Genomic DNA, 56,668 nt, shown 5'->3' with positions numbered 1-56,668 from the left:
CGCCGCGCACCCAGTCCACCGCCCAGCACCCGGTCCTGCTCGATCTGCCGTACGCGCCCGTGGAGAAGCGGACGCTGCCGCCGGGCCGGCCCCGCGAGTGGTACATCACGCACAACCGCCGTCTCAAGGCCATGCGCCTCGCGATAGCTCTCCTCGACTCGGGGGTCTACCTGGCCGACCAGGCCCGCAACGAGCGGATCCGCAGCGCCGCGGAGACCATCGGCGTGCACCCGCCGTCCGAGACGACCTGCCACATGGTCCGGGCACTCATGAGGTACGCCCGCTAGAGGTGCCCCCGCCAGGGGGCGCCCTTTCGGGGCCAGGCCGCCGGGGGTACCCGCCGAGGGGAGGGCACCCGGCGGCCGTCACCCGTTCGCCGTATCCGGCATGCGGACGCCCCCCGGCCCGCCTTCACTGCCAGACAGGGGTCACGACCGCGTTCGGCAGCGGGAGGTGCGATGGACAGGGACGGCACACGGCGGCAGACCGGCCCGTGCGCATCGCCCACGGGGCCCCGCCTGCCCCGCGGGGCCCGGCACGCACCCGTGGGCCGGAGTCCCGCATGACCGCCGCCGGCAGCCCCGCCGAGCGGGCCGAGCGGGGCCGGGCCGCCCGGCAGCGCGTCCGCCGCTCCGGCCACGCCGGCTGGGTCCCGCCCTTCGGCCGGCCCGACCCGGTCGCCGTACTGGAACGCCAGGGACGCGACCGGCTGGCCGAGCTGCTGCCCATCCGGCACGGGCGGATGGCGTCCTCCCCCTTCGCGTTCCTGCGCGGCGCCGCCGCCGTGATGGCCGCCGACCTCGCCGCCCTCCCGCACACCGGTCTGACCGTGCAGCTGTGCGGCGACGCCCATCTGCTCAACTTCGGCCTGTACGCCCCACCGGAACGCTCCCTGCTGTTCGACCTCAACGACTTCGACGAGACGCACCCCGGCCCGTTCGAGTGGGACGTCAAACGGCTCGCCGCCTCGATCGTGGTGGCCGCCCGCGAGAACGGCCACCCGGACGCCAAGGCCGGGCGCGCGGCCCAGGAGGCCGTCGCCGCGTACCGCACCGCCATGCGCCGGCTCGCCCGGCTCGGCGAACTCGACGTCTGGTACATGCGCATCGACACCGAGGAACTCCTGCCGCTGGCCCGCTCCGCCCGCGACCGGCACCGCGTCGAGGCCACCCTCGGCCGGGCCCGCCGGCGCACCAGCCTGCGGGCCTACGGCAAGCTGACCGAGGTGGTGGACGGCCGCCGGCGCATCATCCACGACCCGCCGCTCCTGGTGCCCGCCGGCGCCTCCGACATGGCCTGCCTGCGGAAGGTCTTCAGCGACTACCGCTCGACCCTCTCGGAGGAACGCCGGCTGCTGCTGGACCGCTACCGCTTCGTCGACGCCGCCCGCAAGGTCGTCGGCGTCGGCAGCGTCGGACTGCGCTGCTTCATCGTGCTGCTCACCGGGCGGGACGCCGAGGACCCGCTCTTCCTCCAGATCAAGGAGGCCCGGCAGTCGGTCCTGGAGGAGCATCTGCCCGGCGGGCCGTACACCCACCCCGGGCACCGGGTCGTCGCCGGGCAGCGCCTGCTCCAGGCCGCGAGCGACATCTTCCTCGGCTGGATGTCGGGGCCGCAGGGCCGCGCCTTCTACTGGCGTCAGCTGCGGGACATGAAGGGCGGCGCGGACGTCGCCGGGATGAGCCCGGGAGACCTGCTGGCCTACGCCCGGCTGTGCGGCACCGCCCTCGCGCGCGCCCACGCCCGCTCCGGCGACCGCATCGCCATCGCCGCCTACCTCGGCGCCTCCGACACCTTCGACCGCGCGGTGACCGACTTCGCGTTCGCCTACGCCGACCAGACGGTCACCGACCACACGACGCTGGGCGCGGCCATCGCGGCGGGGGTGATCGCGGCGGCGCCGGGCGTGTGACGCCGGACCGGCCGGTGGCCGTCGTACGCCGCGGGGCCCGGCGGCGCCTCAGGCGTCCGGCCCCGCGGGACCGGCCCAGCCGTCCAGGACCGCGTCCACGAACGTCCGCCGGTCCTCCGCGTGGCTCTCGAACCACAGACCCAGCATGTGCTCCGCGCCCCGTACGTCGAACCGCGTGAGGCGGGCCCGGGTGCTCAGCGCATCCTGCACCGCCCCTGTCACCTCCGGCGGGATCACGGCGTCCGTCTCCGGGACCGCGAGCACGGCCCGTCCGGCGTACGCCCGCAGCGCCCGGAGCGCGGGCGCCCCGCGCCAGCCGCCCGGCCTGCGGATGATCTCGCTGAACGGCCCGTCCCCGGTACCGAAGGGCACGTCCCACGCCTCGGCGGCGTACACCGCCGGCGCGCACAGCCCGAGCGCCGCCACCCGCTCCGCGTAGCGCGCGACCAGGTCCGCGGCCGTCTGCCCGCTCATGCTGAACCCGACCACCACCAGCGGGGCGCCCGCGGGAACGCGCGCGTCGATCACGGCGACCGCCTGCTCCAGGCGCCGGCGCAGACTCAACTCCTCCTGCTCGCCGGTGCTTTCGCCGTGCCCGGAGAAGTCGAAGGCCAGGGCGTGACAGCCACGGGCGGCGAAGTCCGCGAGCAGCGGCAGCAGCCGGTCCTTGGTGCCGGGACCGGCACCGTGCAGCAGCACGACCGCGGGCAGCCGGGGATCACCGGCCGGACCGCCGTGCACCCCGCTGAGCAGCTCGCCGTCGTGGGCGCAGGTGAAGGAGGAGAGTCCGGTCATGCGCCCCATTCATTCACGGCGCACGCGCCCCGGGAAAAGGAGGTGCACGCCGCGTGACCGGATCCCTACCCTGGAGACGCGTAACGGAGCAGCCCACGCCGTTTCCCGCAGGACGGGCGCCGCCCCGCGGACTCGGGGCTACTCTCTACGGCACCGACGGACGGCCGCCCGCCCCCAGCGCCCCGCCGGGGACATCCCGATCACCGCTCAGACCTACGCACGCCCACGGAGGCCCGTGATGGGCACCATCGTCATGTCCGGGACTGTCGTCCTGGTGATACTCGGATTCGGAAACCACGTCTACTGGCTGGCCGCGGTCGCCGTGCTCTTCCTCTACGTCCAGTACGGCCGTGGCTCCGCCGCGCCGAGCGGCGGAGCCGGGGGAGGCCCGGCGGCGGGCGGCAGCGCACCGGCCGACTACCGCAGCTACCGCCGGCGCCGCGACATGCAGGCCAAGTGGGAGCGCCGCTACCGTCGCGAGCGCCCCCTGGAGGCCCGCCGTCAGGAGCGCGAGAAGGCCAACTGAGACCACCCGCGGTGGTGACCGCGGGTGGTCGGGGCGCCCCCGGTCACAGCCCGGGGGCGCCCCACACCGGGAACCAGCGGGACAGGTCCTGCTCCATCCGCAGGTCGCCCGCCAGCGCGGCCTTCACCCGCAGCTCCAGCGCGTTGTCCCGCCGCTCCGGCCGGCCGGGCAGCGGCGCGAACGGGTAGAAGGTGCCGCGCTTGTACAGATAGACGAGGGCGAGACGGCGGTTTCGCTCGCCGTCCTCCTCCGTCCCCTCGAAGCCCGCCAGCGAGCACAGCAGTTGCGGGCCGAACCCGTTGACCTCCATCGCGCTGTTCACCGCGTGCAGATCGTTGACCAGGTCCGGCAGCCGGTCGGGGGAGCGCCGGGAGACCAGCCACGAGTAGCCGTAGGCGTCCCGGGTCAGCTCCACCGGGAGGCCCTCCCGCCCGGCGTCCGCGTCCAGCAGCGCCTGCACCTCCCGGTGCGTCTGCACGAACGCCGCGCCCTCGACCGTCGCGAAGCACACCGCGCCGCTCCCGGTCGGCCGGAACCCGGTCGCCGCCTCCAGCGTCACGGCCGCCGACGGCAGCCCGAAGAGCTGGTCGAGATCGGGTGCGACCGGCTTGCTGCGGCCCAGCAGGATGTCCAGCAGCCCCATGCTCACACCCCTCCGGGAGCCGTCGCCTCACCCAGCTCGGCGGAGATCCGCCCCAGCTGGTCGAGCCGCTGCTCCAGGCTCGGGTGGGTGGAGAAGATCCGCGCCAGACCGGGGTCGCGGCCCAGCGCCGGGGTGAAGTAGAAGGCGTTGAACGCCTGGGCCGTCCGCAGGTCCTTCGTCGGGATGCGGGCGAGGTCGCCGGAGACCTTGGTGAGCGCGGAGGCCAGCACCGAGGGGCGCCCGGTGAGCAGCGCCGCGGCCCGGTCGGCGGCCAGCTCGCGGTACCGGGACAGGGCCCGGATCAGCAGGAAGCTGAGCGCGTACACGGCGGCCGACACGCCCATGACGGCGGCGAACACGACCGCGGTGTTCTGGTCGCGGCGGCCGCCGCCGAAGAGCTGCGAGTAGAAGGCGAACCGGACGACCAGTCCGGCGATCACCCCGAGGAACGAGGCGACGGTGATCACGGCGACGTCCTTGTGCGCGACGTGCGCCAGCTCGTGCGCGAGGACCCCCTCCAGCTCGCCCCGCTCCAGCCGGCGCAGCAGCCCCGTGGTCACGCAGACCACGGCGTGATCGGCGTTGCGGCCGGTGGCGAAGGCGTTGGGCATCTCCAGGTCGGACACCGCGACCACCGGCTTCGGCATGTCGGCGATGGCACAGAGCCGGTCGACGACGCCGTGCAGCTCGGGATACGCCTCACGCTCCACGGGCCGCCCGTGCATCGCGAACAGCGCGACCCGGTCGGAGAACCAGTACTGGGCGCCCAGCAGGCCGGCGGCGATCACCACGACCAGCACCCAGGACTTCAGGAGCACGACCAGCGCGGCGATGAACGCCACGTACAACAACCCGAGCAGAAACAGCGTGACACCCATCCGGGCGGTCAGCCGCCGGTCACTGCGGAAGCGGCTCTGCATGGTGCACCATCCCGCACTCAGGCACTCGTCCCACTGCCCAGTGTGCACCCGCTCCTTCCCATGAACGGGTCGCGGTCGCCCCCAGGAGCGGCAAAGCCCCGCCCTCGCTACGGCGCGGTGAACCGGAAGTAGCCGAGCAGCAGGATGACGGCGGCGATGCCGCCGAGGACGACGACCGTGGACACCCATCCGGACCGGCGGTGCCGGCGGGCCACATGATCGGGTTCGGGCCGGAACGGCACCGGGCCGGGCGGATCGTGCTTCCACCGCGCGGCGAGCATCCGGGCCCGCGCCGACGGCTCCTTGTGCTCGGCGGCCTCGGCCCACCGGATGTCGAACTCGCGCTCGTCCTCGTCGTGCCCCGACTCAGCCATGGCCTCCACCCCCGTGCGATCCCACCCCCTCACAATAGAACACACGCCCGCGCCCCCGCCGTCCATCGGGACGGCGGGGGCGCGGGCGCGGATCCTGCTCGGCTCAGGCGCCGATCACACGTCGAAGTACAGCTCGAACTCGTGCGGGTGCGGGCGGAGCTGGAGCGGGGCGATCTCGTTGGTGCGCTTGAAGTCGATCCACGTCTCGATCAGGTCCGGGGTGAAGACGTCACCCTGGAGCAGGAACTCGTGGTCGCGCTCGAGGGAGTCGAGGACGGCCGGGAGGGACGTCGGGACCTGCGCGACGTTGGCGTGCTCCTCGGGAGCCAGCTCGTAGAGGTCCTTGTCGATCGGCTCGGCCGGCTCGATCTTGTTCTTGATGCCGTCGAGGCCCGCGAGCAGCAGGGCCGAGAAGGCCAGGTACGGGTTGCCGGAGGAGTCGGGCGCGCGGAACTCGACGCGCTTGGCCTTCGGGTTGGAGCCCGTGATCGGGATGCGCATCGCGGCGGAGCGGTTGCGCTGCGAGTACACCAGGTTGATCGGCGCCTCGAAGCCCGGGACCAGGCGGTGGTACGAGTTCACCGTCGGGTTGGTGAAGGCCAGCAGCGACGGGGCGTGCTTGAGGATGCCGCCGATGTAGTAGCGGGCCAGGTCCGACAGGCCCGCGTAGCCGGCCTCGTCGTAGAAGAGCGGGGAGCCGCCCTGCCACAGCGACTGGTGCACGTGCATGCCCGAGCCGTTGTCACCGAAGATCGGCTTCGGCATGAAGGTCGCGGTCTTGCCGTTGCGCCAGGCCACGTTCTTCACGATGTACTTGAAGAGCTGGAGGTCGTCGGCGGCGGCGAGCAGCGTGTTGAACTTGTAGTTGATCTCGGCCTGGCCGGCGGTGCCCACCTCGTGGTGCTGGCGCTCGACCTGCAGCCCGGACTTGGCCAGCTCCAGGGAGATCTCGGCGCGCAGGTCGGCGAAGTGGTCGACCGGCGGGACCGGGAAGTAGCCGCCCTTGTAGCGGACCTTGTAGCCGCGGTTGTCCTCGAGGGCGCCGGTGTTCCAGGCGCCGGCCTCGGAGTCGATGTGGTAGAAGGACTCGTTCTCCGAGGTCCGGAAGCGGACGCTGTCGAAGACGTAGAACTCCGCCTCGGGGCCGAAGAACGCGGTGTCCGCGATGCCCGTCGACGCCAGGTAGGCCTCGGCCTTCTTCGCCACGTTGCGCGGGTCACGGGAGTACTGCTCGCCCGTGATCGGGTCGTGGATGAAGAAGTTGATGTTGAGGGTCTTGTCACGGCGGAAGGGGTCCACCCGCGCGGTCGACAGGTCGGCGCGCAGCGCCATGTCGGACTCGTGGATGGCCTGGAAGCCGCGGATCGACGAACCGTCGAACGCCAGCTCCTCGTCGGGGTCGAACGCCTCGACGGGCAGCGAGAAGTGCTGCATGACGCCCGGCAGGTCGCAGAAGCGGACGTCGATGAACTTGACGTCCTCGTCCGCGATGAACTTCTTGGCCTCGTCGGCGTTCTGGAACATCCAGCTCCTCCTACTCCCGACCGTCCCGCCGGGGTGGTAGATCGTTCGTGCTGCCAGTGCGGGTGGCACACGCTGCACTCGACCCTAGGGATGGGTGATTTCTCGGGCGTGACCCGTTTGTTTCGCACACGTTAACCGGACATCCCCCACCTCACCCCACCTGTCCACATCCCAGAACGGGCCCAGTACCGTGGTGGCGTGGACAAGAGGCAAGCAATCGGATCCTGGCTCTCCGGCCCGCGCGCGGCCGCCGAGGAAGCCGGTGTCGACTTCGGATACCGGGGGGAACAGCTCGGTCTTCCCCAGGACGGCCCGGGCTCCATCGCCCGCCCCGGACGGCGGCTCGGCGCCCTCGTCGTGGACTGGGGGCTCTGCGTCCTGATCGCATACGGCCTTCTCACCGACGGCTACGGCCAGGCCACGAGCAACTGGGCGCTGCTCATCTTCTTCCTGATGGGCGTGCTGACGGTCGGCACCCTCGGCTCCACCCCCGGAAAGCGCCTCTTCGGGCTGCGCGTGGTCGCCCTGGACAGCGGCACCGTCAACCCGCTGCGCGCCCTGCTGCGCACGGCCCTGCTCTGCGTCGCCCTCCCGGCCCTGATCTGGGACCGCGACGGCCGCGGACTGCACGACCGGCTGGCCGGCACCGTCGAGGTCCGCGCCTAGAGCCCGGCCTCCGCCCGCGTCCGCCTACGACGAAGGGGGCGCCCGGATCACTCCGGGCGCCCCCTTTCTCGTCGGGGTGCGGCGCGATCAGCGCCGGAAGTTGCCCTTCGGCAGCTTCATGCCCTTGGGCATGGGGCCCTTCGGCAGCGGCATGTTGCTCATCAGGTCGCCCATGGCCTTCAGCCGGTCGTTGGTGGCGGTCACCTGGGGGCCGGTGAGCACGCGCGGCAGCTTGAGCATGGTCGTCCGCAGCCTCTTCAGCTCGACCTGGCCCTCGCCCGTGCCCACGATCAGGTCGTGCACCGGCACGTCCGCCACGATGCGGTTCATCTTCTTCTTCTCGGCGGCCAGCAGGCTCTTCACCCGGTTCGGGTTGCCCTCGGCGACCAGCACGATGCCGGCCTTGCCGACGGCCCGGTGCACCACGTCCTGGCTGCGGTTCATCGCCACCGCCGGGGTCGTCGTCCAGCCCCGGCCGATGTTGTCCAGCACGGCCGCTGCGGCGCCCGGCTGGCCCTCCATCTGGCCGAAGGCCGCCCGCTCGGCCCGGCGCCCGAACACGATCGCCGTCGCGAGGAAGGCGAGCAGCAGGCCCAGGATGCCGAGATAGATGGGGTGCCCGATCAAGAAGCCGATCGCGAGGAAGACACCGAAGGTGACGATTCCGACAGCCGCGAGCACAAGACCGATCTTCTTGTCGGCCCTGCGGGTCATCTTGTAGGTCAGAGCGATCTGCTTGAGTCGCCCGGCATTTGCAGCGTCCGCTGCCGTGTCCTTCCTCGCCATGCCACGAAGTCTACGTGGCCCCGCGAGCGCCTTCGACGGCGAGTGGCCTCAGAGCCGGGGAGCGGGCGCCCGCTCCAGGACGCGCTCCGCCTCGACGCGGTCCTTCGCGCGGCGGCGGTCCTCCAGGACGGAGGTCCAGGCGTTGCGGCGGGCCGTGCGCTGGCCGCTGCTCATCAGCAGCGACTCGACGGCACGCAGTGCATCGGTGAACGACGGGATGGCGGTGGCGCGAACCGGCGCGGCCTGCATGGCGGAGGTCCCCCCTCGGAAGTGGCTGGTGTCGGTGAACGGTGCACAGCGTGTGCAACCAGGGTCACTGATTGGTGTTACCAGGGCGTGACCGACCGGTCAAACACCGATGAAGACCGGATGTGGCGCCGGAACGACCGGACGCGGCCCGGACGTGGTCGCCAACTGCGACGACGTACCGGACCGCGTCGACCGCCGAAACACGGGAACTTCCGTCTGTGTGCGGATTCACATCCGCACACAGACGCGGCGTGCCATCAGACGGCCTGGGAGGCGACGAACGCGCCGCGCTTCTCGACCGCCATCTGGTACAGCCGGCCGGCGCGGTACGAGGAGCGCACCAGCGGGCCGGACATCACACCGGAGAAGCCGATCTGCTCGGCCTCCTCCTTCAGCTCCACGAACTCCTGCGGCTTGACCCAGCGCTCCACGGGGTGGTGGCGCACGCTCGGGCGCAGGTACTGCGTGATGGTGATCAGCTCGCAGCCGGCCTCGTGCAGCTGCCGCAGCGCCTCACTGACCTCCTCGCGGGTCTCGCCCATGCCGAGGATCAGGTTGGACTTGGTCACCAGGCCGAAGTCGCGGGCATCGGTGATGACCCTGAGGGAGCGCTCGTAGCGGAAGCCGGGGCGGATGCGCTTGAAGATCCGGGGGACCGTCTCGACGTTGTGCGCGAAGACCTCGGGGCGGGACTCGAAGACCTCCCGCAGCAGCTCCGGGACCGCGTTGAAGTCGGGGGCGAGCAGCTCGACCTTGGTGCGGCCGGCCTCGCGGGCGGCGGTCTGCTCGTGGATCTGGCGGACCGTCTCGGCGTACAGCCAGGCACCGCCGTCGGGCAGGTCGTCACGGGCGACGCCGGTGATGGTGGCGTAGTTCAGGTCCATGGTGACCACGGACTCGCCGACGCGGCGCGGCTCGTCGCGGTCCAGCGCCTCTGGCTTGCCGGTGTCGATCTGGCAGAAGTCGCAGCGCCGGGTGCACTGGTCGCCACCGATGAGGAAGGTGGCCTCGCGGTCCTCCCAGCACTCGTAGATGTTCGGGCAGCCGGCTTCCTGGCAGACCGTGTGCAGCCCCTCGCTCTTCACGAGGCTCTGCATCTTGGTGTACTCGGGACCCATTTTCGCCCGTGTCTTGATCCACTCGGGCTTGCGCTCGATGGGGGTCTGGCTGTTGCGGACCTCCAGGCGCAGCATCTTGCGTCCGTCCGGTGAGACTGCGGACACGTCGGCTCCCTGTGCTTCGATTCTTCGGCGTACACCAGGGTACGCCCGTGCTTACCGAGCCCTGCGGTCAGGCCAACCCCGTGACCGCGGGGCCCATTCCCGGTCTCAGACGGCCGCCTTCTCGATCTCCCGCGGCTTGAGGTCCGCGTCCTCCAGCACGTCCCGCAGATGCCGCTCGACGACCGGCAGCACCTCCTCGATGGTGACGTCCCGGCCGAGCTCCGCCGCCAGGGAGGCGACCCCGGCGTCCCGGATACCGCACGGGATGATCTTGTCGAACCACTTGTTGTCCGGGTTCACGTTGAGGGCGAAGCCGTGCATGGTCACGCCCTTCGCCACCCGGATCCCGATGGCCGCGATCTTGCGGTCCTCGCGCCGCTGCCCGGCGTTGGAGGGCGCGTACTCGGGGCCGTTCAGCCTCGGGTCGAACTCCTCGTCCGTGAGGCGGGGGTCGAAGTCCAGGGACAGGCCGCCGAGCGCCGGGCGGCGGTCCACGGGGTCGCCGAGTACCCAGACGCCGCTGCGGCCCTCGACCCGGGTGGTCTCCAGGCCGAACTCCGCGCAGGTGCGGATCAGGGCCTCCTCCAGCCGCCGTACGTGCGCCACGACGTCCACCGGGCGCGGGAGCTTCTGGATGGGGTAGCCGACCAGCTGGCCGGGGCCGTGCCAGGTGATCTTGCCGCCGCGGTCCACGTCGATGACGGGCGTGCCGTCCAGGGGGCGCTCGTTGTCGGCGGTGCGCCGGCCCGCCGTGTACACCGGGGGGTGTTCGAGCAGCAGGACGGTGTCGCCGATCTCGTCCGCGAACCGGGCCGCGTGCACGCGGCGCTGCTCGTCCCACGCCACCTGGTACTCGACGGCATCCGCCCCGAACCCCATGCGGACGAACCGCAACTCACTCACGGCAAGCGCCTCCCTAGAAGCACCGGAAACTCGTAAGGCACGAAGCGTGCCTACGCCACTGTACGACCGGTCCGTTCGAGTGGGCTCCCGCGGCCCACGTCAGCCCGCTGGGGCAATCCTCACACGATCGGATGAATGGGCGGGGTAATGTGCGATCGGCTGCTTACTCTCCGCTACATTCGCGCCGTTCGAGAGGCCAAAAGGGCTGCTCACCGGCAAATCCGGGCGTTCGGCGGCCGCACGGCCACGCGACGCCCGAAGGCAGGAGACCGCACCGCAGATGACGGAACGACCCGCGCAGCGCACTCCCAATCGACAGCTCGCCGCGCTCATCGCAGAAGCGGGATTCTCCAACGCGGGTCTCGCCCGCCGAGTGGACCAGCTCGGACTCGAACACGGGCTTGACCTGAGATACGACAAGACGTCGGTCACCCGCTGGCTGCGCGGGCAGCAGCCGCGCGGCACGACCCCGGCGCTGATCGCCGAGGTCTTCACCCGGCGCCTCGGCCGCCGACTCACCGCCCAGGACCTCGGCCTGGACGCCTGTGCGCCCGTGTACGCCGGGCTGGAGTTCGCCGCGACCCCCGACGAGGCCGTAGACATCGTCAGCGGCCTGTGGCGCAAGGACTCGGGCAGCCATGCCGAGCTGCGCAAGATCGCGTTCACCCCGGCCGGCCTGGTCGTGCCCAGCCGGGACTGGCTGATCGGCCGTGCCGACGAGAAGGTCGCGCGCGGCGAGCCGGTCACCCGTGTACAGGTCCCGGGCCGGCCGATGGTGCCACGCCAGCGCGGCCAGGCCGAGCGCGGGCCCGGCCAGAAGGTCACCGGCGGGGACATCGCCGCGCTGCGCTCGGTCGGCGACCTCTTCCGCTCCCTGGACGACATGTACGGCGGCGGTCACGCCCGCCAGGCCCTCGTGCGCTACCTGGAGCACGAGTGCGAGCCGATGCTGCGCGGCACCTACGGCGAGCAGACCGGCCGCCGGCTGTTCGCCGCCGCCGCGGACCTCACGCGGCTCGCGGGCTGGACGTCGTTCGACATCGCCGCGCACGGCCTCGCGCAGCGCTACTTCGTGCAGGCGCTGCGGCTGGCCCAGGCCGCCGGGGACCGGCCGTTCGGGGCGTACGTCCTGGCGACCATGAGCCGGCAGGCCGTCTACCTCGGGCACGGCCGGGAGGCCGTCCAGCTCGCGCGCGTCGCCCAGCAGGGCGTCGGCACCGGCGCCCCGCCGGCGGTGCTGGCCCTGCTGCACGCCTGCGAGGCACGCGGGCACGGCGTGCTCGGCGAGGTGCGCGCCTGCACGGCCTCCCTGGTGCGGGCCGAGCGCGCCATGGAGGCCGCCCGCCCCGGTGACGACGTCCCGCACTGGGCGCGGTTCTTCGACGAGGCGCAGCTCGCCGACGAGTTCGGCCACTGCCACCGGGACCTCCAGCAGTTCCGGGCGGCCGCGCAGCACGCCGAGCGCTCCCTGCAGCTGCGGGCCCCCGCCTTCGCCCGCAGCCGCCTGTTCTGCCGGCTCGTCCTGGCCAGCGCCCGCCTCGGCCTCGGCGAACTCGACCAGGCGTGCGCCCTGGGCGCCGAGGCCGCGGGCCAGGCCGTGGAGATGCGGTCCGTCCGGGCGATCGAGTACGTCCGGGACTTCGAGCGCAGGCTGGAGCCCTACCGGGACGCGGCTCCGGTCCGGGGCTACCGGGACAAGGTCGCCGCGCTGCTGTGACGGGGGCGCGGGTGGCCGTCCGCACGGTCCCGCCCCGCAAGGGACGGCCGCCCGCCCCAGGCCCCGCCCGTAAGGGTGCCGCTGCGCTCAGGCCGCCGTCCGTAAGGGCTCCGCCCGGTTCAGGGAGCCCGCCGCGCCCAGGTCCGTCAGGATCGCCGTCGCGGCCCGGCGGGCCGAGTGCAGGGCGCCCTGGACGGTGCTGGTGTCGCGGTGGTCGCCGCACACATACAGGCCCGCCAGCAGCCGCACCGGGCGGCGCAGGTCGTGCGGCGCGGTCATCGCGGGCACGGCCTCGGGCGTGTGGTGCACGGCCAGCGTCTCCCAGCGGGCCGTCGAGGTGCCGTACAGGCGGGCCAGGTGCGTCCGTACGGCCGTGTCGACGTCCGGGGGCGGGGTGCCGAGGACCGTCGAGGTGACGAGGGCTCGGCCGGCCGGGGCGCGGCTCGGGTCGACGCGGCTGATCACCGCCGTGTACGCCACCGGGCCGCTCCGGTCGGAGTCGAGCAGCAGCGAGGCGCCGGTCTCCGGTGCCTCGTCCATCGTGTGGTGGAGAACCGTCACCGGGTGGAAACCGGGCACGCGCAGCCCCGGCAGCAGCTCGCCTGCGGTCCGCGCGTCGGTGGCCAGCAGCACCGCCCGGCACCGTATCGCGCCGTGCTCGGCGGTCGTCACGGCCGTCGTGGCGACCGAGGTGACCCGCACCCCGGTGTGCACGGTGCCCGGCGGCAGCGAGCGTGCGAGCAGGTCGGGCAGGGCCTCGGCGCCCCCCTCGGGCAGACACAGCCGGCCGCCCGCGAAGGCGTGCAGCGCGAGGTCCGCGCACCGGCTGGACGTCGTCAGCTCCGGGTCGTGCAGCAGGGCGGCGAGCAGCGGCCGCAGGAAGCCGTCGATCGTGCGCGCCGGGATGCCGCGTTCCGCGAGGGCCTGCGCGGCCGGAGCCTCCGGGCGGTTCAGCAGCCGCTCGACGGGCGCGGAGGCCAGCCGGGCGAGCGCGGCGCCGAGACGTGCCTGGTCGACGGCGGTGCCCAGCGAGGCTCCGGTGCGCGCCCGGGGGACGGCGGAGGGCCTGGGGGCGCTCGCCAGGGCGCGTACCGCGTGTAGTGCGCCCCTGGCGCGCCGCGCGTTCGCCGGGCCGGTGAGCGCGCCGGCGCGGTGCCGGCGCCCGTCGCTGTGCAGCAGCACCCCCGGGGCGAAGGACCGCAGCGCGAGCGCGTCCAGGGCCGGTGTCCGGCGGAGCTCGGGATACGACGTCGACAGAAGCTGCCCGATCCGGTCCAGCCGGAAGCCGTCGACCTTCTCGGTCGACATGCGGCCACCCGGGTAGGGGGCCGCCTCCAGGACCGCGGTGGTTATTCCTGCGCTGGTCAGCCGGTGCGCCGCGGCGAGCCCGGCGACCCCGGCTCCCACGATGACGACGTCCGCCTGGTACGCGGGCTCAAGCACGTGCCCCTCCTCGAGGTTGCGCGGCCGGTGGAGACGTCATGCCCCCAACTGGCCCAGGAAATACCCGAGTTCGGCACGAGGTTACGGACGCGACGGGTCAGGGACAGTCGCGCATCGACAGAGCACGGTCGCACGGCGGTCGCATACGGACACCGGGTCCGATCCGTCCCGCTACCGCAGGGCCGCCCGGATCGCCCCCTCGATGTCGGGGAACGCGAAGGTGAAGCCCGACTCCAGCAGCCGCTTCGGCAGCACCCGCTGACTGCCGAGGACGTCCCCGGCCATCTCGCCGAGCACGGTCCGCAGGACGGGCGCCGGGACCGGCAGCAGCGCCGGCCGGTGCAGCACACGCCCCATGGCCGCGGTGATCTCGCGGTTCGTCACCGGCTCGGGAGCGGTCACGTTGAACGGCCCCGACCACTCCTCGGCGTCCAGCAGATGCCGGATCGCCGCCACCTCGTCGTGCAGCGACACGAACGACCAGTACTGCCGCCCGTCCCCCAGCGGTCCCCCCAGCCCCGCCCGGAACAGCGGGAACAGCCGCCCCCACGCGCCGCCCTCCCGGGCCACGACCAGGCCGGTGCGCACGAACACCGTCCGCACCCCCGCCTCCCGCGCGGGCGCCGCCGCGGCCTCCCACTCCACGCACAGCTCCGGCAGGAAGCCCCCCCCAGGCGGACTCGACTCGTCGACGGCCCGCTCGCCGCTCTCGCCGTAGTAGCCGATCGCGCTGCCGTTCACGAAGGCCCGCGGCCGCTCCCCGGGCTTCAGCGCCGCCATCGCCGAGGCCAGCGCCGCCGTGCCCCGCACCCGGCCGCGCCGCAGGCTCTGCTTGTACGCCTCGGTCCAGCGCCGCGCCCCCACGTTCGCACCGGCCAGATTGACCACCGCGTCGCACCCGGCGAGCACCTCGGACGCCACCTCACCGCCCTCGGGGTCCCAGCGGACCTCGTCCGCCGCGCGGGGCGCCCGGCGTACCAGGCGGACCACCTCGTGCCCGTCCGCGACGAGCGAGCGCACCAGGGCCGCACCGATCAGACCGGAAGAACCGGCGACCACGATTCTCGACAGATCCATGCTCGCCATCCTGCCCTGAACCCGCCCTGATGCCTCCTCGTAGGCTGCGGGCATGTCCGAGTCCCTACGGCAACCCCTGCTGCGCACCGCCCGGCCCGAGGACGACGAGGAGCTGAGCCGGCTCGACCGCCTCACCTGGTCGCCCCTGCACGCCGTCGTGCCCAGGCCGCGCCCGCCCTACCCGCCCTTCTTCGACGCACGCCACGCCTGCGAGGACACCCTCGTCGCGGAGCTGGGCGGCCGCGTCGTCGGGTACATCCGCGTGGTCCCGCCGACCCGGCTCGCCTCCAACGCGCACGTACGGCAGATCCAGGGGCTGGCGGTCGCGGACGAGACCCGGGGGCACGGCGTCGGGCGGGCGCTGGTCCGCGCGGCCGTCGAGGAGGCCCGCCGCCAGGGCGCCCGGCGCCTCACCCTGCGCGTCCTCGGCCACAACGCCCCGGCCCGCGCGCTGTACGCGTCCGAGGGGTTCGTGGTGGAGGGCGTCCTGCCCGGGGAATTCCACGTGGACGGGACGTACACCGACGACGTGCTCATGGGGCGCGCCCTGTGACGCGCCCCGGCCTCACGAGGTGACCAGGTCCCCGGTGTCCACCGGGGCGGTCGAGGTCGCCGCGCGCCGGGCGGACGAGGCCACCTCGTCCGCGGTCAGGGCGTAACCCGTCTCGTCGTCGGTGGTGGAACGGGCGAAGACCACCCCGTACACCCGGCCGTCGGTGGTCAGCAGCGGCCCGCCCGAGTTGCCGGGGCGCACCGTGGAGCGGACCGAGTAGATCTCGCGGGTCACGGTCTCGTCGTTGTAGATGTTCTGGCCGGTGGCCTGCACCCGGCCGGCGACCGTCGCCGCCTGGAGGTCCAGCGCGCCGTCCTCCGGGTAGCCCGCCACGACCGCGGAGTCGCCGCGCGTGGCGTCCTCGTCGAAACGCAGGACGGGGGCGCGCAGCTGGGGCACGTACAGCACGGCCACGTCGCGCCGGGGGTCGAAGAGCACCACCCGCGCGGCGTACGACGGCCCGACGCCGCCCACGCGGACGTCCGGCCGGTCGATGCCGGCCACCACATGGGCGTTGGTCATCACGTGCTGCGGGGCGTACACGAAGCCGCTGCCCTCGCGGCCCTGGGTGCCCGCGGACCCCTCGATCTTGACGGTGCTGCGCCTGGCGGCCTCCGTGGCGGCCGGGGTGACGCTGTCGCCGGTGGGCTTGGCGACCTCGGCCGTCGACTCGTTCTCGAACGGGTTGAAGACCTGCGGGAAACCCGCCTCCGTCAGCGCGGACGTCGCCCGCGAGAACCAGGCCGGGGTGGTGTCCGGCATCGCGTCCTGCACGCCGCCCAGCAGCCGGGAGTCACGGATCGCCGACGTCAGCAGCGGCGAGGAGGACGCGGCCAGCACGCTCGCCGCCACCCAGGCCACGATCAGCACGGCCACCGCGTTGGCCACCGCCCCGCCGATGCCGTCGGCCACCCGCAGCGGCCCGCGGTCCAGCTCCCGGCGCAGCCGCAGGGCCAGCCGCCCGGCCAGCTCGTGCACCAGCACGGCGGGCAGCAGCACGGTCAGCACCGCGGCCACCGTCGCCCGGGTGGTGCCCGGCGTGACCAGGTCCATCACCCACGGCAGCAGCCACACGCCGATCGCCGCGCCGCCCACGAAGCCGGCCAGCGAGACACAGCCGGCCACCAGCCCCCGCCGGTAGCCGGACGCCGCGTAGGCCACCATCACGAGCAGCAGCAGGATGTCGAGCAGGTCCACTGAGCCGCCTTTCTCTCGGACCTCTTGGTACGCGTGCGGAGCGCGCCCTGATCAGCGCACGACGGCGTGTCACGGGGATTCGGCCACGCTGCGTACACCTGGGGGAACGCCCCGGACCCGGATGATGGTTCCACCCGGTGTCACACCCCACATCGCGGGCGGACCCGATCCGTCGGACAGTAGGACCATGTGTGCCATCCGACGGATCACGGCGGAACGGGTGCGGGGTCGCCCCGGGGAACGGGGAGTCCTCGTGGTCCTCGGCTGCGTACCGGGACTGGCCGCCGCGCTCGCGCTCGTGCTGTGCGCCGACGGGGTGGAGCGAGACGTCGAGCGGGAGAAGCGGCCCGTCGCGGCGCGCCCCGCCTCGTACCACGCGGCCCGGCCGCCCATCGTGCCCCGGGACGTCTGGCTCGACGAGGACAGCCTGCACACCCAGCCGCCCCCTCGCTACGACGACAAGGTGATCGCCGTCTTCGTCCACCACACCGACTCGCCCAACCACTACGACTGCGCCGACTCGCCCCGCATCATCCAGCACCTCTACGCCGGCCAGACCGGCGGCCGGCACTGGGACGACCTCGGCTACAACTTCGTCGTCGACCGCTGCGGCACGATCTACGAGGGCCGGGCAGGCGGCACCGACCGGGCCGTCACCGGCGCCCACACGCAGGGGTTCAACCACCGCACCGCCGGCGTCGCCGCCCTCGGCACCTTCACGGCCGGGGTGCCCGTCCCCAAGGCGATGACCGACGCGATCGCGGCGGTCGTGGCGTGGAAGCTGGGGCTCTCCGGGACGGACCCCCGCGCCAAGGTGCGGCTGACCTCCAGCAACGACCTCAGCCGCTACGCGTCCGGCACCACCGCCACGCTGCCCACCGTGGCCGGTCACAACGACGGCTTCTCGACGAGCTGCCCCGGCGCCGCCCTCAGCGCCCGCCTCCCGGAGATCAGGGCCACCGCGGCCCGCCTCCAGGGCCGGCCCGCGGGGCACGGGGGCGCGCCGGGCCGGTCCGGCGCGGGCGGGTTCCGGGCGGCCCCAGGGCGCCTCCTGGGCGTCCTCAGCCCCTGAACCGCTCCCACAGCCGGGGGAAGCGCTCCGCCAGCGCCCGCGCGTCCTCGAAGTCGACGGGGGTGCCGGACGGCTCCGCAGGCGCCGGCGGAAGACCGAGATCGGGGGCGACGGCACCGGTGAGCTGTTCGTACGCCTCGTCGGCGGCGTACCCCAGCTCCTCCCCGTCGCCGTCGAACTCCTCGTCGAAGTCGTCCAGCAGCTCGGCGAGCGCGTCCGGGTCGTGCACCGCGCCCTCGTACACCTCGCGGCCCTGGCCGATCAGCCAGCAGCGGAAGAAGTCGAAGGCGTCGTCGCCGGCCCCGTCGAGCAGGATCCACGCGGCACCCCACACGTCCCAGGTGTACGCCCGGTTGTAGCGGGCCTCGAAGTGGCGGGCGAAGTCGAGCACGGCGTCCGGGTCCAGCTGGACCAGCCGCTCCACCAGCAGATCGGCCTGCTCCTCGGGGTCGCCCGCGGCGGCCTCGCGGGTGGCGTCCACCAGCTCCCAGAACTCCGTCTCGTCCATCACGGGTCAAGCATCGGCCCTGGACCGGTGGGGCGCACGTGGAGTGCGACGGATTGTTATGGGGCGCGCGCTCGGTCGGCGTACCGCGCGCTCAGTCGGCGTACAGGGCGGCCAGGCGTATCGCGTCGGCGGCGAACCGCTCCCGCAGCGACCGCGGGGCCAGCACCTCCACCCGCGGGCCGAGCGCCGCGAGCTGACCGCGGGCGACCTCCTCCGACTCCACCGGTACGGTCACCGTCACCCAGCCGTCCCCGTCCGGGGCGCCCGCGGCCTCCAGAGCCTCCCGCGCGGCCCGCGGATCGACGGCGTACCGCAGGGCGCGCGCCCCCTCGGGGGACACCCGCAGCACGACCTCGGCGCGCAGGATCGACCGCGCGAACTGCTCGGCCCGCTCCTCCCAGAACCCCGGCAGGTCGAACGCCTCGTCCCGCTCGAACCGCCCGTCACCGGCGGCGACGGCGGTGAACCGGTCGATCCGGTACACCCGGTGGGCACCGGCCCCGGCGACCCGGGCGCACAGGTACCAGACGCCGGCCTTCAGCACGAGCCCGTACGGCTCCAGCTCCCGCTCGACCTCGTCCTCCCCGCGCCGGTAGCGGGCGACGATCCGGCGGTCGTCCCACACGGCGTCCGCGACGGCCGGCAGCAGCTCGGGGGCCTTCGGCTCCGTGAACCAGTTCGGCGCGTCCAGATGGAAGCGCTGGGCCGCCGTACGGGAGGCGTCGCGCAGCGAGGGCAGCAGGGCGGCCGACACCTTCAGCCGCGCGGCGGACGCGGCGTCCTCCAGACCCATCTCCCGCAGCGCCCCCGGCACACCGCTGAGGAACAGCGCCTCGGCCTCGCCGCGCGCGAGCCCCGTCAGCCGGGTCCGGTACCCGCCGACCAGCCGGTACCCGCCGGCGCGGCCCCGCCCGGCGTAGACCGGGACACCGGCCTCCGACAGGGCCTGCGCGTCCCGGGTGACCGTCCGTTCGGACACCTCCAGCTCCCGCGCCAGCTCGGCGGCGGTCATGGAGGGCCGGGACTGGAGCAACAGCACCATCTTGATCAGACGAGCGGCACGCATACGGTCATCATGCCGGGACCCACCGACAGCGAAGGGGTACGGCGAGTGCCGTACCCCTTCGTCATTCCCCGGCCGCTTACAGGCCGTACTTCTCGCGGGCTTCCTTCACCGCGCTGGCCTGGACCTCGCCGCGCTTCGCGAGCTGGGCCAGCGCCGCGACGACGATCGACTCGGCGTCGACCCCGAAGTGACGGCGGGCCGCGTCACGGGTGTCGGAGAGACCGAAGCCGTCGGCCCCGAGCGAGGACCAGTCCTGCTCGACCCACTGCGCGATCTGGTCCGGGACCTGGCGCATGTAGTCGGAGACCGCGAGCACCGGGCCCTCGGCGCCCTGGAGCGCCTGGCGGACGTACGGCGTCCGCTCCTCGCCGCGCAGCAGGGCCGCGTCGGCCTCCAGCGCGTCGCGGCGCAGCTCCGTCCAAGAGGTCGCGGACCACACGTCGGCGGCCACGCCCCACTCCTCGGCGAGCAGCCGCTGCGCCTTCAGCGCCCAGTGGATCGCGGTGCCGGAGCCCAGCAGCTGGACGCGCGGGGCGTTCGCCGCCGGGGACAGCCCGGCCGTCTCCGCCGTGTTGAAGCGGTACAGGCCCTTGACGATGCCCTGGTCGATGCCGTCCACCACGGGCTTCGCGGGCTGCGGCAGCGGCTCGTTGTAGACGGTCAGGTAGTAGAAGACGTCCTGGTCCTCGCCGGGGGCCGCCTCGCCGTACATCCGGCGCAGACCGTCCTTGACGATGGCCGCGACCTCGTAGGCGAAGGCCGGGTCGTACGTCAGCGCCGCCGGGTTGGTCGCCGCGATGACGGGGGAGTGGCCGTCGGCGTGCTGCAGGCCCTCACCGGTCAGGGTGGTGCGGCCGGCCGTCGCGCCGACGAGGAAGCCGCGGCCGAGCTGGTCGCCGAGCTGCCACATCTGGTCGGCCGTGCGCTGCCAGCCGAACATCGAGTAGAAGATGTAGAACGGGATCATCGCCTCGCCGTGCGTCGCGTACGACGTCGAAGCGGCGATGAAGTCGGCCATCGAACCGGCCTCGGTGATCCCCTCGTTGAGGATCTGCCCGTTCTTGGCCTCCTTGTAGTACATGAGCTGGTCGCGGTCGACCGGCTCGTACGTCTGGCCCTTCGGCGAGTAGATGCCGAGGGACGGGAAGAGGCTCTCCATGCCGAAGGTGCGCGCCTCGTCGGGGACGATCGGCACCCAGCGCCGGCCCGTCTCCTTGTCGCGGACCAGGTCCTTGACCAGACGGACGAAGGCCATGGTGGTGGCCACGTTCTGCGAGCCGGAGCCCTTGTCGAAGGCGGCGAACGCCTTGTCGGCGGGGGCCGGCAGCGGGGCCACCGGGTGGAGGCGGCGGGCCGGGGCGGGACCGCCGAGGGCCGCGCGGCGCTCCTGGAGGTAGCGCACCTCGGGGGAGTCGGCGCCCGGGTGGCCGTAGGGCACCACGCCGTCGACGAAGTCGCTGTCCGCGACCGGCAGGTCCAGGCGGTCGCGCATCGCCTTGAACTCGTCCACCGTCAGCTTCTTCATCTGGTGGTTGGCGTTCTTCGACGCGAAGCCCTCACCGAGGGTGTGGCCCTTGACCGTCTGGGCCAGGATCACGGTCGGCGCGCCCTTGAACTCGACGGCGGCCTTGTAGGCGGCGTACACCTTGCGGGCCTCGTGGCCACCGCGGGAGAGGTGGAAGCACTCGAGGATCTTGTCGTCGCTCAGCAGCTTCGCCATCTCGGCGAGCGCCGGGTCCTTGCCGAAGAAGTCCTCGCGGATGTAGGCGGCGTCGCGCGTCTGGTACGTCTGCACCTGCGCGTCCGGTACCTCACGCAGGCGGCGTACGAGCGCGCCCGTGGTGTCGAGCTGGAACAGCTCGTCCCAGGCCGTGCCCCACAGCGTCTTGACCACGTTCCAGCCGGCGCCGCGGAACTGGGCCTCCAGCTCCTGCACGATCTTGAAGTTGGCGCGGACCGGGCCGTCGAGGCGCTGCAGGTTGCAGTTGATGACGAAGGTCAGGTTGTCCAGGCCCTCGCGGGAGGCGAGTGCGAGGGCGGCCGTCGACTCCGGCTCGTCCATCTCACCGTCACCGAGGAACGCCCAGACGTGGGAGGACGAGACGTCCTTGATGCCACGGGCGGTCAGATAGCGGTTGAAGCGCGCCTGGTAGATCGCCGACAGCGGGCCGAGGCCCATGGACACCGTCGGGAACTCCCACAGCCAGGGCAGCCGGCGCGGGTGCGGGTACGACGGCAGGCCGTTGCCGCCGGCCTCCTGGCGGAAGTTGTCCAGGTGCTGCTCGGTGAGGCGGCCGTCGAGGAAGGCGCGGGCGTAGATGCCCGGCGAGGCGTGGCCCTGGATGTAGAGCTGGTCGCCGCTGCCGTCGCCCTCCTTGCCCTTGAAGAAGTGGTTGAAGCCGGTCTCGTAGAGCCAGGCGGCGGAGGCGAAGGTGGCGATGTGGCCGCCGACGCCGTGCTTGGAGCCCCGGGTCACCATCGCGGCCGCGTTCCAGCGGTTCCACGCGGTGATCCGGCGCTCCATCTCCTCGTCACCGGGTACGCCGGGCTCACCGGCGGTCGGGATGGTGTTGACGTAGTCGGTCTCGAGGAGCTTCGGCAGCGCGATGCCGGTGCCCTCGGCCCGCTCCAGCGTGCGGCGCATCAGGTATGCGGCGCGGTGCGGGCCAGCCGCCTTGGCGACCGCGTCCAGCGAGGCCTGCCACTCGGCGGTCTCCTCCGGGTCACGGTCGGGGAGCTGGTCGAGCGCGCTCGGCTGGATGGCGTTGGGGTCGGTCATGTCGCCGCCTTCCTCAGTCGAAGGGGGTTCCCTCATCGGCAAGGGTTCGGGGTTGCCCTTTGTCTTTGGCAGGACAGGGCGGGGACCTCGGTAGAGGTCCAGCGGTGACAATAACTCCCTGATCGATGATCGATCAAAGGGTTCCGGGGTAAAACACGGCGATCCGGGGAAAGTCGGCATGCGGTGCCTCGGTGAATGGCACCGGGTGCCGCGTTTTCGAAGGATCTCCGCAGGTGAGCGGGGTGATGCTCGCCTGTCGGATCAGGCCCTGGGGGCGCAGCCGAGCACGTGCGCCTTCACCAGTTCCGCGATCCTCGGGTCCCGCCGGCGGAACGCCTGGACGAGCTCCTCGTGCTCCTCCGCGTACGACTGCTGAACGGTGCCGAGCCAGCGGATGGACAGAGCGGTGAAGACCTCGATGCCGAGGCCCTCCCAGGTGTGCAGCAGCACCGAGTTGCCCGCGGCCCGCACCAGCTCGCGGTGGAAGCCCACGGTGTGCCGCACCTGCCCGGTGCCGTCGGCGTCCCGGTCGGCCTCGTACAGGGCCGCCACGTGCGGTTCCAGCGCGGAGCAGTCCTCGGCGAGGCGGTCCGCCGCCAGCTCGGCGGCTATGGCCTCCAGGCCGGCCCGGACCGGGTAGCTCTCCTCCAGGTCGCCCGCGGTCAGGTTCCGCACCCGCACGCCCTTGTTCGGGGCGGACTCGATCAGCCGCAGCGACTCCAGCTCGCGCAGTGCCTCCCGCACCGGGGTCTGGCTGACCTCCAGCTCGGTGGCGATGCGCCGCTCGACGATCCGCTCGCCCGGCTGCCAGCGCCCGCTGATGATCCCCTCAAGGATGTGCTCGCGGATCTGTTCGCGCAGCGAGTGGATGACGGGCGCGGTCATGAAAGCTCCTTAGGGCGCGTTGACGTTTAGACAATACGGCGGTCGCGCTCCGCGGGGTGGGGTGACAGCGGTGCTTTGGTGCAGGTGAGACGAGACTTACACGGGGTTCGAAGCGCAGGGCGCCCAGGAGCCGGGTGTGCGGGGCCGGCGGGCGGGCGCGGGCCCGTCGTGACCGGTCGCGCCGTTCCCCGCGCGCTCGCGGGCGTCGCGGTGCGGCCCTGCCGGAACAAGCGGCGCCCCGCCCGGGTGAGCCCGGGCGGGGCGCCGTATGCCGATCAGAAGGACCCTCAGAGGCCGAGCTCGACCTCGAACTCGCCCGCCTCGAGGATCGTCTTGACCGCCGTCAGGTAGCGGGCCGCGTCGGCGCCGTCCACCAGGCGGTGGTCGTAGGACAGGGTCAGGTACGTCATGTCGCGGACGCCGATGACCGTGCCCTCCTCGGTCTCGATGACCGCCGGGCGCTTGACCGTGGCACCGATGCCGAGGATCGCGACCTGGCCCGGCGGCACGATGATCGTGTCGAAGAGCGCACCGCGCGAACCAGTGTTGGAGATGGTGAAGGTCGCGCCGGACAGCTCGTCGGGCGTGATCTTGTTGCTGCGGACCTTGCCCGCCAGCTCCGCCGTGGCCTTGGCGATGCCCGCGATGTTGAGGTCGCCGGCGTGCTTGATGACCGGGGTCATCAGGCCCTTCTCGGAGTCCACCGCGATTCCGACGTTCTCGGAGTCGAAGTAGGTGATCGTGCCCTCGGCCTCGTTGATCCTGGCGTTGATGACCGGGTGGGCCTTCAGCGCCTGGGCCGCCGCCTTCACGAAGAACGGCATCGGGGAGAGCTTGACGCCCTCGCGCGCGGCGAAGGAGTCCTTGGCCTGGGCGCGCAGGCGCATCAGGCGGGTGACGTCGACCTCGACGACCGAGGACAGCTGCGCCTGCTCGCGCAGCGCCTTGACCATGTTGTCGCCGATGACCTTGCGGATGCGCGGCATCTTGACGGTCTGGCCGCGGAGGGGGGAGGCCTCCAGGGTCGGCGCCTTCTTGGCGGCCGGGGCCGCGGCGGCCGGAGCCGGCGCGGTGGTGGCGGCCTTCGCGGCCTCGGCGGCGGCGACGACGTCCTGCTTGCGGATACGGCCGCCGACGCCGGTGCCCTTGACGGAGCCCAGGTCGACGCCGTGCTCGGCGGCCAGCTTGCGCACCAGCGGGGTGACGTAGGCGCCCTCGTCGGTGGCCTGGGCGGCCGGAGAGGCGGGGGCGGCGGGGGCCTTCGCCGGAGCCGGAGCTGCCGGGGCCGCCGGAGCGGGGGCCGGGGCGGCGGGCTGGGCCGGTGCCGGGGCGGCAGCGGCGGGCGCGGCCGGGGCGGCGGGGGCCGGGGCGGGCTCGGCGGGCTGGGCCGGCTCCGCGGGGGCGGCCGGAGCCTGCGCGGCGGGGGCCGGGGCCTCCTGCGCCGGGGCGGCCGCCGGAGCGGCACCCGCGGCGCCGATGACGGCGAGCTTGGCGCCGACCTCGGCCGTCTCGTCCTCGCCGACCACGATCTCCAGCAGGGTGCCGGACGCGGGGGCGGGGATCTCGGTGTCGACCTTGTCCGTGGAGACCTCGAGCAGCGGCTCGTCGGCCTCGACGGAGTCACCGACCGACTTCAGCCAGCGGGTGACGGTGCCCTCGGTGACGGACTCGCCGAGCGCGGGCAGGACGACGTCCGTGCCCTCGGCGGAGCCGCCGCCGGACGCGGCCTCGGCGGTCGGAGCGGGCGCCGGGGCGGCCTGCTCGGTGGACGGCGCGGCGGCGGCCGGCTCCGGAGCCGCGGCGGGCTCGGGCTCGGGCTCGGCGGCCGGGGCCGGGGCGGCGGCCGGGGCGCCGGAGCCGTCGTCGATCACGGCCAGCTCGGCGCCGACCTCGACCGTCTCGTCCTCGGCGACCTTGATGGAGGACAGCACGCCGGACGCGGGCGAGGGGATCTCGGTGTCGACCTTGTCGGTGGAGACCTCGAGCAGCGGCTCGTCGGCCTCGACGCGCTCACCCTCGGCCTTCAGCCAGCGGGTGACGGTGCCCTCGGTGACGCTCTCGCCGAGCGCCGGAAGGGTTACGGAAACCGCCATGGTTTCGGTTGCTCCTTACGAATTGCGGAAGTCTGTGGGCGTCGCTTTGACGCGGAGTCGCTTCGTCGGCCGAGGGTCAGTCGTGCGCGTGCAGCGGCTTGCCCGCCAGGGCCAGGTGCGCCTCGCCGAGCGCCTCGTTCTGCGTCGGGTGGGCGTGGATGAGCTGGGCGACCTCGGCCGGCAGCGCCTCCCAGTTGTAGATCAGCTGGGCCTCGCCGACCTGCTCCCCCATGCGGTCGCCGACCATGTGGACGCCGACCACGGCGCCGTCCTTGACCTGGACGAGCTTGATCTCGCCCGCGGTGTTCAGGATCTTGCTCTTGCCGTTGCCCGCGAGGTTGTACTTCAGAGCGACGACCTTGTCCGCACCGTAGATCTCCTTGGCCTTGGCCTCGGTGATGCCGACGGAGGCGACCTCCGGGTGGCAGTAGGTCACGCGGGGGACACCGTCGTAGTCGATCGGGACGGTCTTCAGACCGGCCAGCCGCTCGGCCACCAGGATGCCCTCGGCGAAGCCGACGTGCGCGAGCTGGAGGGTGGGGACGAGGTCACCGACGGCGGAGACGGTCGGCACGTTGGTGCGCATGTACTCGTCGACGAGGACGTAGCCGCGGTCCATCGCGACGCCCTGCTCCTCGTAGCCGAGGCCCTGCGAGACCGGGCCGCGGCCGACGGCGACCAGCAGCACCTCGGCCTCGAACTCCTTGCCGTCGGCGAGGGTGACCTTGACACCGTCCTGGGTGTACTCGGCCTTCTGGAAGAAGGTGCCCAGGTTGAACTTGATGCCGCGCTTGCGGAAGGCGCGCTCCAGGAGCTTGGAGCTGTTCTCGTCCTCGACCGGGACGAGGTGCTTCAGGCCCTCGATGACCGTGACGTCGGCGCCGAACGACTTCCACGCCGAGGCGAACTCGACGCCGATGACGCCGCCGCCCAGGATGATCGCGGACTTCGGCACGCGGTCCAGGACGAGGGCGTGGTCCGAGGAGATGATCCGGTCGCCGTCGATGTCCAGGCCCGGCAGGGACTTCGGCACGGAGCCGGTGGCGAGCAGCACGTGGCGGCCCTGGATCCGCTGCCCGTTCACGTCGACGGAGGTGGGGGAGGACAGCCGGCCCTCACCCTCGATGTACGTCACCTTGCGGGAGGCCACGAGACCCTGGAGTCCCTTGTACAGACCGGCGATCACGCCGTCCTTGTACTTGTGGACCCCGGCGATGTCGATGCCCTCGAAGGTGGCCTTCACGCCGAACTGCGCGCTCTCGCGGGCCTGGTCGGCGATCTCGCCCGCGTGCAGCAGGGCCTTGGTGGGGATGCATCCCCGGTGCAGGCAGGTGCCGCCGACCTTGTCCTTCTCGATCAGGGCGACGTCCAGGCCCAGCTGCGCTCCGCGCAGGGCCGCGGCGTAACCGCCACTACCACCGCCGAGGATCACTAGGTCGAAAACGGTGCTGGCGTCGTTCGCCACGTCACGTCCTCCATGCATGTGCGCCGTACGCCGGTCAGCGTTGACCGGTCGGCGGCTGGTGTCCGGCCGCTCTTTCTTCGGCCCTGTGGTGGGGGCCCTGTCCTGCCGAGCCCCATCTTCGCACCTGTCCACACCGAACGAGACGCCGGGCCGGTGTGTGAGACGTCCCACTCACCGCCGTCCGGTGGGCCGTGAACCCGACGGAGACGGGGCCTCGCCCTACCCGCGTGCGAGGCCCCGTCGGCCGGGAACCGGGTGTCAGCCCAGGTCGCCCGCGGCCGTCAGCTCGGCCAGCCGCACCAGCGTCCGCACCGCGGAGCCCGTGCCGCCCTTGGGCGTGTACCCGAAGGGGCCGCCCTCGTTGAACGCCGGGCCGGCGATGTCGAGGTGCGCCCAGGTGATGCCCTCGCCCACGAACTCGCGCAGGAAGAGACCCGCGACCAGGCCGCCGCCCATCCGCTCGCCCATGTTGGCGATGTCGGCGGTCGGGGAGTCCATGCCCTTGCGCAGGTGCTCCGGCAGCGGCATCGGCCACGATGCCTCGCCGACCTCCTCGGCGGCCTCCACGACGGCCGCGCGGAACGCGTCGTCGTTGGCCATCACACCGAAGGTGCGGGAGCCGAGCGCCAGCACCATCGCGCCGGTCAGGGTCGCCACGTCCACGATGGCGTCCGGCTTCTCCAGGGAGGCCGCCCACAGCGCGTCGGCCAGTACCAGCCGGCCCTCGGCGTCGGTGTTGAGGACCTCGACGGTCTTGCCGCTGAACATGCGCAGCACGTCACCGGGACGGGTGGCGGAGCCGGAGGGCATGTTCTCGGCCAGCGCCAGCCAGCCGGTGACGTTGACCTCGAGGCCGAGGCGCGCGGCGGCGACGACGGCGGCGAACACGGCGGCCGCGCCGCTCATGTCGCACTTCATCGTCTCGTTGTGCCCGGCCGGCTTCAGCGAGATGCCGCCCGAGTCGTAGGTGATGCCCTTGCCCACGAGGGCGAGGTGCTTGGCGTTGCGCGAGTGCGTGTACGACAGCTTCACCAGGCGCGGGCCGGAGGCGGAGCCGGCCCCGACGCCGAGGATGCCGCCGTAGCCGCCCTTGGCGAGCGCCTTCTCGTCGAGCACCTGCACCTTGATGCCGTGCTCCTTGGCGGCCGCCGCGGCGATCGCGGCGAACGACTCCGGGTTGAGGTCGTTCGGGGGGGTGTTGATGAGGTCCCGGGCGCGGTTCAGCTCCTCGGAGACGGCCGTGGCGCGCTCGAGCGCGGCCTTGTGCGCCTTGTCGCGGGGCTTGGCGCCGAGCAGCACGGCCTCGGCGAGGGGCGCCTTGCCGTTCCCGCGCTCCCCGGAGGTGTTCTTGTAGGCGTCGAAGGAGTAGGCGCCGAGCAGGACTCCCTCGGCGATCGCGCCGAGGTCGGCGGCGTCGGCCAACGGCAGTGCGAACGCGGCCTTTTTGGAACCGGCGAGGGCGCGCCCGGCCACACCGGCCGCCTTGCGCAGGACCTCGCCGTCGAAACCGGCCTCCTCGTCCTCGGGCAGGGCGCCGAGGCCGACCGCCACGACGACCGGGGTCTTGAAGCCGGACGGGGCGGGGAGCTTCGTCACCTCGCCCTCGGAGCCGGATGCGCCGAGGGTCTCCAGGACGCCGCCGAGCTTGCCGTCGTACGCCTGGTCCACGGCCTCGGCGCCGGGGGCGACGACCAGGCCCGCGCCCTTGGAGCCGGCGCCCTTGGCGACACCGATCACGAGCGCGTCGGCGCGCAGGCCGGGCGCCGCTGCGGTGCTGAGAGTCAGAGCAGTCACGGTGGTGATTTCTCGCTTCCGATGTGAAGTTGCGGTGGCCGAAAGGTGTGGGTCGGCCGGGCCCGAGGGCCGACCCTAGTTCCGACCTGGCGGTGCGGGTGTCAGCGGGGCCTTCCCCGGTACGGCACGAACCTGCGGCTGAGCCTACGCTCGCAGGAGCATTCGCTCATTCCTGCGGTCGGTCACCCGTCCGTGGCGTCGCGCCGCTTCCCGATCCCCGGCACCGGTGAGCTGAGTCACACTCGTGTGGTTTCCGGCGAGCGATCCGCTCGCCGTTTCGCATGATTTCCACGGATCCTCCGCAGCTCCCGCACGCGGAGTGCCCGGGGATCCTCCGGGGGGAAGGACGAACCATGGCGCACGGAGCGCACCGTTGGAGGGGCGGCCGCCGTATCGGCGGCCGCCGGTCTGCTGGCGCTGGGCCTGGGCGTGCCCGGTGCCTCGGCCGCGGCCGAACCGCGCGTCGACCTCAAGGTGCTCGTCGTGGACGACGGCGGCAGCGCGGTCCAGGCCATCACCGCACAGCTCGGCAGCACCGGCATCCCGTACACCACCGTCGACCTGAACGACACGAACCGCCCGGCCGTCACCCAGGCGTTCCTCAGCGACAGCGTCGGCGGCACCCCGCGCGCCAAGTACCAGGGCGTCGTGCTGCCCCACGATGCCCCCTTCGGCGCGGGCTCGGCCGAGCAGACCGCGCTGGAGGACTTCGAGCGCGCCTTCGGCATCCCACAGGTGGACGCCTACACCTGGGCCCACCCGGGCGTCGGCCTCGACCACACCACCGAGGGCGGCTGGGCGGGCAGCCTCGACGGACACGAGGCCGCGGTCACCGCCCAGGGCCGGGCCGGTGCCTTCGGCTATCTCGACGGCGCCTTCACCTTCGAGGACAACGACCCGTCCGTGCCGGAGAGTTACGGCTACGCCGCCCGGCCCCGCGCCGGCTTCACCAGCTACGTCGACGTCCCGGTGCCGGGGGGCTCCGGGCGGGGCAGCCTGGTCGGCGAGTACGCCGCCGACGGGCGCCGCCGGCTCGTCGTCACCTTCGCCTACAACCAGTACCAGCAGCAGTTCCGGCTGCTGGCCCGCGGCATCGTCGAGTGGCTGACCCAGGGCGTCCACCTCGGCCGGGCGCGCAACTACCTCGCCGTGCACGTCGACGACGTCTTCGCGCCCGACGCCCGCTGGGACACCGAGCGCAACTGCACACCCGGGGACATCGACTGCGCCGGGGGCGGCGGCGAGGAGGCCCCGCCGATCCGGATGACCGAGCAGGACGCGGTCCGGGCCGCGCAGTGGCAGCGCGAGAGCGGTTTCCAGCTGGACATGGTCTACAACGCGGGCTCGGGCGAGGAGTGGAAGACCGAGCACGGCGGCACCGACGCCCTCACCGCGCGGCTGCTCGCCGACCGCGACCAGTACCGCTGGATCAACCACACCTACACGCACCCGTTCCTCGGCTGTGTGCAGGACACCTCGACCGTGCCGTGGAGCTGCGCCAGGAACGCCGACGGCTCGGTCCGGTACATGAGCCGGTCCGAGATCTCCGCCCAGATCAGGGACAACCACACCTGGGGCGTGGCCGAGGGCCTCCCGCTCGACCGCACGGAACTGGTCACCGGCGAGCACTCGGGCCTGAAGACCCTGCCGCAGCAGCCCGCCGACAACCCCGACCTGGCCGGCGCCCTCGCCGACAACGGGGTCAGGTGGATCGCCTCGGACAACTCCCGCGAGGCCGCCCAGCGCCCGGTCGGCTCCGCCCTCACCGTGCCCCGCTACCCGATGAACGTGTACTACAACACGGGCACCGCTCGGGAGATGGCCGACGAGTACAACTGGATCTACACCTCGAAGGCCGACGGCGGCAGCGGCATCTGCGAGTCCAGCTCTTTCTCCACCTGCCTCGACGAGCCGCTGGACGTCGCGACCGGATACGCGGAGCACATCGTGCCGCAGGAGGCCCGGGCCGCCCTCGGGCACGTCATCTCCAACGACCCGCGCCCGCACTACGTCCACCAGTCCAACCTGGCCGAGGACCGGATCCTCTACCCGGTCCTGGACAGGGTGCTCGCCGACCACCGCGCCCTGTTCGCGGACAACACCCCGCTGGAGAATCTCCGCCAGAGCGCCATCGGCACCGAGTTCAAGCGCCGTGACGCCTGGCGGACCGCCCTCTCCCAGGGCCGGGTGACCGCCTACCGCGTCGGCTCCAAGGTCACCGTGAGCGCGCCCTCCGGGGTGCAGATCCCGGTGACCGCCCCGGAGGGCACCCGCAGGCAACTCCTGCTCGGGACCGCCGTCTTCGGCACCCCGTACGCGGGTCTGCGCTCGGCGTGGACGACGCCGGAGCCGCTCCAGACGGCGGTGACGCTGCGGCTGCCGTAGCCGTCCGTCGGGACCGTCCGCCCGGCGACGTGCGGCGGTTCCCCGCCCGGGGCTCAGCCCAGCGACAGCACGACGAGCGCGGTCGTGGCCGCCGTCTCCGCGAGCCCGCCGAAGACGTCCCCGGTGACCCCGCCGAAGCGGCGGACGCAGTGCCGCAGCAGCAGCTCGGCGCAGCCGAGCGCGGCCAGGACCGCTACCGCGGCGCGTACGGCACCGTCCGTGCCGAGGGTCGCCCCCGCGGCGGCGGCCACCGCGGTCACGGCCAGGGCGGCGCCGGCCGCGGCCCGCACCGGGACCACCCCGGCGACCGCGGCCCCCAGTCCCTCCGGGCGGGCGGTGGGCACACCCGTGCGGGCGGCGAGGGTGAGCGCGAGCCGGGCGGTGACGGCCGCGACGGCGGTGGCCAGAGCGCCCCGGACCCACGAGTCGCCGTACAGCCGGGCCAGCGCGGCGACCTGCGCGAGCAGGACGAACAGCAGCGTGATCACACCGAACGGCCCGATGTCCGACTGCTTCATGATCCGCAGTGCGTCCTCGGCCGGCTTGCCGCTGCCGAGCCCGTCCGCGGTGTCGGCGAGCCCGTCCAGGTGCAGCCCCCGGGTGAGGACGGCCGGGACGGCGGCCGCCGCGACGGCGGCGAGCAGGGGACCGGCGCCGAGGAACAGCAGCACCAGGGCGGCGGCCGCCGCCCCGCAGCCCAGCACCACCCCGACCAGCGGGGCGCACAGCATCCCGCCGCGCGCCGCCTCCCGGTCCCAGCGCTCCACCCGCACCGGGAGCGCGCTCAGCGTGCCGAAGGCGAAACGGAGGCCGTGCGGGGGCGGTGGGGTCATGGACACGCCCGCAGACTAGCCCGGACGTCCGTCCCGCCGGGCAGCCCACCCCCGTCCCGCCCACACTGAGGACATGGGTGACTGGTGGCAGCGCAACATCGTCGAACCGGGGAAGCTCCCCCTGCTCCTGGCCCTGGCCGCCTTCGTGGTGACGTTCCTCGTCACCCGGCTCGTCACCCGCCTCATCCGGGCGGGCAAGGGCCCCTTCCGGAACATCAGCAGCGGCTCCGTCCACATCCACCACGTCGTCCCCGGGATCATCCTCACCGTGGTCGGCGGCTTCTGCGCGGTCGCGGGCGGCCAGCGCGGCGTCGGCTCGGCCCTGGCCGCCGTGGTCTTCGGGGTGGGCGCCGGCCTGGTGATGGACGAGTTCGCGCTGATCCTGCACCTGGACGACGTGTACTGGAGCGAGGACGGCCGCAAGAGCGTCGAGGTGGTCGTGCTCACCACCGCTCTCGTCGGCCTGCTCCTGCTCGGCTACGCGCCCTTCGGCGTCAACGACCTCGATCGGGACGAGATGCAGGACCGCGGGACGGCGCTCGGCACCATCGGCGGGAACTTCCTGGTCGCCCTGCTCGCCCTCTACAAGGGCAAGGCCAGGACGGCGCTCTTCGGCGTGGTCATCCCGTTCGTCGCCCTGTTCGGCGCCGTCCGTCTGGCCCGGCCCACGTCCCCCTGGGCGAGACGCTTCTACCGCCGCCGGCCGCGCGCTCGCGCCAAGGCCCTGCTGCGCTCCTACCACCACGACCGGCGCTGGCTGGGCCCCAGCCGCAGATTTCAGGACTGGCTCGGCGGCGCCCCCGACGTGGAGCCCGCCCGCGCCCTGGAACGCCGCTGACGCCCGGCGCCACCGCGCACAGCACCGCCACGGCCGCGACGGCCGCCACATGCTCCCGGCCGGCGAGGTCGTCCTTCAGGACGACCTCGACGACCATCGCCCCCGCCACCGCACCCGCCGTGAGGTACGCCCCGTGCCACCATCCGGCGAACAGGGCCGGCCCCACGACGGCGGCCGACGGGCCGGTGTCCACGACCCGGGCGTCCGGGGCGGGCAGCCCCAGCGGGTGGTCCGGCCCGAGCGCGATGCCCAGGCGCGCGGAGAGGGCCCCGGCGAGTGTCGCGGCGCAGGCGACGGCCAGGGCCCGCCACCGCCCCAGGGACAGCTCGGCGATCCCGAGGACGACCAGGATCTGCGCGAGCGCGCCCCACACCGGCAGATCGGCGGCGGGCACGAACGGGGACAGCGGGGTACGCGCGAGCGCCTGCCACAGCGGGTCCTCGGCCCGTACGCCCCCGAGATCCCGGACGACCGGCCGGCCCCAGGACCGCTGCTGGACCACCTGCGCGAGCCGGTGAGGCAGACGACGGCGAGCGTCAGCGGCATCCCACGCCGCCGCCGCGCCCAGCCGGCCCGCACGGCCCGGTACAGCGGGCCCCACTCGGCGCGGGCCAGGCGACCGAGCCCGTCAGCTCTCACGAACCGTGATCCTATGGCCCGGTTCGTCCTGCTCCCTGCTCAGCCGCCCGCCGATCGCCCTACTCCGCAGCGGCCGCCTGCGGCTCGTCCGTCTTCGCCGGGTCCTCCGGCAGCTCCGCCGCCAGCGCCGCGGCGGCCTGCACCAGCGGAAGCGCCAGCAGCCCGCCGGCCCCCTCGCCGACCCGGACGCCATGGTCGAGCAGGGGCTCCAGGGCCATCCGGTCCAGGGCCTTCGCCTGGCCCGGCTCCCCGCTGACGTGCGCGGCCAGCCACCAGTCCGGCGCCCGGAACGCGACCCGCTGGCCCACCAGCGCGCAGGCGGCGACCACGACCCCGTCCAGCACGACCGGCAGCTTGCGCACCGCGCTCTGCAGCAGGAACCCGGTGATCGCGGCGAGGTCCGCCCCGCCCACCGTCGCCAGCAGCTGCAACTGGTCCCCGAGCACCGGCCTCGCCCGGCGCAGGGCGTCCCGGATCGCTGCGCACTTGCGCATCCACGCCAGATCGTCGATGGCCACCCCGCCCCGCCCGGTGACCACCGAGGCGTCCGTCCCGCACAGCGCGGCAATCAGCACCCCGGCCGCGGTGGTCCCGCCGACGCTCACATCGCCCAGCACCACCAGGTCCGTACCGGAGTCGGCCTCCTCGTCGGCGACCGCCATCCCGGCCCGGAACGCGGCCTCGGCCTCCTCGGGGGTCAGCGCGTCCTCGATGTCGATACGGCCGCTGCCGCGCCGCACCCGGTGCCGTACGACGTCCTCCGGGAGTGAACCCGGGTCGCAGTCCAGCGCCATGTCGACCACGCGGACCGGGACGCCGAGCCGGCGCGCCAGCACGGACACCGGCCGGGCGCCCTCCAGGATCTCCCGCACCAGCTCCGCGGCGCTGCCCGCCGGGCGTGCCGACACGCCGAGCCCGGCGACCCCGTGGTCCCCGGCGAACAGCACGGCCTTGGGTCGTTCGACCGGCCGCACCGGCACCGCGGACTGGGCGGCCGCCAGCCACTCGCCCAGCTCGTCGAGGCGGCCCAGCGCCCCGGGCGGCACGGTCTGGCGCTCACGGCGTGCCTCGGCGTCACGGCGTACCCCCGCGTCGGGGCGCTCGATCAGATCACTGAAGTCGTCGAGTTGAAGCGAGCTCATTCGCCGAACAGTACCGGCACCGCTCGAACGGATCGGCCCCCCTGCCGGCTCCGATGCGGGCGCCGCGCGCCCACCACGCCCGGGTGACGTCGTTGCACCCACCATCGGTATCCCATACGTTCCGTTTTGCAGTGGATTGTCGGGGCATGCTCGCACCGTCTCCGCCGTACGCCCCTGCCGTACGCCCACGCCCGGGAGCCCCTCATGACCGCGACCGCACCCGCCGAACGCCCGGACACCACCTGCGCGTTCACCCTCGCCGCGTGCCGGGAGCACACCTTCGTCCCCCGCCACCTCGGGCTCACCCGGCGCGGCCCCCGCCATCTGCGGGCCGCCGCCCGAGCGGCGCTCGGCCTCCCCGAGCCGGAGAGCTGGCTCGACGTGGGCACCGGCTACGGCCGCTTCCCCGAGACGGCCAAGGAGGTCTTCCCCTACACCGCGTTCGACGGCCTCGACGCCGGCCACCGGGTGCTGCAGGCGCGGGTCGCCGAGCGTGTGGAGGAGGCCCACGTCGGGCATCTGACGGACCCCCGCATCACGGACCGGCTGCGCGCCCGCTACGACGTCGTCAGCATGTTCCGGCACCTGGAACACGCCCCCGACCCGCTCGCGGAACTGCGCGCCGCGCTGACCGTGCTGCGCCCCGGTGGCCATCTCGTCCTCGAACTGCCCAACCCGCGCTGCGTGTTCGCGACGCTCCTCGGCCCGGCCTGGGTACCGCACAGCCGCCCCGGCCATCTGCACCTCATGCCGGCCGACGCGCTCCGCGAGGCGCTGGAGGCCCACGGCTGCACGGTCGTCGCCACGGACCACCGCGCCGCCCACCTGCCGTACGACCTCGCGGCCATGACGTCGCTGATCCTGTGCCGGCTGCTGCCGTCCCCGCTCGACCGCCTCGGCGCCCCCCTGGTGGCCGTCGCCTGGGCCCTGGACCACCTCCTGGCCCCGCTGCTGCGCCGCACCCACCTCTCGAACGCCTACCGGATCATCGCCCGAAAACAGCACACCTGACCCGAGAGGCACCGGCGACGGCAGTGCTGTGTGTGGGGCGCGGGGAACCGCGCGACCGGCCACGCGACACCCGCGCCCGCCGGACGGCAGCACCCGGCACTCTCAGCCGCGCAGCACGACCGCCTGCCCCGCCACCACCAGGACGACCTGCTCGCACTCACCCGCGAACGCCGCGTTCAGCCGGCCCAACTCGTCCCGGTACCGCCGTCCGGAGGCCGTGGCCGGCACGATCCCCGACCCCACCTCGTTCGAGACGGCCACCACGGTCCGCCGCGTCGCCCGGACCGCCTCGACGAGCGCGTGCACGCGCTCCCGCAGCGCCCGCTCCCCGCCGTCCGCCCACACCGCGTCGTCCCACGCCCCGACCGCGTCCATCGCGTCCGTCAGCCACAGCGACAGACAGTCCACCAGCAGCGGCGCCCCCTCCTCGGCCAGCAGCGGCACCAGGTCGCAGGTCTCGGTCGTCCGCCACGACCCCGGCCGCCGCTCCCGGTGCGCGGCGACCCGCTGCGCCCACTCGGTGTCCCCGCCCCGGGTGCCGCCCGTCGCCACGTACAGCACATCGGGGTACGACTCCAGGCGCCGCTCCGCCTCCACCGACTTCCCGGACCGCGCGCCGCCCAGCACCAGCGTCCGCCGGGGCACGTACGGCACGTCGGCGCCGTTCTCGTACGCCCCCGCCACCAGCGTCGTCCCGTCCGGCACCGCCCGCGCCCCCGCCGCCGCCAGCCGCCGCCGCAGCTCCGGACCCGGCGGGACGTCGTGGTCCAGATGGACGGCGACGACGTCCGTGGCCGTCCCGACCGCCCCCACCGCCCGCAGCTTCGCCAGGGCGTCCGGCCGCCCCACGACATCGGCGGCCACCGTGTCGTACGGCCCCGTCGAACCCTCCTCCAGCCCGGCCGGCGCGCACCCGGGCGGCAGGTACAGCAGGCGCCGCCCGTCCGGCCCGGTGACCTCGTAGCCGGTGCCCGGCGCGTCCATGGCCACCGCCCGCACCCGATGCCCCGTCAGCAGCGCCAGCTCCCGGCCGTCCGGCACCCGGCCCGGCTGCGGCACGCCCGCCGGCACCTCCACGGCGGGCCCGTTGTGCGGGTGGGTCAGCAGCACCTGCCGCACGGACCCCAGCGAACGCCCGGCCCGCGCCGCGGCGAACGCCGCCCCCGGCGTCAGGTCGAGCATCAGCGTCCCGTCCACGAGGAGCGCGGTGGCGGCCCGCACGCCCTCGCGGAGGGCGCTCGCGCACGCCGCGCACGGACAGTCGGGGCGGGGGAGTCCCGCAGGGGCGCCGGTGCCGAGAAAAGTGATTTCCACGCCCCGATTTTCGCCTGTCCGCGCAGGTCTCGCGCAGCCGACTAGGCTCAGCGCAGGAGCCGGACCTCGTTCCGGCTCCCCCTTTGCACGTGCTGACACCTTGGAGGCGTAGATGGCGGCATGGACGTGGCGGTTCGAGAAGGCCGACGGGGCGGAGGTCCAGCCCGCGGTGCAGCCCGAGGAGTTCACCACCCAGGGGGACGCCGAGTCATGGATCGGGGAGCACTGGAAGGAACTTCAGGAGGGCGGTGCGGACCAGGTCCGCCTGTTCGAGGACGCCACCGAGATCTACGGGCCGATGAGCCTGCACGCCGAGGCGTGACGCGACCGGGGCGGGGGCCGTACGCCCCCGCCCCCGTCACTGCTCACCCAGCTTCACTTTCACCTTCTTCTCGTCCCCGTCGCGGGTGAACGTCACCGACGTCCGTTGCCCCGGTTGGTCCGCGGCCAGCGCCTCCGACAGCGACGCGATGGTGGTGATGTCCTCGTCCCCCAGCCGGGTGATGACGTCGCCCGGTCTCAGCCCGGCCCTGTCGGCGGCGCCGCCCGACTGCACCGCGACGACGGCCACCCCCACCGGCTCCAGGTCGGCGTCCACGACCGTCCGGCCGGTGATGCCGAGCGCCGCCCGGCCCGAGTCGGTGACCCGGCCGTTCTCGATGATCTGATCGGCGATCTTCCGCACCGTCGACGCCGGGATCGCGAATCCGATCCCCGGTGCCGCGCCGCCCGCGCCGGGATCGACGGCGGCGAGGGTCGGGATGCCGACGACCCGGCTGTCCAGGTCGACCAGGGCGCCGCCGCTGTTGCCCGGGTTGATGGCCGCCGACGTCTGCACCATGTTGGCGATCGTCGCGCCCGTCCCGCCGTCGTCCCCGCCCTCGGTGACGGTCCGTCCGGTCGCCGAGACGATGCCCTGGGTCACGCTGGACGACAGCCCGAGCGGCGACCCCATGGCCAGCACGATCTGCCCGACCCGCACCTTCGAGGAGCCCCCGAACGTGGCCGGCCGCAGGCCGTCCGGCGGGTCCTCCAGCCGGACGACGGCGAGGTCCTGCGGGGGATACGACGCCACGATCCGCGCGGTCAGCTCGCGCTCGCTGCCCGCGGTCGTCACCCGGAAGGTCTTCTCGCTCCCGACGACGTGCGCGTTGGTGACGATGTGCCCCTCGTCGTCGTAGACCACGCCGGACCCGAGGTCGCGGCCGGCCCGGATCTGCACGACCGACGGCAGCACGTCCTGGATCACCATCAGAAAACCGTCCTGCAGGGCGTCGGCGGCCGCCCTCGCCCGGCGCGCGGCGGCCGGGCTCGTCGCGTCGCGCGGATCACGGGGCGACGACGGCCCGGAGCAGCCGGCGAGGAGCAGCGCGGCACTCAGCAGCACCGCCGCCACGACGGACGGCCGCGGGACGGGGGCACGGCGAACATCCATGGCCCCGAGTCTCGCCCCGGTCCGCGCGCACGGCCCTCGGAGCGCACCCGAACGGGCTCAGCCGCGCACGCCGCACAGGTGCAGCAGCGCCGCCACACCCCGGTACGGGTCGGTCTTCCCGGCCCGCTCCTCGACCGCGAGAAGGGTGTCCAGGTCCTCGGGGACGTCCGCCCCGTCGGCGGCCGTGTCCGTGCACACCCGCACGCCGTACCAGGTGTGCAGCGGCGCCCCGATCCCGGCGAGCGTCGCCGTCAGATCGGACAGCCGGTCGGCCCGTACGTCCAGCCCCAGGCGGGTGGGGGTCCCCCCGTTCGAGTCTGTTCGAGAATGGGGGAGGTACGCACTGGTGTCGAAGGCGGCCAGCGCCGTCTCCCAGTCGCCGGCCAGACCGGGCCGCAGGGCGAGCGCGTCGCCGTTGCGCACGAGCAGCGACAGCAGCCCGCCGGGTGCCAGCATCCGCGCCAGCCCGGCCAGCAGCGGATCGGGCTCGTCGACGTACATGAGCACGCCGTGGCACAGCACGACGTCGAAGCTGCCCGGCAGGAAGTGCACGCCGGTGTCCCGCCCGTCGCTCTGGACGAGCCGCACCCGCTCGCGGATGCCCTCGGGCTCGCCGGCCAGCCGGGCACGGGCCGCCGAGATCATCGTCGCGTCCCGCTCGACACCCGTCACCTGGTGACCGGCGCGGGCCAGCCGCAGCGCCTGCGTGCCCTGGCCCATGCCCACGTCGAGCACCCGCAGCCGCTTGCCGACCGGGAACCGTCCGGCTATCTGCTCGTCGAGCTGCCGGGTCACCAGTTCCTGCCGTACGACCTCACGCAGACCGCCCACCTTGCTGAGCCAGGCGTCGGCCGCACCCCCGGAGAAGTCAGCAGCGCTCAGGGCCGCTCTCCGCGCTTGACCTGGGGCTTGGGCAGGCGGAGCCGGCGCATCTGGAGGGAACGCATCAGCGCGTACGCGACGGCGCCCCGGCGGTTGACGTCCGGGAAGCGCTCGGCGAGCCGCTTCTTCAGCCGGAAGGCCGTGACGACCGAGTCGAGCACGATCAGCACGATCACGATGAGCCACAGCAGCAGCGCGATGTTCTGCAGCGCGGGCACCCGCACCATGCTCAGCACGAGGATGACCACGGCCATCGGGAGGAAGAACTCCGCGATGTTGAAGCGCGAGTCGATGAAGTCACGCGCGAACTTGCGGACCGGGCCCTTGTCACGGGCGGGCAGATAGCGCTCGTCACCCGTGGCCAGCGCCTGGCGCTGGCGCTCCAGGGCGGCACGGCGCTCCTCGCGCTGCCGCCTGGCGGCGTCCTTGCGCGTCGTCGACGTGTTGGCCACGCTGCGACGCTGCGACTGGGCCGCACTGCGCTTGGGCGTGGGGCGGCCCTTCGGGGCCTCGGGATGGCGGGTCTGAGTGGAGTCGGTCACCGGCGCCTTGTCGGCGTCCTGGGCCTTCTCGTCCTTGGCACGGCTACGGAACACAAAACCCAAGGGTACGGGGTGCCCGGGGTTGGACCCCAGCCCCGTGGGGAACGATCCGGCAACACCGGTCGTCGTAGGGGGACAGAGGGGACGCGGTGGACGGTCCCTCCGGCGGTCACGGGGGAGTGTCACCGGGGCGGCACCGGGGCCGGCCGGTCACGGCCGCACCCGGGGGTCACCTACTCCTCACGCCGGAGCGCAGGCGTACGCAGTCGTCCTTGGGGATGAGCGCATCCGTCCCCGAACAGTGCGGTAATGGATGCAGGGCCCGTACTGTGGGTTCTGTCGCAGGTGCTGGAGCTGGAGTCCGTCAGAAGGGGGCGCGCGAAGCCCATGAGCGGTGTCATGAAGCGTATGGGGATGATCTTCCGCGCGAAGGCGAACAAGGCCCTTGACCGGGCCGAGGACCCGCGCGAGACCCTCGATTACTCGTACCAGAAGCAGCTGGAGCTGCTGCAGAAGGTGCGCCGGGGCGTGGCCGACGTGGCCACCTCCCGCAAGCGTCTGGAGCTCCAGCTCAACCAGCTCCAGCAGCAGTCGTCCAAGCTGGAGGACCAGGGCCGCAAGGCGCTCGCGCTGGGCCGCGAGGACCTGGCCCGCGAGGCGCTCTCGCGGCGCGCCGCCCTCCAGCAGCAGGTGACGGACCTGGAGACCCAGCACGCGACCCTGCAGGGCGAGGAGGAGAAGCTCACCCTCGCGGCCCAGCGGCTCCAGGCCAAGGTGGACGCCTTCCGCACCAAGAAGGAGACCATCAAGGCCACGTACACCGCGGCCCAGGCCCAGACCCGGATCGGCGAGGCGTTCTCCGGCATCTCCGAGGAGATGGGCGACGTCGGCCTGGCGATCCAGCGGGCCGAGGACAAGACGGCCCAGCTCCAGGCCCGCGCGGGCGCCATCGACGAACTCCTCGCCTCCGGCGCCCTGGACGACCAGTCCGGCATGCGCAAGGACGACATCCAGGCCGAGCTGGACCGGCTCTCCGGTGGTACGGATGTAGAGCTGGAGCTGCAGCGCATGAAGGCGGAGCTGGCGGGAGGCCCCTCGGCCGGCCAGCAGGCCATCGAGGGCGGTACCGGCCGGCAGCAGTCCCAGCAGCAGCCGCAGGACACCCCGCGCCTCGACAAGCAGTAGCGGACGGCCGGGGTCCCACGCCGAGGAGGCCGAGATGGGCGACATGATCGTCCGGATCATGGGTGAGGGGCAGGTACGGCTGTCCGACAGCCACCTGCCCGAGCTGAACAAGCTGGACGACGAGCTCCTCGCGGAGATGGAGGGCGGCGACGGCCCCGGCTTCCGCCGCACCCTCACCGCCCTGCTCGCCGCAGTCCGCGGGCGGGGCACCCCGCTGCCCGACGACTCCCTGGAGCCCTCGGACCTCATCCTGCCGTCCCCGGACGCCACCCTGGAGGAGGTCCGGGAGCTGCTGAGCGACGACGGGCTCATCCCCGGCTGACCCCGCCGGCGCGCCCCGTGCGGGCCGGCGACCGCACCGACGACACCGGACACCGGGCACGTTCACCCAAGGAAGACCGAGTTGGCCCCCGTTTCGAGCTCCGCAGGGGCGCGCGTCCGCCGGCACCTCACCGCGCACCCCCTGGCCCTGGACGCGGCGCTCGCCGTCGCCGTCCTGACCTGCATGGTGGCCGGCTCGTTCGTCGACCCGCACGGCGAGGACGGCGTCACCTGGGGGCTGCGCACCCCGGACGCCCTCAGCCTGCTGCTGATGACCCTCGGCGCCGCGGCCCTGGTGCTGCGCCGTCGCGCCCCCATCACGGTCCTCGCCGTGACCGGCACGCTCTCCCTCGTGGAGTTCGCCGCCGGCGACCCCCGTGCCCCCGTCGCCATGGCCGCCGTCGTCGCCCTCTACACCGTCGCCTCCACCACCGACCGCTCCACGACCTGGCGGATCGGCCTGCTCACCGTCACCGTCCTGACGGGCTCCGCGATGCTCGCCGGACCGCTGCCCTGGTACTCCCAGGAGAACCTGGCCATCTTCGCCTGGACCGGCATCGGCGCCACCGCCGGAGACGCGGTGCGCAGCCGCCGCGCGGTGGTCACCGCCATCCGCGAGCGCGCCGAGCGGGCCGAGCGCACCCGCGAGGAGGAGGCCCGCCGCCGGGTCGCCGAGGAGCGCCTGCGCATCGCCCGCGACCTGCACGACGTCGTCGCCCACCACATCGCCCTGGTCAACGTGCAGGCCGGCGTCGCCGCCCACGTCATGGACAAGCGGCCCGACCAGGCCAAGGAGGCCCTCGCCCACGTACGGGAGGCCAGCCGCTCCGCCCTCGACGAACTGCGGGCCACCGTCGGCCTGCTGCGGCAGTCCGGCGACCCCGAGGCCCCCACCGAACCGGCGCCCGGCCTGGACCGGCTCGACGAACTCGCCGGCACCTTCCGCAGCGCCGGACTCCGGGTGGATGTCGCCCGCGCCGACCAGGACACGACCCTTCCCGCCGCCGTCGACCTCGCCGCCTACCGTGTCATCCAGGAGGCCCTGACCAACGTGCAGAAGCACGCGGGACCGGGCGCCAGGGCCGAGATCAGCGTCGTCCGTGTCGGCCCGAACGTCGAGGTCACCGTCCTCGACGACGGCTCCGGACACGACGGCGGCACCGCGGGCGGCGGTCACGGCCTGCTCGGGATGCGCGAGCGCGTCTCGGCCCTGCGCGGCACCCTCACCACCGGGCCCCGCTACGGCGGCGGGTTCCGCGTCCACGCGATCCTCCCGGTCGGGGCCGGCGCCCGGGCCACGGAGGACGCGGTGTGACGGCCCGGCGGGAACTCGCCGGGACCTCCCCGCAGTTGTCGTGGCACCAGCTCCTCCCTCCAGCGCCCCGCCAAGGAAGCCGTATGCCGATCCGTGTCCTGCTCGCCGACGACCAGGCCCTGCTGCGCAGCGCCTTCCGCGTGCTCGTCGACTCCGAACCGGACATGGAGGTCGTCGGCGAGGCGTCCGACGGTGAGGAGGCGGTGCGGCTGGCGAAGCGGGAGCGGGCCGACGTCGTCCTCATGGACATCCGGATGCCCGGCACCGACGGCCTCGCCGCGACCCGCATGATCAGTGCCGACCCGGCCCTCGCCCACGTCCGCGTCGTCATACTGACCACCTTCGAGGTCGACGACTACGTCGTGCAGTCGCTGCGGGCCGGCGCCTCCGGCTTCCTCGGCAAGGGCTCCGAACCCGACGAACTCCTCGCCGCGATCCGTGTCGCGGCGGGCGGCGAGGCCCTGCTGTCCCCGGCCGCCACCAAGAGCCTCATCGCCCGCTTCCTCGCCCACGGCGACGGCGCCGACCGCGACCCCGCCCGCGGCGAGCGGCTCGACGCCCTGACCGTCCGCGAGCGCGAGGTGCTGGTCCAGGTCGCCGGCGGGCACTCCAACGACGAGATCGCCGAGCGGCTGGAGGTCAGCCCGCTCACCGTGAAGACCCATGTCAACCGGGCCATGTCCAAACTGGGCGCCCGCGACCGGGCCCAGCTCGTCGTCATCGCGTACGAGTCCGGGATGGTACGTCCGAGGGAGGAGTGAGCTCCACCCCGCGTACTGCGCCCGGAGTAGACGCCCGGTGAGAAATGGACCTGGGGGCTAGGGAACGGGCTTCCGCGATGGCCCAGGGTGTAGGGGCGGGCGCCCACCTGTGCGCCGCGCCACCGCGGCCCGCCCGCGCGCCCCTGCCCGCCGCCCACAGGAGAGAGACCTTCCACCCATGTCCTGGCTGTCCCGATTCAGCCTCGCGCAACGTGCGCTGATCGGCCTGATCTCGATCATCGCGCTGGTCTTCGGCGCGATCGCGATACCCCAGCTCAAGCAGCAGCTGCTGCCCTCCATCGAACTGCCCATGGTGTCCGTGATCGCCCCCTACCAGGGCGCGTCGCCGGACGTGGTCGAGAAGCAGGTCGTCGAGCCGATCGAGGACAGCCTCGAAGCCGTCGACGGCATCACCGGCGTCACCTCCACCGCCGCCGAGGGCAACGCCGTGATCATGGCGTCCTTCGACTACGGCCCCGACACCCAGCAGCTCGTCGCCGACGTCCAGCAGGCCGTCAACCGGGCCCGCGTCCAGCTGCCCGACGCGGTCGACCCGCAGGTCGTCGCGGGCTCCACGGACGACATCCCGACCGTCGTCCTCGCCGTCACCTCCGGCAAGGACCAGCAGGCCCTGGCCGACCAGCTCGACCGGACGCTCGTGCCCGACCTCAAGGGGATCGACGGCGTCGGACAGGTCACCGTCGACGGTGTGCGCGACCTCCAGGTCACCGTCACGCCGGACGACGGCAAGCTGGCCAAGGCCGGTCTGACCGCGGCGGACCTCGCCAAGGCCCTCCAGGCCGGCGGCGCCACCCTGCCTGCCGGCTCCTTCGACGAGGGCGGCGCCAACCGCACCGTCCAGGTCGGCGGCGGCCTCACCTCGCTCGACCAGATCAAGGACCTGCGGGTCAGGGGCGCGGGCCAGGGCAAGCCCGTACGCCTCGGCGACGTGGCCACCGTCGAGCAGGAGCAGGCCCCGGCCGACTCCCTCACCCGCACCGACGGCAAGCCCTCCCTGGCCGTCGCCGTCACGATGGACCGGGACGGCAGCGCCGTCGCCATCTCCGACGCCGTCGAGGACAAGCTGCCGAAGCTGCGCGCGGACCTCGGCCCGGACGCCACGGTCACCGTGGTCAGCGACCAGGGCCCCGCGGTGGCGAAGTCCATCGACGGGCTGACCACCGAGGGAGCGCTCGGCCTGCTCTTCGCGGTCCTGGTCATCCTGGTCTTCCTCGCGTCGATCCGCTCGACGCTGGTGACCGCGGTGTCCATCCCGCTGTCGGTCGTCCTCGCCCTGATCGTGCTGTGGACGCGGGACCTCTCCCTCAACATGCTGACGCTGGGCGCGCTGACCATCGCGATCGGCCGGGTCGTCGACGACTCCATCGTGGTCCTGGAGAACATCAAGCGGCACCTCGGCTACGGCGAGGAGCGCCAGGACGCCATCCTCAAGGCGGTCCGCGAGGTGGCCGGCGCGGTGACCTCCTCGACGCTCACCACGGTGGCCGTCTTCCTGCCGATCGGACTGGTCGGCGGCATGGTGGGCGAGCTGTTCGGCTCGTTCAGCCTGACGGTGACGGCGGCCCTGCTGGCGTCGCTGCTGGTGTCCCTCACGGTCGTGCCGGTGCTGTCGTACTGGTTCCTGCGCGCCCCGAAGGGCACCCCCGAGGACGCCGACGAGGCGCGCCGCGCGGCCGAGGAGAAGGAGGCCCGCAGCCGTCTGCAGCGGATCTACGTGCCCGTCCTGCGGTTCGCGACCCGCCGCCGGCTGACCAGTGTGCTGATCGCCGTCGCCGTCCTGTTCGGCACGTTCGGCATGGCACCGCTGCTGAAGACGAACTTCTTCGACCAGGGCGAGCAGGAGGTCCTCACCGTCAAGCAGGAGCTCGCGCCGGGCACCAGCCTCGCGGCGACCGACGCGCAGGCCGAGAAGGTCGAGCGGCTGCTCGCCGACACCGAGGGCGTCAAGAACTACCAGGTCACCATCGGCTCGTCCGGCTTCATGGCCGCCTTCGGCGGCGGCACCGACACCAACCAGGCGTCGTACCAGGTGATGCTGGAGGACTCGGCGTCCTACGACGACGTGCAGGACCGGATCGACTCCGGTCTGAAGAAGCTCGACGGCATCGGTACGACCACGATCTCCGCCGGTGACGGCTTCGGCGCCCAGGACCTGAGCGTCGTCGTCAAGGCGGCCGACGCCGGCGTGCTGCGCACCGCGGCCGAGCAGGTCCGCAAGGCCGTGGCCGGCCTGGACGACGTCACCGACGTCACCAGCGACCTGTCGCAGAGCGTGCCGCGCGTCTCGGTGCGGGCCAACGCGAAGGCCGCCGCCGCCGGCTTCGACGACCAGACCCTCGGCATGGCCGTCGCCCAGGCGGTCCGCGGCACCACCGCGGCGCAGGCGACCCTCGACGACACCGAGCGGGACGTCGTCATCAGGTCCGCCGAGCCGGCGACCACCGTGAAGGAGCTGCGGGAGCTGCGCCTCGGCCCGGCGAGGCTGGGTGACATCGCGGACGTGAAGCTCGTGGACGGCCCGGTGTCGATGACCCGGATCGACGGGCAGCGCGCCGCCACGATCACGGCCAAGCCGACCGGCGACAACACCGGCGCGGTCAGCGCCGACCTCCAGTCGAGGATCGACGGACTGAAGCTCCCGGCCGGCGCGACGGCCGACATCGGCGGTGTCTCCCAGGACCAGGACGAGGCGTTCGCCAACCTGGGCCTGGCGATGCTGGCGGCGATCGCGATCGTCTTCATGCTGCTGGTCGCCACCTTCCGCTCGCTCGCCCAGCCGCTGATCCTGCTCGTCTCCGTCCCGTTCGCGGCGACCGGCGCGATCGGCCTGCTGGTGGCGACCGGCACCCCGATGGGTGTCCCCGCGATGATCGGCATGCTGATGCTGATCGGCATCGTGGTGACCAACGCGATCGTGCTGATCGACCTCATCAACCAGTACCGCGCCCAGGGGTACGGCGTCGTCGAGGCCGTGGTCGAGGGGGGCCGGCACCGGCTGCGCCCGATCCTCATGACGGCGCTGGCGACGATCTTCGCCCTGCTCCCGATGGCGCTGGGCGTCACCGGCGAGGGCGGCTTCATCGCCCAGCCGCTGGCCGTGGTCGTGATCGGTGGTCTGATCACCTCCACCCTGCTGACCCTCCTCCTCGTCCCGACGCTCTACGCGATGCTCGAACTGCGCAAGGAACGGCGGGCGAAGAAGCGCGCGGCGAGGCGGGCCAGGAAGGCGGGCCTGCCCGAGCCGGCGCCGGACGCCTCCGCGGACGAGACGCAGCCCGCGTCCGTCTGACCGCGTGACCCATGACGGCCGGGTCCTGAACCGGAACATTCGGTTCGGGAACCGGCCGTCGCCGTCGTGCCGTTACATATGCTGGGGCCTCGAACTGGCTCACGGGGGAGGGGCTCGGGCGTGCCGCTGCGCAAGGACGACCCGAAGTCGGTCGGTGGCTACCGGCTGCTGGACCGGCTCGGCGCCGGAGGCATGGGCGCCGTCTACCGGGGCAGAGCGCGGTCCGGCCGCGAGGTCGCCGTGAAGGTGGTGCACGCCCAGTACGCCGAGGACCCCGTCTTCCGGACCCGCTTCCGCCAGGAGATCGCCGCCGTCCGCAAGGTGAGCGGTGTCTTCACCGCCCCCGTCGTGGACGCCGACCCGGACGCCGAACGCCCCTGGATGGCGACGCAGTACGTGCCCGGCCCCTCGCTCGCCGCCCGCATCCGCGACGACGGCCCGCTGACCCGCACCGAACTGCGGCGGCTGGCGCTCGGCCTGGTGGAGGCGCTGCGGGAGATCCACCGCGCCGGCGTCGTCCACCGCGACCTCAAGCCCGCCAACGTGCTGATGGCCGACGACGGCCCCCGGGTGATCGACTTCGGGATCTCGCGCGCGGTCGAGAACCACAACACCCTCACCGAGACCGGCCAGATGATCGGCACCCCGCCGTTCATGTCCCCGGAGCAGCTGACCGACGCCCGTTCGGTGGGTCCGGCCTCCGACGTCTTCTCGCTGGGCGCCCTGCTCGTCTTCGCGGCCACCGGGCGCGGCCCGTTCGACGCGGACAGCCCCTACCTCACGGCGTACCGGGTGGTCCATGACGCCCCGGTCCTGGACGGCGTGGCGGACCCCCTGCGCCCGATCCTGGAGCGCTGCCTGGCCAAGGACCCCCAGAAGCGGCCCGAACCGGGTTCCCTGGCCGCCGAGTTCGTCACCGCCCTGCCGGAGACCGGCGACGAGGACGGCGGCACGGTCCGGCTGCGGGCCGACGAGCTGGCCCTGGTCAGCACCCGTCCCGCCGGGACCCCCGACTCCGACTCCCACGCCGCGTCCGGTGCCGAGCCGCCCGCGCGCCGCCGGGGCCGTGCCCGCAGGCGGTGGGTCGTGGCCGGGACCGCCGGCGCCCTCGCGCTGACGGCCTCTCTCCTCGCCGGCTCCGGGGCCCTTGACGACGGCGACGGGAAGGACCAGGACCCCGACGTGGCCGCGCCCCCCCGATGGGCCGCCCTGCCGGCCGGGTGGCGTCCCTGGCAGACGACCGTCGAGGCGACGGCCGCGAGCGGGGTGAAGCGGGCCTCCGATGTGTACGGCGTGGGCATCGACTCGGCCCCCCGGTGCGCGGCGCACGAGGGAGCCGTCTTCTGCGCGGGCGACGGGACACTGCCCATGCGGGTCGACGCGCTCACCGGGCGGGTCGTCTGGCGTGCCGACGGGGTGCCGTCCGTCGCGGGCGAGGGCTCGTTCGGCTTCACGATCCTCGGTGCTGCGGACGGCACGGTGGTGGTCGAGCAGCAGTACAGCCCCGGCCGGGACGGAGACGTCCGGTCCTCGGTCAGCGCCCTCGACACGCGGACCGGGAAGCGGCTCTGGCACCGCGCGCTGAACGCCGGTCAGGCCCGCCCGCATCTGTCGGGCGACCTCGTGCTCGTCCCGGACGACGACGGCGGCCGGTCGCTGGTCGCCCGATCGGCACGCAGCGGGGCCGCGCGCTGGACGGCCGCCCTGCCGGAAGGGCAGTACTGCGACTGGGCACCTGCCGAGCGCGGCCTTCCCCTGATGTGCGGGCCGGCCACATGGGCCGCGAAGACTCGGCTGCTCCTCGGCCTGGACCCGGCCGACGGCACGGCGCGCACCGCCCGGGTGCCGTACGGCTCCGTGCTCCTCGGGACGGACGACGGGCGGGTCCTCCTCCTCGACCGGTCCGAGGAGGAGGACCGCGGCACGTTCGTCGGGATCCGGCGGGTCGACCCGGACACGGGCAGGAGCACCGTCACGAAGCTCGCGCGGGAACTCGAAGGGGATGTGACGCTGGCGGACGGCGTCCTGTGGTCGACCTCGTCGTCGGGCCGGCTGACCGCCGTGTCGGCGCGGACGGGCGAGCGGCTGTGGACCACCCCGACCAGCCTGGAGCAGCCCTCCGGTGTCGTCCACGACCGGCGCGCCCGCACGGTCTACCTCTCCACCGCCAGCGGCCGGGTCGCCGCCCTCGACGCCGCGAAGGGCACCCTGCTGTGGGAGACCATGCCCCGTGCCGAGCGGGCGGAGACCCTGGGCCAGGACTCGTCACAGATGCTGCTGCACGACGGTGCCCTGATCGTCAGCACGTCCGAGGGCGGTCTGTTCACGCTGGACCCCGCCCGCCCCGACCGGAAGCCCGTGTCGGGGTGAGCGCGGGGCGGCCGCCGGTTACGGCAGGGCCAGCATCCGCTCCAGCGCCAGCTTCGCGAACGCCTCGGTCTCCTTGTCGACCTCGATCCGGTTGACCAGGGTGCCCTCGGCCAGCGACTCCAGCGTCCACACCAGGTGGGGCAGGTCGATGCGGTTCATGGTCGAGCAGAAGCAGACCGTCTTGTCGAGGAAGACGATCTCCTTGCCCTCGGGCGCGAAACGGTTCGCCAGGCGGCGCACCAGGTTCAGCTCCGTGCCGATGGCCCACTTGGAGCCGGCCGGGGCCGCCTCCAGGGCCTTGATGATGTACTCGGTCGACCCGACGTAGTCGGCGGCCGCCACGACCTCGTGCCTGCACTCGGGGTGGACCAGGACGTTCACGCCCGGGACGCGCTCGCGCACGTCGTTGACGGAGTCCAGGCTGAAGCGGCCGTGCACCGAGCAGTGGCCGCGCCACAGGATCATCTTCGCCGCGCGCAGCTCGTCGGCCGTCAGCCCGCCGTCGGGCTTGTGCGGGTTGTAGACGACGCAGTCCTCCAGGGACATGCCCATGTCCCGCACCGCGGTGTTGCGGCCGAGGTGCTGGTCGGGCAGGAAGAGGACCTTTGTTGCCGAGGGCTCCCCCTGCTCGAAGGCCCAGTCCAGGGCGCGCTTGGCGTTGGACGACGTGCAGATCGTGCCGCCGTGCTTGCCCGTGAACGCCTTGATGTCCGCCGAGGAGTTCATGTACGAGACGGGAACGACCTGCTCGGCTATACCGGCCTCGGTCAGCACGTCCCAGCACTCGGCGACCTGCTCGGCCGTCGCCATGTCGGCCATCGAGCAGCCGGCGGCCAGGTCGGGCAGGACGACCTTCTGGTCGTCGGAGGTCAGGATGTCCGCGGACTCGGCCATGAAGTGCACACCGCAGAACACGATGTACTCGGCCTCCGGGCGCGCGGCGGCGTCCCTGGCCAGCTTGAAGGAGTCACCGGTCACGTCCGCGAACTGGATGACCTCGTCGCGCTGGTAGTGGTGGCCGAGCACGAAGACCTTGTCACCGAGCTTCTCCTTGGCCGCGCGGGCCCGCTCGACCAGGTCCGGGTCGGACGGCGAGGGCAGGTCACCGGGACACTCGACGCCGCGCTCGCTCCTCGGGTCGGCCTCGCGGCCGAGGAGCAGCAGGGCGAGGGGCGTCGGCTGTACGTCGAGCTCCTGGGTCTGGGCGGTGGTCACGACACGCACCCTTTCTGTTCTGCGGCTCGCCGGCGCCGGAAATCCGGTCCGGCGGGTCAAGCGGGACACCTTCTCCGACTTCTCGTCGGATTGACGTTATCCATCATAACCGGTTCACGTCAGTTTGACGATGGCGGTCGTGTCGATGTGACGGGAATCCCGGAGCGGCTTGCTCGCGGCCCGTCAACAGGGCGCTGTCCGCGCTGCCGGGCATGTGCGAGCATGAAGAGGACGAGCATGAGAAGCGGAAAAAGCACGCTCGGCCCCGGAATGAATCCGCGGCCTTGCCGGTTGCACTCGTCGGCAAGCAGTCTCCGTACAACCCGGGAGAGATGTAGATGTCCGTATCGGACGAGACCAGCACCGCCACCGACGGCATCATTCTGAGCGACGCCGCCGCGGCCAAGGTCAAGGCCCTGCTGGACCAGGAAGGCCGTGACGACCTGGCTCTGCGTGTCGCCGTTCAGCCGGGTGGCTGCTCGGGCCTGCGCTACCAGCTCTTCTTCGACGAGCGCTCGCTCGACGGCGACGTCGTGAAGGACTTCGGCGGGGTCAAGGTCGTCACCGACCGTATGAGCGCCCCGTACCTGGGCGGCGCGTCCATCGACTTCGTCGACACCATCGAGAAGCAGGGCTTCACGATCGACAACCCCAACGCGACGGGCTCCTGCGCCTGCGGCGACTCGTTCAGCTAGCCGGACCGGCCGAGCCCGGCCGGCCCGTGGAAAGGCGGCGACCCCCTCCGACGGGGCCGCCGCCTTCCTGTGTCCGAAGGCCCCCTACCGGGCCCCGGACGTCTGCGGTGTCGCGGGCAGCCGCGCGCCGGGCTTCTCCAGCGGCACGCCCTGACCGTCGGTGCCCACGACCCTCCGGTCGCCGAGCGGCTCGTCCAGCCGCACGGTCCGGTGGAACACCTTGGCGATGAGGATGCAGACCTTCTCCGGCCGGGTCGTCTCCGTCACCCGGACCGTCACGGTGTCGCCGCCCTCGCTCGCCGTCACGTCGTAGTCGGCGCACACCCCGCCCGTGAAGGCCACGGTGAGCTCCCTGCCGTCGGCCCTGTAGCCCTCCACCGTCACGTTCCGGGTGACCGGCGACGCGGACGGGTCGTCCTTCGGACCGGACGGACGCGGGCTCGGCCCGCCCGTCGGCTCCTCGGACGGCGTGGCCAGATACTCCGGGTCGACCGCCGGATACGTCACCGTGAAGCCGTCCCGCGCGTCCCGCGCCCGCACCTGGAACAGCCAGGACGGCACCAGCGCCTGCCGGCCGTCCACCGCGTGCGCGGCCAGGCCGAACACCGCCTTCTCCACCGTGACCGTGTCCTTCGCCGGCGAGTCCGCCGCCGCACCGCAGGGCTCCTCCGGACGGTCCTTGAGCGGTACGGGGTCGGCGCAGCCCCCGATGCCCACGCGGCCGTCGCCGCCGCCGGGGGCCTTGTTCATCAGGCCGAGCGTCTTCTCCGCGCTCAGCACCGGGTAGGTGTCGCTCTTCACCGGTGCCGCGAGCAGACCGCCGGCGCCGACCACCTCGCCCTGGGCGTCCACGGTCACCCCGGTGGTCCAGCCGTAGGTGGGCAGCCCGTCCACCACCGGCTCGGCGTGCACCACCCGCTGGGCGCCCATGACCTGACCCGCGTCCAGCTTCGCCTCGTCCTGCCCCACCGCCTTCAGCACGGGTGCCGCCGCCTTCTTCGCGGCGTCCTCGGCCGGCGGGTCACCGGCCCGCGCCGACGGCGTCTTCGTGCACCCGGCGACGCCCCGGCAGTCGTCGGTGCCGGCGGAGAACCGCTGGAACGTCCAGGCACCCGGCGCCTGCTTGTCCACCTGGAGCGTGGGCCCCGTGCCGTCCTTCACCCCGATGTGCCAGGCCTGCCCGCGGGACACGGGGGCGCCGTCCACGCCGAGCGCCTCGGCCAGCCGCTCCACGTCGTCCGCGCCGACCTGCCCCGTGGCCCGGTACACCGGCGCCGACCCCGGCCCGTCCGGCAGGTCGCCGTCCGCCCGGTAGCGCACGCCGTACGGGTTGGGCTCCCCGGGCGCGATGCCGTTCGAAGCGCCGCCCTCGGTGGCTCCGTCCAGGCGCAGCGGTGGGGGAGTGGAGCCGCCGGGCGCCCCGGTCGCTGCGGAGCCGTCCGACCCGCCCGAGGCGTTCGCGGCGAGATAGGCGCCGCCCCCGCCGATGAGCAGGACGGCCGCGGCGACGGAGGCGATGACCGCGGGCGACCGCCGCCGCCCGGACCCGGCACCGCCGTCCCCGTCCGGTTCCGACCGCGTCCCGGCCCCGACGGCGGCCACGGGCTCGCCCTCCGCCGCGGCGACCCGGCCGTGCTCACCCTCGGCGTCCGGAGCCTCGGCAGGAGCGCCCTCGGCATCCGGCGCCCCGGCACCGGCGTCGGCACCTACGGCCTCCGGCGCCCGGCCCTCACCGCCGGCGCCCTCGCCGTCCGTCACCTCGCCGTCCGTCACCTCGCCGTCCGTCACCTCGGCTTCGGCGTCGGCGCCCACGGTGTCCGGGCCCTCGGCCCCGGCCGGGCCGCCGGTGCCGGGCGTACCCGCGTCCGTCCGCTCACCGCCGGAGGCACCCTGCTCCTCGGCGGAGCCCTCGGCGCCCGTGTCGTCGTTCTCGGGTCGCTCGGTGTTCACCGCATCGCTCCTTCGGCTGCGCACATGTCCCAAGGACCCTGACCCGGCCCTGTCAAAGGCGGGTCCGTCGGGTCGTATCCCGCATCCCCTCTACGGGGGACGCCGATGGGACGCAGCGGGGGAGCGCACGGTTCCCCGGTGGGCGCCGGTCCGGGCGCGGCAGTGCCGGACGGGCGGGCCGGTCAGTCGCCGTAGTCGGACATCGCGTCCAGCAGGCGCGCCGACCTCGGCGGCACCGAGACCCCGTGGATGCGTGCGGGGGAGACCGGACGGGAAAGCACCCGGTCGGGGACGGCCCAGTGAGGTGCCATCCGCGCGCAGTCGCCGAGCAGGGACGCCAGGCCGGCCTCCGGGTCGGCCGGAGCGGGGGTGCGGACCTCGAATTTCGTCATGGCGGCACCGTAAGCACCCCGGGGCCCGAGAAGAAAGATCTACTATCGGGTAGTTTCGGCCACTTCTGAGAGCCGGTCACGGAAGGTAGCGTGGACTGTCAACCCAACCTCCCCCCAGGAGACTCCCCGCCGTGCGCATCGCAGTCACCGGCTCCATCGCCACCGACCACCTCATGACCTTCCCGGGTCGCTTCGCCGACCAGTTCGTCGCGGACCAGCTGCACACGGTCTCGCTCTCCTTCCTGGTCGACAACCTGGACGTGCGCCGGGGCGGTGTGGGCGCGAACATCGCCTTCGGCATGGGCCAGCTGGGCACCGAGCCGATCCTGGTCGGCGCCGCCGGCCCCGACTTCGACGAGTACCGGGCCTGGCTGGACCGGCACGGCGTCGACACCGGCTCGGTCCGTATCTCCGAGACCCTGCACACCGCCCGCTTCGTCTGCACCACGGACGCCGACCACAACCAGATCGGCTCCTTCTACACCGGCGCCATGAGCGAGGCCCGCCTGATCGAGCTGAAGACCGTCGCGGACCGTGTGGGCGGCCTCGACCTGGTCCTGATCGGCGCCGACGACCCCGAGGGCATGCTCCGGCACACCGAGGAGTGCCGCTCCCGGCAGATCCCCTTCGCCGCCGACTTCTCCCAGCAGATCGCCCGGATGGACGGCGACGAGATCCGGATACTGCTGGACGGCGCGACCTACCTCTTCTCCAACGAGTACGAGAAGGGCCTCATCGAGTCGAAGACCGGCTGGAGCGACGAGGAGATCCTGTCCAAGGTCGGCCACCGCGTCACGACGCTCGGCTCGCGCGGTGTGCGCATCGAGCGGCAGGGCGAGGACCCGATCGAGGTCGGCTGCCCCGAGGAGGAGCGCAAGGCCGACCCCACCGGCGTCGGCGACGCCTTCCGCGCCGGCTTCCTGTCCGGTCTGGCCTGGGGCGTCTCCCTGGAGCGGGCCGCCCAGGTCGGCTGCATGCTGGCGACGCTCGTCATCGAGACCGTCGGCACGCAGGAGTACCAGCTGCGCCGGGCCCACTTCATGGAGCGGTTCGCCAAGGCGTACGGGCACGACGCGAGCGAAGAGGTGCGGGCGCACCTGGGCTGAGCCCGGGCCGCCCGCCGGCACGCCGCCTCCGGGCGGTCAGCCGATCCGGCGGACCAGGTAGGCCGTCCCCTGTTCCGCCGGTTCCTCGCCCACGTACTCCTGCCCCCGCATCTCGCACCACGCCGGGATGTCCAGCCGGGCCGCCTCGTCGTCGGACAGGACCCGGACCAGCCCGCCCACCGGGACCTGGCCGATGACCTTGGCGAGCTCGATGACCGGGATCGGGCACCGCTTGCCCAGCGAGTCCACGACCAGCCCGTCGTCCCCGTCCTCCCGGGTCAGCGGTCCCGCGGCCGGCGCGTCCAGCTTCTCCCGGACCCCCGCCACCGCCCCCGGCAGCACCTCCAGGAACCGCTCGACGTCCTCGGCGCTCGTCCCGGGCGGCAGCGACACCCGGATGTTCCCCTCGCTCAGCACCCCCATGGCCTTCAGCACATGGCTGGGCGTCAGCGTGCTGCTCGTACAGGACGAGCCGGACGACACGGAGAACCCGGCGCGGTCCAGCTCGTGCAGCAAGGTCTCCCCGTCGACATAGAGACACGAGAAGGTGACGATGCCGGGCAGCCGCCGTACCGGATCGCCGACCACCTCCACGTCCGGCACCAGCCGCGGCACCCGCGACCGGATCCGCTCCGTCAGCTCCCGCAGCCGTACCGCCTCTTGGGCCGCCTCCGCCCGCACGGCCCGCAGCGAGGCCGCCGCCGCCACGATCGCCGGGATGTTCTCGAAGCCGGGCGACCGCCCCGACTCCCGCTCGTCCACGGGACCTTGCGCGGCGAACCGCACCCCCTTGCGGACCACGAGGAGCCCGACGCCCGGCGGGCCGCCCCACTTGTGGGCGCTGCCGGTCAGCACCGACCAGTCGCCTTCGACCCGCCCCCAGCCGAGCGACTGCGCCGCGTCCACCAGCAGCGGCACCCCCGCCTCCCGGCACACGGCGGCCACCTCGGCCACCGGCTGCTCGGTGCCCACCTCGTGGTTGGCCGACTGCAGGCACGCGAGCGCGGTGTCCGGACGCAGCGCCTCCCGGTAGGCGCCCGCGGTCACCGCCCCGTTCCGGTCCACCGCCACCTGGCTGACCGAACCCCCCGCCGCTTCGTGCGCGTCAGCCGCATGGAGCACACAGGAGTGTTCGACGGCCGACACGATCAGGTGACGCCCGGTCCGCCGCCGCCCGCCCAACGCCCCGGCGACACCGGTGTGGACGGCCCGCGTGCCGGACGGCGTGAACGTCAGCTCGTCCGGCCGGCAGCCCACCGCGTCGGCGGCCGCCTCCCGGGCGGCGTCCAGCAGCAACCGGGCCCGCCTGCCCTCCCGGTGGAGCCGCGAGGGATCGGCCCACCCCTCGTCGAGGGAGGCCTGCAGGGCCTGCCGGGCGACGGGGTGGAGAGGAGTGCTGGAAGCAGCGTCGAAGTAGCCCACACCGCAACGCTAGAGCGTCTGTTCGGCACGCCGCCTCCCAGGGGCGCCCGCACCACGCGGCCGGCCGCCGACGACCCGCCGCCGCCAATCCAGCGAACCCCCCACCCCACTAGGCACCCCTCCCCGCGAACCCCCGGAAGGCGTCGGCTAGGGTTTGGTCCGCATAAACATCCAAACCCCTGCCCGACGCAGGGCGGCGACCTACCAGCGAGAAGGCCAGGCCGCAGCCGAACCGCGCGGGCGAGACTCTCGGGAAGGCGCTACGTGAGTCCCAACGGCTCCGACCGCTCGCCGCGGCGCCCGATGCGGCGGAAGCTGCTGCAGGCAATGACCGCGGGCCTGGTCCTGGCGACAGCCACCGGTTGCTCGTACAACTGGGAAGACTTCCCCCGCCTTGGTATGCCCACCCCGACCACGGAAGAGGCTCCGCGGATCCTCTCCCTGTGGCAGGGTTCCTGGGCGGCTGCGCTCGCCGTCGGCGTGCTGGTGTGGGGTCTGATCATCTGGAGCGCGATCTTCCACCGGCGCAGCCGGACGAAGGTCGAGGTCCCCCCGCAGACCCGGTACAACATGCCCATCGAGGCGCTGTACACCGTGGTCCCGCTCATCATCGTCTCCGTGCTGTTCTACTTCACGGCACGCGACGAGTCGAAGCTCCTCGAGCTCAAGAGCAAGCCCGACGTCACGGTGAACGTGGTCGGCTTCCAGTGGAGCTGGTGCTTCAACATGGTCGCCGACGTCCAGGGCTCCACCGGCGACGCGAAGACGTCCAAGGAACTGGCCGCCATCCCGGACCGGTACAAGGACGACTTCCCGGCGAACGCCGGTGGCGTCTACGACTGCGGCACCCCCGGCACCCGGAACCCGCAGACGGGCAACCCGGGTCCGACCCTGTGGCTGCCGAAGGGCAAGACCGTCCGCTTCGTGCTCACCTCGCGTGACGTCATCCACTCCTTCTGGGTGGTGCCGTTCCTCATGAAGCAGGACGTCATCCCGGGCCACACCAACGCCTTCGAGGTGACCCCCAACCGTGAGGGCACCTTCCTGGGCAAGTGCGCCGAACTGTGCGGCGTCGACCACTCCCGGATGCTGTTCAACGTGAAGGTCGTCTCCCCCGAGCGGTACGAGCAGCACCTCAAGGACCTCGCGAAGAAGGGGCAGACCGGTTACGTTCCCGCCGGCATCGCGCAGACGAGCCACGAGAAGAACCGGGAGACGACAAACCTGTGAGCATCGTCAACGAACCCTTGGGTGCCGCCGAGGCGGGCACCTATGAGAACGAACTGCCGGTCCGTCGCCGGCAGCCCGGCAACGTCGTGGTCAAGTGGCTCACCACCACCGACCACAAGACGATCGGCACGCTGTACCTGGTCACGTCGTTCGCGTTCTTCGTGATCGGTGGCGTGATGGCGCTGCTCATGCGCGCCGAGCTGGC

General features: G+C 73.1%; 49 protein-coding genes and 2 pseudogenes (1 of these 51 cut by a window edge). 21 read left to right on the top strand and 30 right to left on the bottom strand.

Annotated elements, in window-relative coordinates:
• Positions 1–287, top strand: the 3' portion of a protein-coding gene (locus ABZ899_RS10505; protein ID WP_361343696.1) for a hypothetical protein. 40 nt of this gene lie to the left of the window's left edge; only the last 287 of its 327 coding nucleotides appear in the window; the start codon falls outside the window, past its left edge; it ends in the stop codon at positions 285–287.
• 275 nt (positions 288–562) lie between these two features.
• Positions 563–1,912: a DUF2252 domain-containing protein gene (locus ABZ899_RS10500; protein WP_361343693.1), complete on the top strand. Its 1,350-nt coding sequence runs from the start codon at positions 563–565 to the stop codon at positions 1,910–1,912.
• Between the two features lie 48 nt (positions 1,913–1,960).
• Here the strand turns inward: ABZ899_RS10500 and ABZ899_RS10495 are convergent, their stop codons facing one another.
• The gene (locus ABZ899_RS10495) at positions 1,961–2,707 is read right to left on the bottom strand and encodes an alpha/beta fold hydrolase (RefSeq protein WP_361343690.1); all 747 of its coding nucleotides are present in this window, start codon (positions 2,705–2,707) and stop codon (positions 1,961–1,963) included.
• A 238-nt stretch (positions 2,708–2,945) separates the two neighbouring features.
• Here ABZ899_RS10495 and ABZ899_RS10490 point away from each other — a divergent pair, with 238 nt between their 5' ends.
• Entirely contained in the window at positions 2,946–3,233 is a 288-nt protein-coding gene (locus ABZ899_RS10490; protein ID WP_361343687.1) for a hypothetical protein, read from the top strand.
• 43 nt (positions 3,234–3,276) lie between these two features.
• Here ABZ899_RS10490 and ABZ899_RS10485 read toward each other — a convergent pair whose 3' ends face one another.
• The 4 genes from ABZ899_RS10485 to glnA form a co-directional block, all read right to left on the bottom strand.
• Entirely contained in the window at positions 3,277–3,876 is a 600-nt protein-coding gene (locus tag ABZ899_RS10485) for a hypothetical protein (protein WP_361343684.1), read from the bottom strand.
• 2 nt (positions 3,877–3,878) lie between these two features.
• Positions 3,879–4,796 carry a zinc metalloprotease HtpX gene (htpX, locus tag ABZ899_RS10480; protein ID WP_361344610.1) on the bottom strand — a complete coding sequence of 306 codons (918 nt, stop codon included), beginning with the start codon at positions 4,794–4,796 and terminating at the stop codon, positions 3,879–3,881.
• Between the two features lie 107 nt (positions 4,797–4,903).
• The gene (locus ABZ899_RS10475) at positions 4,904–5,170 is read right to left on the bottom strand and encodes a hypothetical protein (RefSeq protein ID WP_361343681.1); all 267 of its coding nucleotides are present in this window, start codon (positions 5,168–5,170) and stop codon (positions 4,904–4,906) included.
• A gap of 114 nt (positions 5,171–5,284) precedes the next feature.
• On the bottom strand, positions 5,285–6,694 hold the full coding sequence (glnA, locus tag ABZ899_RS10470) for a type I glutamate--ammonia ligase (RefSeq protein WP_361343679.1): 1,410 nt from the start codon (positions 6,692–6,694) through the stop codon (positions 5,285–5,287).
• A 198-nt stretch (positions 6,695–6,892) separates the two neighbouring features.
• Here glnA and ABZ899_RS10465 point away from each other — a divergent pair, with 198 nt between their 5' ends.
• Complete coding sequence (locus ABZ899_RS10465; protein WP_361343676.1) at positions 6,893–7,360, top strand: RDD family protein; 468 nt, start codon at positions 6,893–6,895, stop codon at positions 7,358–7,360.
• A gap of 87 nt (positions 7,361–7,447) precedes the next feature.
• Here the strand turns inward: ABZ899_RS10465 and ABZ899_RS10460 are convergent, their stop codons facing one another.
• From ABZ899_RS10460 to lipB, 4 genes are all read right to left on the bottom strand, one after another.
• Positions 7,448–8,146: a DUF4191 domain-containing protein gene (locus ABZ899_RS10460; RefSeq protein ID WP_361343673.1), complete on the bottom strand. Its 699-nt coding sequence runs from the start codon at positions 8,144–8,146 to the stop codon at positions 7,448–7,450.
• A 48-nt stretch (positions 8,147–8,194) separates the two neighbouring features.
• Complete coding sequence (locus ABZ899_RS10455) at positions 8,195–8,395, bottom strand: hypothetical protein (RefSeq protein ID WP_361343671.1); 201 nt, start codon at positions 8,393–8,395, stop codon at positions 8,195–8,197.
• A gap of 257 nt (positions 8,396–8,652) precedes the next feature.
• Positions 8,653–9,618, bottom strand: coding sequence for a lipoyl synthase (lipA, locus tag ABZ899_RS10450; RefSeq protein ID WP_361343668.1), 966 nt, complete (start codon positions 9,616–9,618; stop codon positions 8,653–8,655).
• Positions 9,619–9,723: 105 nt separating this feature from the next.
• Complete coding sequence (gene lipB / locus ABZ899_RS10445; protein ID WP_361343665.1) at positions 9,724–10,521, bottom strand: lipoyl(octanoyl) transferase LipB; 798 nt, start codon at positions 10,519–10,521, stop codon at positions 9,724–9,726.
• Between the two features lie 280 nt (positions 10,522–10,801).
• Between lipB and ABZ899_RS10440 the strand changes: the two genes are divergently transcribed.
• The gene (locus ABZ899_RS10440) at positions 10,802–12,238 is read left to right on the top strand and encodes a regulator (protein WP_361343663.1); all 1,437 of its coding nucleotides are present in this window, start codon (positions 10,802–10,804) and stop codon (positions 12,236–12,238) included.
• An 87-nt stretch (positions 12,239–12,325) separates the two neighbouring features.
• Here ABZ899_RS10440 and ABZ899_RS10435 read toward each other — a convergent pair whose 3' ends face one another.
• Positions 12,326–13,681: an NAD(P)/FAD-dependent oxidoreductase gene (locus ABZ899_RS10435; RefSeq protein ID WP_361343660.1), complete on the bottom strand. Its 1,356-nt coding sequence runs from the start codon at positions 13,679–13,681 to the stop codon at positions 12,326–12,328.
• A 171-nt stretch (positions 13,682–13,852) separates the two neighbouring features.
• On the bottom strand, positions 13,853–14,758 hold the full coding sequence (locus tag ABZ899_RS10430; RefSeq protein WP_361343657.1) for a TIGR01777 family oxidoreductase: 906 nt from the start codon (positions 14,756–14,758) through the stop codon (positions 13,853–13,855).
• 52 nt (positions 14,759–14,810) lie between these two features.
• Here ABZ899_RS10430 and ABZ899_RS10425 point away from each other — a divergent pair, with 52 nt between their 5' ends.
• A complete protein-coding gene (locus ABZ899_RS10425) occupies positions 14,811–15,311 on the top strand; it encodes a GNAT family N-acetyltransferase (protein ID WP_361343655.1) in 501 nt (166 codons plus the stop codon).
• 12 nt (positions 15,312–15,323) lie between these two features.
• On the opposite strand, the gene ABZ899_RS10420 is transcribed toward ABZ899_RS10425, so the two are convergent.
• Positions 15,324–16,508, bottom strand: a complete 1,185-nt coding sequence (locus ABZ899_RS10420; RefSeq protein WP_361343653.1) for a MarP family serine protease — start codon at positions 16,506–16,508, stop codon at positions 15,324–15,326.
• 187 nt (positions 16,509–16,695) lie between these two features.
• On the opposite strand from ABZ899_RS10420, the gene ABZ899_RS10415 reads away from it, so the two are divergent.
• Positions 16,696–17,580 (top strand): peptidoglycan recognition protein, encoded by an 885-nt coding sequence (locus ABZ899_RS10415; protein WP_361343652.1) that lies wholly within the window; start codon positions 16,696–16,698, stop codon positions 17,578–17,580.
• On the opposite strand, the gene ABZ899_RS10410 is transcribed toward ABZ899_RS10415, so the two are convergent.
• The 7 genes from ABZ899_RS10410 to ABZ899_RS10380 all read right to left on the bottom strand — a co-directional run bounded on the left by ABZ899_RS10410 (position 17,570) and on the right by ABZ899_RS10380 (position 28,170).
• Positions 17,570–18,088 (bottom strand): DUF4240 domain-containing protein, encoded by a 519-nt coding sequence (locus ABZ899_RS10410; protein ID WP_361344608.1) that lies wholly within the window; start codon positions 18,086–18,088, stop codon positions 17,570–17,572. The genes ABZ899_RS10415 and ABZ899_RS10410 overlap by 11 nt on opposite strands.
• Before the next feature lie 91 nt (positions 18,089–18,179).
• A complete protein-coding gene (locus tag ABZ899_RS10405; protein WP_361343650.1) occupies positions 18,180–19,154 on the bottom strand; it encodes a WYL domain-containing protein in 975 nt (324 codons plus the stop codon).
• A gap of 76 nt (positions 19,155–19,230) precedes the next feature.
• Positions 19,231–21,933, bottom strand: coding sequence for a pyruvate dehydrogenase (acetyl-transferring), homodimeric type (aceE, locus tag ABZ899_RS10400; RefSeq protein WP_361343647.1), 2,703 nt, complete (start codon positions 21,931–21,933; stop codon positions 19,231–19,233).
• A gap of 261 nt (positions 21,934–22,194) precedes the next feature.
• On the bottom strand, positions 22,195–22,818 hold the full coding sequence (locus tag ABZ899_RS10395) for a GntR family transcriptional regulator (protein WP_361343645.1): 624 nt from the start codon (positions 22,816–22,818) through the stop codon (positions 22,195–22,197).
• A gap of 287 nt (positions 22,819–23,105) precedes the next feature.
• Positions 23,106–24,911, bottom strand: a complete 1,806-nt coding sequence (gene sucB, locus ABZ899_RS10390) for a 2-oxoglutarate dehydrogenase, E2 component, dihydrolipoamide succinyltransferase (RefSeq protein WP_361343642.1) — start codon at positions 24,909–24,911, stop codon at positions 23,106–23,108.
• A 76-nt stretch (positions 24,912–24,987) separates the two neighbouring features.
• A complete protein-coding gene (lpdA, locus tag ABZ899_RS10385) occupies positions 24,988–26,376 on the bottom strand; it encodes a dihydrolipoyl dehydrogenase (protein ID WP_361343639.1) in 1,389 nt (462 codons plus the stop codon).
• A 258-nt stretch (positions 26,377–26,634) separates the two neighbouring features.
• On the bottom strand, positions 26,635–28,170 hold the full coding sequence (locus tag ABZ899_RS10380) for a leucyl aminopeptidase (protein ID WP_361343637.1): 1,536 nt from the start codon (positions 28,168–28,170) through the stop codon (positions 26,635–26,637).
• A 429-nt stretch (positions 28,171–28,599) separates the two neighbouring features.
• Here ABZ899_RS10380 and ABZ899_RS10375 point away from each other — a divergent pair, with 429 nt between their 5' ends.
• Positions 28,600–30,555 carry a hypothetical protein gene (locus ABZ899_RS10375; RefSeq protein ID WP_361343634.1) on the top strand — a complete coding sequence of 652 codons (1,956 nt, stop codon included), beginning with the start codon at positions 28,600–28,602 and terminating at the stop codon, positions 30,553–30,555.
• 53 nt (positions 30,556–30,608) lie between these two features.
• On the opposite strand, the gene ABZ899_RS10370 is transcribed toward ABZ899_RS10375, so the two are convergent.
• Complete coding sequence (locus ABZ899_RS10370; RefSeq protein ID WP_361344606.1) at positions 30,609–31,388, bottom strand: adenosylcobinamide-GDP ribazoletransferase; 780 nt, start codon at positions 31,386–31,388, stop codon at positions 30,609–30,611.
• Between the two features lie 73 nt (positions 31,389–31,461).
• Between ABZ899_RS10370 and ABZ899_RS10365 the strand changes: the two genes are divergently transcribed.
• Positions 31,462–32,226, top strand: coding sequence for a hypothetical protein (locus ABZ899_RS10365; protein ID WP_361343631.1), 765 nt, complete (start codon positions 31,462–31,464; stop codon positions 32,224–32,226).
• Here the strand turns inward: ABZ899_RS10365 and ABZ899_RS10360 are convergent.
• Together ABZ899_RS10360 and cobT are read right to left on the bottom strand one after the other, a co-directional pair.
• A pseudogene (locus ABZ899_RS10360) lies at positions 32,166–32,865 on the bottom strand (hypothetical protein). The gene ABZ899_RS10365 and the pseudogene ABZ899_RS10360 overlap by 61 nt on opposite strands.
• A 59-nt stretch (positions 32,866–32,924) precedes the next feature.
• Entirely contained in the window at positions 32,925–34,007 is a 1,083-nt protein-coding gene (gene cobT, locus ABZ899_RS10355; protein ID WP_361343628.1) for a nicotinate-nucleotide--dimethylbenzimidazole phosphoribosyltransferase, read from the bottom strand.
• Positions 34,008–34,211: 204 nt separating this feature from the next.
• Here cobT and ABZ899_RS10350 point away from each other — a divergent pair, with 204 nt between their 5' ends.
• Positions 34,212–35,018 (top strand): class I SAM-dependent methyltransferase, encoded by an 807-nt coding sequence (locus tag ABZ899_RS10350; protein WP_361343626.1) that lies wholly within the window; start codon positions 34,212–34,214, stop codon positions 35,016–35,018.
• A 102-nt stretch (positions 35,019–35,120) separates the two neighbouring features.
• Here ABZ899_RS10350 and ABZ899_RS10345 read toward each other — a convergent pair whose 3' ends face one another.
• Entirely contained in the window at positions 35,121–36,332 is a 1,212-nt protein-coding gene (locus ABZ899_RS10345) for a bifunctional adenosylcobinamide kinase/adenosylcobinamide-phosphate guanylyltransferase (protein WP_361343623.1), read from the bottom strand.
• Between the two features lie 112 nt (positions 36,333–36,444).
• Here ABZ899_RS10345 and ABZ899_RS10340 point away from each other — a divergent pair, with 112 nt between their 5' ends.
• On the top strand, positions 36,445–36,654 hold the full coding sequence (locus ABZ899_RS10340; protein WP_062667600.1) for a hypothetical protein: 210 nt from the start codon (positions 36,445–36,447) through the stop codon (positions 36,652–36,654).
• 36 nt (positions 36,655–36,690) lie between these two features.
• Here ABZ899_RS10340 and ABZ899_RS10335 read toward each other — a convergent pair whose 3' ends face one another.
• From ABZ899_RS10335 to ABZ899_RS10325, 3 genes are all read right to left on the bottom strand, one after another.
• Positions 36,691–37,767, bottom strand: coding sequence for a trypsin-like peptidase domain-containing protein (locus tag ABZ899_RS10335; RefSeq protein ID WP_361343620.1), 1,077 nt, complete (start codon positions 37,765–37,767; stop codon positions 36,691–36,693).
• A 57-nt stretch (positions 37,768–37,824) separates the two neighbouring features.
• Entirely contained in the window at positions 37,825–38,562 is a 738-nt protein-coding gene (locus ABZ899_RS10330) for a methyltransferase domain-containing protein (protein WP_361344604.1), read from the bottom strand.
• A gap of 83 nt (positions 38,563–38,645) precedes the next feature.
• Positions 38,646–39,284, bottom strand: coding sequence for a DUF3043 domain-containing protein (locus ABZ899_RS10325; protein WP_361344602.1), 639 nt, complete (start codon positions 39,282–39,284; stop codon positions 38,646–38,648).
• A 306-nt stretch (positions 39,285–39,590) separates the two neighbouring features.
• On the opposite strand from ABZ899_RS10325, the gene ABZ899_RS10320 reads away from it, so the two are divergent.
• The 6 genes from ABZ899_RS10320 to ABZ899_RS10295 all read left to right on the top strand — a co-directional run bounded on the left by ABZ899_RS10320 (position 39,591) and on the right by ABZ899_RS10295 (position 48,453).
• Positions 39,591–40,376 (top strand): PspA/IM30 family protein, encoded by a 786-nt coding sequence (locus ABZ899_RS10320; protein WP_361343617.1) that lies wholly within the window; start codon positions 39,591–39,593, stop codon positions 40,374–40,376.
• A gap of 43 nt (positions 40,377–40,419) precedes the next feature.
• The gene (locus ABZ899_RS10315) at positions 40,420–40,698 is read left to right on the top strand and encodes a hypothetical protein (protein ID WP_062667645.1); all 279 of its coding nucleotides are present in this window, start codon (positions 40,420–40,422) and stop codon (positions 40,696–40,698) included.
• An 81-nt stretch (positions 40,699–40,779) separates the two neighbouring features.
• The gene (locus ABZ899_RS10310; protein WP_361343615.1) at positions 40,780–42,012 is read left to right on the top strand and encodes a histidine kinase; all 1,233 of its coding nucleotides are present in this window, start codon (positions 40,780–40,782) and stop codon (positions 42,010–42,012) included.
• An 83-nt stretch (positions 42,013–42,095) separates the two neighbouring features.
• Entirely contained in the window at positions 42,096–42,773 is a 678-nt protein-coding gene (locus tag ABZ899_RS10305) for a response regulator transcription factor (protein WP_361343612.1), read from the top strand.
• 178 nt (positions 42,774–42,951) lie between these two features.
• Positions 42,952–46,083 carry an efflux RND transporter permease subunit gene (locus ABZ899_RS10300; protein WP_361343609.1) on the top strand — a complete coding sequence of 1,044 codons (3,132 nt, stop codon included), beginning with the start codon at positions 42,952–42,954 and terminating at the stop codon, positions 46,081–46,083.
• A 120-nt stretch (positions 46,084–46,203) separates the two neighbouring features.
• A complete protein-coding gene (locus ABZ899_RS10295) occupies positions 46,204–48,453 on the top strand; it encodes a serine/threonine-protein kinase (RefSeq protein WP_361343606.1) in 2,250 nt (749 codons plus the stop codon).
• Between the two features lie 18 nt (positions 48,454–48,471).
• Here the strand turns inward: ABZ899_RS10295 and nadA are convergent, their stop codons facing one another.
• Complete coding sequence (gene nadA, locus ABZ899_RS10290; RefSeq protein ID WP_361343603.1) at positions 48,472–49,668, bottom strand: quinolinate synthase NadA; 1,197 nt, start codon at positions 49,666–49,668, stop codon at positions 48,472–48,474.
• Between the two features lie 338 nt (positions 49,669–50,006).
• On the opposite strand from nadA, the gene ABZ899_RS10285 reads away from it, so the two are divergent.
• Positions 50,007–50,363, top strand: a complete 357-nt coding sequence (locus ABZ899_RS10285) for an iron-sulfur cluster assembly accessory protein (protein WP_030951236.1) — start codon at positions 50,007–50,009, stop codon at positions 50,361–50,363.
• A gap of 84 nt (positions 50,364–50,447) precedes the next feature.
• On the opposite strand, the gene ABZ899_RS10280 is transcribed toward ABZ899_RS10285, so the two are convergent.
• Positions 50,448–52,313, bottom strand: coding sequence for a hypothetical protein (locus ABZ899_RS10280; protein ID WP_361343600.1), 1,866 nt, complete (start codon positions 52,311–52,313; stop codon positions 50,448–50,450).
• A gap of 182 nt (positions 52,314–52,495) precedes the next feature.
• Positions 52,496–52,705 carry a hypothetical protein gene (locus tag ABZ899_RS10275; RefSeq protein ID WP_361343597.1) on the bottom strand — a complete coding sequence of 70 codons (210 nt, stop codon included), beginning with the start codon at positions 52,703–52,705 and terminating at the stop codon, positions 52,496–52,498.
• 131 nt (positions 52,706–52,836) lie between these two features.
• On the opposite strand from ABZ899_RS10275, the gene ABZ899_RS10270 reads away from it, so the two are divergent.
• On the top strand, positions 52,837–53,811 hold the full coding sequence (locus tag ABZ899_RS10270) for a carbohydrate kinase family protein (protein ID WP_361343595.1): 975 nt from the start codon (positions 52,837–52,839) through the stop codon (positions 53,809–53,811).
• A gap of 36 nt (positions 53,812–53,847) precedes the next feature.
• Here ABZ899_RS10270 and ABZ899_RS10265 read toward each other — a convergent pair whose 3' ends face one another.
• The gene (locus ABZ899_RS10265) at positions 53,848–55,233 is read right to left on the bottom strand and encodes an aminotransferase class V-fold PLP-dependent enzyme (protein ID WP_361343593.1); all 1,386 of its coding nucleotides are present in this window, start codon (positions 55,231–55,233) and stop codon (positions 53,848–53,850) included.
• A 264-nt stretch (positions 55,234–55,497) separates the two neighbouring features.
• Here ABZ899_RS10265 and coxB point away from each other — a divergent pair, with 264 nt between their 5' ends.
• Both coxB and ABZ899_RS10255 read left to right on the top strand, forming a co-directional pair.
• The gene (coxB, locus tag ABZ899_RS10260; protein WP_361343590.1) at positions 55,498–56,463 is read left to right on the top strand and encodes a cytochrome c oxidase subunit II; all 966 of its coding nucleotides are present in this window, start codon (positions 55,498–55,500) and stop codon (positions 56,461–56,463) included.
• Positions 56,460–56,668, top strand: a pseudogene (locus ABZ899_RS10255) (cytochrome ubiquinol oxidase subunit I); the annotation flags it as partial. The gene coxB and the pseudogene ABZ899_RS10255, both read left to right, overlap by 4 nt.

The sequence above is a fragment of the Streptomyces sp. NPDC046859 genome, from assembly GCF_040645135.1.
Lineage (GTDB): Bacteria > Actinomycetota > Actinomycetes > Streptomycetales > Streptomycetaceae > Streptomyces.
The sequence above is the reverse complement of the archived record's forward strand: the minus strand, read 5'-3'. Positions and strand labels throughout refer to the sequence as shown.

Coding starts and splice junctions, on each gene's coding strand:
- ABZ899_RS10370 (WP_361344606.1), bottom strand. CDS start 31,388: ATGACCCCACCGCCCCCGCACGGCCTCCGTTTCGCCTTCGGCACGCTG.
- ABZ899_RS10285 (WP_030951236.1), top strand. CDS start 50,007: ATGTCCGTATCGGACGAGACCAGCACCGCCACCGACGGCATCATTCTG.
- ABZ899_RS10490 (WP_361343687.1), top strand. CDS start 2,946: ATGGGCACCATCGTCATGTCCGGGACTGTCGTCCTGGTGATACTCGGA.
- ABZ899_RS10415 (WP_361343652.1), top strand. CDS start 16,696: ATGTGTGCCATCCGACGGATCACGGCGGAACGGGTGCGGGGTCGCCCC.
- sucB (WP_361343642.1), bottom strand. CDS start 24,911: ATGGCGGTTTCCGTAACCCTTCCGGCGCTCGGCGAGAGCGTCACCGAG.
- ABZ899_RS10425 (WP_361343655.1), top strand. CDS start 14,811: ATGTCCGAGTCCCTACGGCAACCCCTGCTGCGCACCGCCCGGCCCGAG.
- ABZ899_RS10455 (WP_361343671.1), bottom strand. CDS start 8,395: ATGCAGGCCGCGCCGGTTCGCGCCACCGCCATCCCGTCGTTCACCGAT.
- cobT (WP_361343628.1), bottom strand. CDS start 34,007: ATGAGCTCGCTTCAACTCGACGACTTCAGTGATCTGATCGAGCGCCCC.
- ABZ899_RS10410 (WP_361344608.1), bottom strand. CDS start 18,088: ATGGACGAGACGGAGTTCTGGGAGCTGGTGGACGCCACCCGCGAGGCC.
- htpX (WP_361344610.1), bottom strand. CDS start 4,796: ATGCAGAGCCGCTTCCGCAGTGACCGGCGGCTGACCGCCCGGATGGGT.
- ABZ899_RS10350 (WP_361343626.1), top strand. CDS start 34,212: ATGACCGCGACCGCACCCGCCGAACGCCCGGACACCACCTGCGCGTTC.
- ABZ899_RS10430 (WP_361343657.1), bottom strand. CDS start 14,758: ATGGATCTGTCGAGAATCGTGGTCGCCGGTTCTTCCGGTCTGATCGGT.
- aceE (WP_361343647.1), bottom strand. CDS start 21,933: ATGACCGACCCCAACGCCATCCAGCCGAGCGCGCTCGACCAGCTCCCC.
- ABZ899_RS10275 (WP_361343597.1), bottom strand. CDS start 52,705: ATGACGAAATTCGAGGTCCGCACCCCCGCTCCGGCCGACCCGGAGGCC.
- ABZ899_RS10485 (WP_361343684.1), bottom strand. CDS start 3,876: ATGGGGCTGCTGGACATCCTGCTGGGCCGCAGCAAGCCGGTCGCACCC.
- ABZ899_RS10440 (WP_361343663.1), top strand. CDS start 10,802: ATGACGGAACGACCCGCGCAGCGCACTCCCAATCGACAGCTCGCCGCG.
- ABZ899_RS10305 (WP_361343612.1), top strand. CDS start 42,096: ATGCCGATCCGTGTCCTGCTCGCCGACGACCAGGCCCTGCTGCGCAGC.
- ABZ899_RS10475 (WP_361343681.1), bottom strand. CDS start 5,170: ATGGCTGAGTCGGGGCACGACGAGGACGAGCGCGAGTTCGACATCCGG.
- ABZ899_RS10300 (WP_361343609.1), top strand. CDS start 42,952: ATGTCCTGGCTGTCCCGATTCAGCCTCGCGCAACGTGCGCTGATCGGC.
- ABZ899_RS10405 (WP_361343650.1), bottom strand. CDS start 19,154: ATGCGTGCCGCTCGTCTGATCAAGATGGTGCTGTTGCTCCAGTCCCGG.
- ABZ899_RS10320 (WP_361343617.1), top strand. CDS start 39,591: ATGAAGCGTATGGGGATGATCTTCCGCGCGAAGGCGAACAAGGCCCTT.
- ABZ899_RS10460 (WP_361343673.1), bottom strand. CDS start 8,146: ATGGCGAGGAAGGACACGGCAGCGGACGCTGCAAATGCCGGGCGACTC.
- ABZ899_RS10335 (WP_361343620.1), bottom strand. CDS start 37,767: ATGGATGTTCGCCGTGCCCCCGTCCCGCGGCCGTCCGTCGTGGCGGCG.
- ABZ899_RS10340 (WP_062667600.1), top strand. CDS start 36,445: ATGGCGGCATGGACGTGGCGGTTCGAGAAGGCCGACGGGGCGGAGGTC.
- ABZ899_RS10395 (WP_361343645.1), bottom strand. CDS start 22,818: ATGACCGCGCCCGTCATCCACTCGCTGCGCGAACAGATCCGCGAGCAC.
- ABZ899_RS10315 (WP_062667645.1), top strand. CDS start 40,420: ATGATCGTCCGGATCATGGGTGAGGGGCAGGTACGGCTGTCCGACAGC.
- glnA (WP_361343679.1), bottom strand. CDS start 6,694: ATGTTCCAGAACGCCGACGAGGCCAAGAAGTTCATCGCGGACGAGGAC.
- ABZ899_RS10500 (WP_361343693.1), top strand. CDS start 563: ATGACCGCCGCCGGCAGCCCCGCCGAGCGGGCCGAGCGGGGCCGGGCC.
- ABZ899_RS10495 (WP_361343690.1), bottom strand. CDS start 2,707: ATGACCGGACTCTCCTCCTTCACCTGCGCCCACGACGGCGAGCTGCTC.
- ABZ899_RS10365 (WP_361343631.1), top strand. CDS start 31,462: ATGGGTGACTGGTGGCAGCGCAACATCGTCGAACCGGGGAAGCTCCCC.